Origin of the sequence: Noviherbaspirillum soli (assembly GCF_015352955.1) — a bacterium.
Taxonomy (GTDB): Bacteria; Pseudomonadota; Gammaproteobacteria; order Burkholderiales; family Burkholderiaceae_D; genus Noviherbaspirillum_A; species Noviherbaspirillum_A soli.
This window is the reverse complement of record NZ_JACYOX010000032.1, coordinates 1-56025: the sequence shown is the minus strand read 5'-3', so window position 1 is coordinate 56025 and position 56025 is coordinate 1. Positions and strand designations below refer to the sequence as shown.

The 56025-nt window shown below is 64.0% G+C and carries 53 protein-coding genes (1 of these 53 only partly in view); 35 read left to right on the top strand and 18 right to left on the bottom strand.

The genetic code is table 11. From position 1 onward, the window contains the following. Together IGW04_RS19515 and IGW04_RS19510 are read right to left on the bottom strand one after the other, a co-directional pair. Nucleotides 1–260: the start of a substrate-binding domain-containing protein gene (locus tag IGW04_RS19515; RefSeq protein WP_194714766.1), read on the bottom strand. 547 nt of this gene lie to the left of the window's left edge; the window shows 260 of its 807 coding nt (coding positions 1–260); it begins with the start codon at nucleotides 258–260; the stop codon falls past the left edge of the window. A 45-nt stretch (nucleotides 261–305) separates the two neighbouring features. Then, complete coding sequence (locus tag IGW04_RS19510) at nucleotides 306–1229, bottom strand: Bug family tripartite tricarboxylate transporter substrate binding protein (RefSeq protein WP_407672150.1); 924 nt, start codon at nucleotides 1227–1229, stop codon at nucleotides 306–308. A gap of 247 nt (nucleotides 1230–1476) precedes the next feature. Between IGW04_RS19510 and IGW04_RS19505 the strand changes: the two genes are divergently transcribed. Then, nucleotides 1477–2385, top strand: a complete 909-nt coding sequence (locus IGW04_RS19505; protein ID WP_194714764.1) for a LysR family transcriptional regulator — start codon at nucleotides 1477–1479, stop codon at nucleotides 2383–2385. A gap of 326 nt (nucleotides 2386–2711) precedes the next feature. Then, nucleotides 2712–2921 carry a hypothetical protein gene (locus IGW04_RS19500; RefSeq protein WP_194714763.1) on the top strand — a complete coding sequence of 70 codons (210 nt, stop codon included), beginning with the start codon at nucleotides 2712–2714 and terminating at the stop codon, nucleotides 2919–2921. 140 nt (nucleotides 2922–3061) lie between these two features. Here IGW04_RS19500 and IGW04_RS25875 read toward each other — a convergent pair whose 3' ends face one another. Together IGW04_RS25875 and IGW04_RS25870 are read right to left on the bottom strand one after the other, a co-directional pair. Further along, complete coding sequence (locus tag IGW04_RS25875) at nucleotides 3062–3223, bottom strand: Lrp/AsnC ligand binding domain-containing protein (RefSeq protein WP_267253706.1); 162 nt, start codon at nucleotides 3221–3223, stop codon at nucleotides 3062–3064. Between the two features lie 2 nt (nucleotides 3224–3225). After that, nucleotides 3226–3399: a hypothetical protein gene (locus IGW04_RS25870; RefSeq protein WP_228527227.1), complete on the bottom strand. Its 174-nt coding sequence runs from the start codon at nucleotides 3397–3399 to the stop codon at nucleotides 3226–3228. A gap of 338 nt (nucleotides 3400–3737) precedes the next feature. Here IGW04_RS25870 and IGW04_RS19490 point away from each other — a divergent pair, with 338 nt between their 5' ends. Together IGW04_RS19490 and IGW04_RS19485 are read left to right on the top strand one after the other, a co-directional pair. Continuing rightward, nucleotides 3738–4715, top strand: coding sequence for a tripartite tricarboxylate transporter substrate binding protein (locus tag IGW04_RS19490; protein WP_228527225.1), 978 nt, complete (start codon nucleotides 3738–3740; stop codon nucleotides 4713–4715). Between the two features lie 107 nt (nucleotides 4716–4822). After that, on the top strand, nucleotides 4823–6409 hold the full coding sequence (locus IGW04_RS19485) for a methyl-accepting chemotaxis protein (protein ID WP_194714762.1): 1587 nt from the start codon (nucleotides 4823–4825) through the stop codon (nucleotides 6407–6409). Between the two features lie 389 nt (nucleotides 6410–6798). On the opposite strand, the gene IGW04_RS19480 is transcribed toward IGW04_RS19485, so the two are convergent. Together IGW04_RS19480 and IGW04_RS19475 are read right to left on the bottom strand one after the other, a co-directional pair. After that, nucleotides 6799–7971 (bottom strand): CaiB/BaiF CoA transferase family protein, encoded by a 1173-nt coding sequence (locus tag IGW04_RS19480; RefSeq protein ID WP_194714761.1) that lies wholly within the window; start codon nucleotides 7969–7971, stop codon nucleotides 6799–6801. Further along, complete coding sequence (locus IGW04_RS19475; protein WP_194714760.1) at nucleotides 7968–8933, bottom strand: hydroxymethylglutaryl-CoA lyase; 966 nt, start codon at nucleotides 8931–8933, stop codon at nucleotides 7968–7970. The genes IGW04_RS19480 and IGW04_RS19475 overlap by 4 nt, the downstream gene beginning before the upstream one ends. A 139-nt stretch (nucleotides 8934–9072) precedes the next feature. On the opposite strand from IGW04_RS19475, the gene IGW04_RS19470 reads away from it, so the two are divergent. The 11 genes from IGW04_RS19470 (at nucleotide 9073) to IGW04_RS19420 (ending at nucleotide 20466) form a co-directional block, all read left to right on the top strand. Then, nucleotides 9073–9975, top strand: coding sequence for a LysR family transcriptional regulator (locus IGW04_RS19470; protein ID WP_194714759.1), 903 nt, complete (start codon nucleotides 9073–9075; stop codon nucleotides 9973–9975). A 138-nt stretch (nucleotides 9976–10113) separates the two neighbouring features. Next, entirely contained in the window at nucleotides 10114–10566 is a 453-nt protein-coding gene (locus IGW04_RS19465; RefSeq protein ID WP_323744885.1) for a type IV pilin protein, read from the top strand. 8 nt (nucleotides 10567–10574) lie between these two features. Next, a complete protein-coding gene (locus IGW04_RS19460) occupies nucleotides 10575–11069 on the top strand; it encodes a GspH/FimT family pseudopilin (RefSeq protein WP_194714758.1) in 495 nt (164 codons plus the stop codon). Next, on the top strand, nucleotides 11066–11659 hold the full coding sequence (pilV, locus tag IGW04_RS19455; RefSeq protein WP_194714757.1) for a type IV pilus modification protein PilV: 594 nt from the start codon (nucleotides 11066–11068) through the stop codon (nucleotides 11657–11659). Before IGW04_RS19460 ends, pilV begins: the two co-directional genes overlap by 4 nt. A 12-nt stretch (nucleotides 11660–11671) precedes the next feature. Continuing rightward, nucleotides 11672–12742 (top strand): PilW family protein, encoded by a 1071-nt coding sequence (locus IGW04_RS19450; RefSeq protein WP_194714756.1) that lies wholly within the window; start codon nucleotides 11672–11674, stop codon nucleotides 12740–12742. After that, complete coding sequence (locus tag IGW04_RS19445; protein WP_228527223.1) at nucleotides 12739–13218, top strand: PilX N-terminal domain-containing pilus assembly protein; 480 nt, start codon at nucleotides 12739–12741, stop codon at nucleotides 13216–13218. Before IGW04_RS19450 ends, IGW04_RS19445 begins: the two co-directional genes overlap by 4 nt. Before the next feature lie 78 nt (nucleotides 13219–13296). Continuing rightward, entirely contained in the window at nucleotides 13297–16413 is a 3117-nt protein-coding gene (locus IGW04_RS19440; protein ID WP_194714755.1) for a pilus assembly protein, read from the top strand. A 94-nt stretch (nucleotides 16414–16507) separates the two neighbouring features. Further along, nucleotides 16508–17674, top strand: coding sequence for an HPP family protein (locus IGW04_RS19435; RefSeq protein WP_194714754.1), 1167 nt, complete (start codon nucleotides 16508–16510; stop codon nucleotides 17672–17674). A gap of 266 nt (nucleotides 17675–17940) precedes the next feature. Beyond that, nucleotides 17941–18966 carry a hypothetical protein gene (locus IGW04_RS19430; RefSeq protein ID WP_194714753.1) on the top strand — a complete coding sequence of 342 codons (1026 nt, stop codon included), beginning with the start codon at nucleotides 17941–17943 and terminating at the stop codon, nucleotides 18964–18966. 62 nt (nucleotides 18967–19028) lie between these two features. Then, entirely contained in the window at nucleotides 19029–19814 is a 786-nt protein-coding gene (locus IGW04_RS19425; RefSeq protein ID WP_194714752.1) for an outer membrane beta-barrel protein, read from the top strand. Nucleotides 19815–20073: 259 nt separating this feature from the next. Next, nucleotides 20074–20466: a VOC family protein gene (locus IGW04_RS19420; protein ID WP_194714751.1), complete on the top strand. Its 393-nt coding sequence runs from the start codon at nucleotides 20074–20076 to the stop codon at nucleotides 20464–20466. Between the two features lie 128 nt (nucleotides 20467–20594). On the opposite strand, the gene IGW04_RS19415 is transcribed toward IGW04_RS19420, so the two are convergent. Continuing rightward, on the bottom strand, nucleotides 20595–21725 hold the full coding sequence (locus IGW04_RS19415) for a calcium:proton antiporter (RefSeq protein WP_194714750.1): 1131 nt from the start codon (nucleotides 21723–21725) through the stop codon (nucleotides 20595–20597). A gap of 531 nt (nucleotides 21726–22256) precedes the next feature. Here IGW04_RS19415 and IGW04_RS19410 point away from each other — a divergent pair. Continuing rightward, the gene (locus tag IGW04_RS19410; protein WP_194714749.1) at nucleotides 22257–22667 is read left to right on the top strand and encodes a secondary thiamine-phosphate synthase enzyme YjbQ; all 411 of its coding nucleotides are present in this window, start codon (nucleotides 22257–22259) and stop codon (nucleotides 22665–22667) included. A gap of 44 nt (nucleotides 22668–22711) precedes the next feature. On the opposite strand, the gene IGW04_RS19405 is transcribed toward IGW04_RS19410, so the two are convergent. Further along, a complete protein-coding gene (locus IGW04_RS19405; RefSeq protein WP_194714748.1) occupies nucleotides 22712–23083 on the bottom strand; it encodes a hypothetical protein in 372 nt (123 codons plus the stop codon). Nucleotides 23084–23348: 265 nt separating this feature from the next. Here IGW04_RS19405 and IGW04_RS19400 point away from each other — a divergent pair, with 265 nt between their 5' ends. Continuing rightward, a complete protein-coding gene (locus tag IGW04_RS19400; protein WP_194714747.1) occupies nucleotides 23349–24602 on the top strand; it encodes a PQQ-dependent sugar dehydrogenase in 1254 nt (417 codons plus the stop codon). Then, nucleotides 24589–24921: a c-type cytochrome gene (locus IGW04_RS19395; protein ID WP_194714746.1), complete on the top strand. Its 333-nt coding sequence runs from the start codon at nucleotides 24589–24591 to the stop codon at nucleotides 24919–24921. The genes IGW04_RS19400 and IGW04_RS19395 overlap by 14 nt, the downstream gene beginning before the upstream one ends. Nucleotides 24922–25045: 124 nt before the next feature. Here IGW04_RS19395 and IGW04_RS19390 read toward each other — a convergent pair whose 3' ends face one another. After that, on the bottom strand, nucleotides 25046–26485 hold the full coding sequence (locus tag IGW04_RS19390; protein WP_194714745.1) for a dihydrolipoyl dehydrogenase: 1440 nt from the start codon (nucleotides 26483–26485) through the stop codon (nucleotides 25046–25048). 272 nt (nucleotides 26486–26757) lie between these two features. Here IGW04_RS19390 and IGW04_RS19385 point away from each other — a divergent pair, with 272 nt between their 5' ends. The 6 genes from IGW04_RS19385 to arsH all read left to right on the top strand — a co-directional run bounded on the left by IGW04_RS19385 (nucleotide 26758) and on the right by arsH (nucleotide 32395). After that, complete coding sequence (locus tag IGW04_RS19385; RefSeq protein WP_194714744.1) at nucleotides 26758–28233, top strand: ATPase domain-containing protein; 1476 nt, start codon at nucleotides 26758–26760, stop codon at nucleotides 28231–28233. 2 nt (nucleotides 28234–28235) lie between these two features. Continuing rightward, nucleotides 28236–29939, top strand: a complete 1704-nt coding sequence (locus tag IGW04_RS19380; protein ID WP_194714743.1) for a response regulator — start codon at nucleotides 28236–28238, stop codon at nucleotides 29937–29939. A 130-nt stretch (nucleotides 29940–30069) separates the two neighbouring features. Further along, nucleotides 30070–30411 carry an ArsR/SmtB family transcription factor gene (locus tag IGW04_RS19375; RefSeq protein WP_194714742.1) on the top strand — a complete coding sequence of 114 codons (342 nt, stop codon included), beginning with the start codon at nucleotides 30070–30072 and terminating at the stop codon, nucleotides 30409–30411. Nucleotides 30412–30445: 34 nt separating this feature from the next. After that, nucleotides 30446–30946, top strand: a complete 501-nt coding sequence (locus IGW04_RS19370; RefSeq protein WP_194714741.1) for an arsenate reductase ArsC — start codon at nucleotides 30446–30448, stop codon at nucleotides 30944–30946. After that, on the top strand, nucleotides 30943–31632 hold the full coding sequence (locus tag IGW04_RS19365; RefSeq protein ID WP_194714740.1) for an aquaporin: 690 nt from the start codon (nucleotides 30943–30945) through the stop codon (nucleotides 31630–31632). The genes IGW04_RS19370 and IGW04_RS19365 overlap by 4 nt, the downstream gene beginning before the upstream one ends. Continuing rightward, nucleotides 31625–32395, top strand: coding sequence for an arsenical resistance protein ArsH (gene arsH, locus IGW04_RS19360; protein ID WP_194714739.1), 771 nt, complete (start codon nucleotides 31625–31627; stop codon nucleotides 32393–32395). The genes IGW04_RS19365 and arsH overlap by 8 nt, the downstream gene beginning before the upstream one ends. Nucleotides 32396–33059: 664 nt before the next feature. Here arsH and IGW04_RS19355 read toward each other — a convergent pair. Then, nucleotides 33060–34607, bottom strand: coding sequence for a UxaA family hydrolase (locus IGW04_RS19355; RefSeq protein WP_194714783.1), 1548 nt, complete (start codon nucleotides 34605–34607; stop codon nucleotides 33060–33062). A gap of 143 nt (nucleotides 34608–34750) precedes the next feature. On the opposite strand from IGW04_RS19355, the gene IGW04_RS19350 reads away from it, so the two are divergent. After that, nucleotides 34751–35623, top strand: a complete 873-nt coding sequence (locus tag IGW04_RS19350; RefSeq protein ID WP_194714738.1) for a LysR family transcriptional regulator — start codon at nucleotides 34751–34753, stop codon at nucleotides 35621–35623. Between the two features lie 31 nt (nucleotides 35624–35654). Here the strand turns inward: IGW04_RS19350 and IGW04_RS19345 are convergent, their stop codons facing one another. Then, complete coding sequence (locus IGW04_RS19345; protein ID WP_194714737.1) at nucleotides 35655–35882, bottom strand: hypothetical protein; 228 nt, start codon at nucleotides 35880–35882, stop codon at nucleotides 35655–35657. A 224-nt stretch (nucleotides 35883–36106) separates the two neighbouring features. Here IGW04_RS19345 and IGW04_RS19340 point away from each other — a divergent pair, with 224 nt between their 5' ends. The 3 genes from IGW04_RS19340 (at nucleotide 36107) to IGW04_RS19330 (ending at nucleotide 37188) form a co-directional block, all read left to right on the top strand. Next, nucleotides 36107–36385, top strand: a complete 279-nt coding sequence (locus IGW04_RS19340) for an SWIB/MDM2 domain-containing protein (protein WP_194714736.1) — start codon at nucleotides 36107–36109, stop codon at nucleotides 36383–36385. 62 nt (nucleotides 36386–36447) lie between these two features. After that, nucleotides 36448–36771: a hypothetical protein gene (locus tag IGW04_RS19335; protein WP_194714735.1), complete on the top strand. Its 324-nt coding sequence runs from the start codon at nucleotides 36448–36450 to the stop codon at nucleotides 36769–36771. A gap of 15 nt (nucleotides 36772–36786) precedes the next feature. Next, entirely contained in the window at nucleotides 36787–37188 is a 402-nt protein-coding gene (locus tag IGW04_RS19330; protein WP_194714734.1) for a DUF2784 domain-containing protein, read from the top strand. Nucleotides 37189–37233: 45 nt separating this feature from the next. Here the strand turns inward: IGW04_RS19330 and IGW04_RS19325 are convergent, their stop codons facing one another. The 5 genes from IGW04_RS19325 to IGW04_RS19305 all read right to left on the bottom strand — a co-directional run bounded on the left by IGW04_RS19325 (nucleotide 37234) and on the right by IGW04_RS19305 (nucleotide 43881). Beyond that, nucleotides 37234–37608: a response regulator transcription factor gene (locus IGW04_RS19325; protein ID WP_194714733.1), complete on the bottom strand. Its 375-nt coding sequence runs from the start codon at nucleotides 37606–37608 to the stop codon at nucleotides 37234–37236. Nucleotides 37609–37621: 13 nt separating this feature from the next. After that, nucleotides 37622–40069 (bottom strand): ATP-binding response regulator, encoded by a 2448-nt coding sequence (locus tag IGW04_RS19320; protein WP_194714732.1) that lies wholly within the window; start codon nucleotides 40067–40069, stop codon nucleotides 37622–37624. 266 nt (nucleotides 40070–40335) lie between these two features. Continuing rightward, on the bottom strand, nucleotides 40336–42561 hold the full coding sequence (locus tag IGW04_RS19315; RefSeq protein WP_194714731.1) for a malate synthase G: 2226 nt from the start codon (nucleotides 42559–42561) through the stop codon (nucleotides 40336–40338). A 44-nt stretch (nucleotides 42562–42605) separates the two neighbouring features. Continuing rightward, nucleotides 42606–43301, bottom strand: coding sequence for a haloacid dehalogenase type II (locus IGW04_RS19310; protein WP_194714730.1), 696 nt, complete (start codon nucleotides 43299–43301; stop codon nucleotides 42606–42608). A gap of 157 nt (nucleotides 43302–43458) precedes the next feature. Beyond that, nucleotides 43459–43881, bottom strand: coding sequence for a hypothetical protein (locus IGW04_RS19305; protein ID WP_194714729.1), 423 nt, complete (start codon nucleotides 43879–43881; stop codon nucleotides 43459–43461). Nucleotides 43882–44350: 469 nt separating this feature from the next. On the opposite strand from IGW04_RS19305, the gene IGW04_RS19300 reads away from it, so the two are divergent. Together IGW04_RS19300 and IGW04_RS19295 are read left to right on the top strand one after the other, a co-directional pair. After that, nucleotides 44351–45049, top strand: coding sequence for a class I SAM-dependent methyltransferase (locus IGW04_RS19300; protein ID WP_194714728.1), 699 nt, complete (start codon nucleotides 44351–44353; stop codon nucleotides 45047–45049). Beyond that, nucleotides 45046–45429 carry a GtrA family protein gene (locus IGW04_RS19295; RefSeq protein WP_194714727.1) on the top strand — a complete coding sequence of 128 codons (384 nt, stop codon included), beginning with the start codon at nucleotides 45046–45048 and terminating at the stop codon, nucleotides 45427–45429. The genes IGW04_RS19300 and IGW04_RS19295 overlap by 4 nt, the downstream gene beginning before the upstream one ends. Nucleotide 45430: 1 nt before the next feature. On the opposite strand, the gene putA is transcribed toward IGW04_RS19295, so the two are convergent. Next, nucleotides 45431–49132, bottom strand: a complete 3702-nt coding sequence (gene putA / locus IGW04_RS19290) for a bifunctional proline dehydrogenase/L-glutamate gamma-semialdehyde dehydrogenase PutA (RefSeq protein ID WP_194714726.1) — start codon at nucleotides 49130–49132, stop codon at nucleotides 45431–45433. A 158-nt stretch (nucleotides 49133–49290) separates the two neighbouring features. Between putA and IGW04_RS19285 the strand changes: the two genes are divergently transcribed. The 5 genes from IGW04_RS19285 (at nucleotide 49291) to IGW04_RS19265 (ending at nucleotide 53371) form a co-directional block, all read left to right on the top strand. Then, nucleotides 49291–49749: an Lrp/AsnC ligand binding domain-containing protein gene (locus IGW04_RS19285; RefSeq protein WP_194714725.1), complete on the top strand. Its 459-nt coding sequence runs from the start codon at nucleotides 49291–49293 to the stop codon at nucleotides 49747–49749. A gap of 229 nt (nucleotides 49750–49978) precedes the next feature. Then, nucleotides 49979–50458 carry a hypothetical protein gene (locus tag IGW04_RS19280; RefSeq protein WP_228527221.1) on the top strand — a complete coding sequence of 160 codons (480 nt, stop codon included), beginning with the start codon at nucleotides 49979–49981 and terminating at the stop codon, nucleotides 50456–50458. Between the two features lie 342 nt (nucleotides 50459–50800). Further along, on the top strand, nucleotides 50801–51100 hold the full coding sequence (locus IGW04_RS19275; RefSeq protein ID WP_228527219.1) for a hypothetical protein: 300 nt from the start codon (nucleotides 50801–50803) through the stop codon (nucleotides 51098–51100). A gap of 519 nt (nucleotides 51101–51619) precedes the next feature. After that, nucleotides 51620–52309: a hypothetical protein gene (locus tag IGW04_RS19270; protein ID WP_194714722.1), complete on the top strand. Its 690-nt coding sequence runs from the start codon at nucleotides 51620–51622 to the stop codon at nucleotides 52307–52309. Between the two features lie 555 nt (nucleotides 52310–52864). After that, entirely contained in the window at nucleotides 52865–53371 is a 507-nt protein-coding gene (locus tag IGW04_RS19265; protein ID WP_194714721.1) for a hypothetical protein, read from the top strand. Nucleotides 53372–53772: 401 nt separating this feature from the next. On the opposite strand, the gene IGW04_RS19260 is transcribed toward IGW04_RS19265, so the two are convergent. Continuing rightward, nucleotides 53773–54636, bottom strand: a complete 864-nt coding sequence (locus IGW04_RS19260) for a DMT family transporter (RefSeq protein WP_194714720.1) — start codon at nucleotides 54634–54636, stop codon at nucleotides 53773–53775. Nucleotides 54637–56025: the final 1389 nt, after the last annotated feature.

Genomic DNA, 56025 nt, shown 5'->3' with positions numbered 1-56025 from the left:
GCCGCTTCGCCGCGCGCCAGGCGGTTGGGAATGGCCTGCGGCGTGGCGCCCATCGACGGCCCGTGCACGGTGACGACCTTGTAGCCGTGGCCGGCTTCGAACTGCGGCACCAGCGCGTCATAGGCGGCGCTGAAGCCGCCCGAAATCATCACCTTCACTTCCTGCGCCGCCTGGGCATGGGCCGGCGCCGCGGCCAGCGTCGAGGCCAGCAGGGAAAACGCCACTGCCTGGCGCAGGCCCTTCACCATGGTACGGATCATTTGTCTGTCTCCCGTTATCGTTCGTATCGAGCAGGGTGCCCGGATTTATTGCGGTTCGATCTTGGCGGCCTTGATCACATTGGCCCAGGTCACGGTTTCCTGCTGGATCAGCTTGGCGAAGTCTTCCGGGCTGCCGCCGCCCACTTCGGCGCCGGTGTCCTCGATGCTTTTCTTCACGTCAGGCGCAGCCAGGATGGCATTGACCTCCTTGTTGAGCCGGCTGACGATGGCGGCCGGCGTGCCTGCGGGCACGACCAGGCCCTGCCAGTTATAGGAGACGAAGTTCTTGACGCCGGCTTCCTGCATGGTCATCACGTCCGGCGCCACCGCCAGGCGCTTGTTGCTGCTCACAGCCAGCGCCTTCAGTTTGCCCGAGCGCAGGTTGGGCAGCGCCGAATAACCCATTTCGAACATCAGCGGCACATGGCCAGCCAGCAGGTCTGTGGTGGCTGGCGCGCCGCCCTTGTAGGGAACATGGGTGAGCTGGATGCCGGCCAGCATGTTGAACATCTCGCCCGACAGGTGGTGCGCGCCGCCGACGCCGGACGAGGCGAAGGTCAGCTTGCCGGGAGTGGCGCGGGCCTTGGCGATCACGTCGGCCACGCTGGAAAAGCCCGAATCGGGCTGGGTCGTCAGGAACAGCGGCGCCTTCTCGATCAGCACCACCGGCTGCAGGCTCTTCGCCACGTTGTAGGGCACCGTCTTCATCAGCGTCGGATTGACTGCCAGCGGCGCCAGATTGCCCATGCCTATCGTATTGCCGTCCGGCGCCGCCTTGGCCACGAAGTCGGTGCCGATCACGCCGCCGGCGCCCGGCTTGTTGTCGACGATCACATTCGCGCCGAGCGCGTGTCCGAGCCTGATCGCTATCTGGCGCGCGCGCAGGTCGGCGAAGCCGCCCGCCGCATAGGGCACCACCAGCCTGATCGGCTGCTTGCCCGGCCATTGGTCGGCGTGCGCGGACGGCATGGCGCCAATGGCTGCAACGACGGCAAGGAGGCCGGCGCAAAGAGTGAGTCGCTTGCTTGGATTCATGATGAGCCTGGAAAATTTGACGTGGGCGGTTTTGCCTGCCTGCCGTAGCCGCATTGCACATGCCGATGGCCATATCCGTGCCCGGCATGAGGGCATATGCGTTGTACAGGCGGAACGAGGGCGCATCATGCACAATGTGCATTAATAAGTAAATTGATTAATTCTCATAAATTCATGCACGATGCGCATCGCTCTCCAGATTGATGAAATCATTGCCTTTCTCCGCATTGCCGAGAAGTCCAGCTTCAAGGCGGCAGCCGAGGAACTGTTCGTTTCGCAGCCGGCGTTGAGCCGCCGCATCGAACGGCTGGAAACCGCCATTGGCACCCAGCTTCTGGAACGCACCACGCGGCGCGTCTCGCTGACCAGGGCAGGGGAACAGTTTCTGCCGCATGCGCAGGCGGCGCTGGAAGCGCTGGAACTGGCCATGCGCAGCGTGTCGGAAACCACGGTCCAGCGCGGCGCGCTGGTGACGGTGGCCTGCGTGCCCACCGTGGCGTCACACCTGCTGCCTTCGGTGCTGAAATCCTTCTCGTCGGTCTATCCCAATGCCAGGGTGAAAATGATCGACGAGGGCGCCGCGCAGGTGCTCGACAGCGTGGTGTCGGGCATTGCAGATTTCGGCGTCAGCTTCACGGGCGCACAGGAAGCCGATATCGAGTTCGAAGGCATACGCAGCGAGCATTTCCTGCTGGCGATGCCGCGCGGCCACCGCCTGGCGACCCGGTCCGCCGTCAGTTGGGATGACCTGGCGACGGAGAGCTTCATCGCCGTCGCCGGCACCAGCGGCAACCGGGCCCTGATCGACAATGCGCTGGCAAAGGCCTCCAAGCGACCGGCGATTTTCTATGAGGCCAGCCACATCGCCGGCGCGATGGCCATGGTCAGGGCCGGCCTGGGCGTGGCCGCGGTGCCCGGCCTGGCCTTCGCCGGGGACACCCATCCCGACCTGGTGGGAGTCGCGCTGCATGGTCCGCGCATCAGCCGGACAATGGGGCTGATCAGGCGCAAGGGCAGCCAGTTGCACCCGGTTGCGCTCGCATTGATGGACATGCTGCGCTCGGCCCTGGCACGAGCCGATGCAGGATGACGCATCCGGGCTCGCGCAGCCCTCCGCCCGGCCTTGACTCTTTTGAAAGCAGCAAGCAGAGCAGCGGCTTGTGGCAGATCATTTATCGTTAGGTTTCTTACAACGGCTGCTCCCTCCAGGCGCGATCTCTTTGATCCGGATCAAGCCTGCTGCGTACTGCCGAGCAGTCGTTTGCAACTGATGATTCCGTACGGGTCAAACCAGTCACCTTTGCCGTGGCGTGGCGGTCTGCGCCGTTTTTCCATCGAAGAATCAGCGGGTGTCCGCAAGGGTGCGCCCGTTGCTCTGCATGCCTACACCTTTGCATAACCATCAAGGAGAAAGACATGACCCATAGTGCTGGACACCGAGGCTACAAAGTGGCGGCTGCGGCTGCAAGCAAGGATGATGAGCTGTATGGCAGCAGCTACCGCGCTGAAATGGAAGATGAGTCGATGCCCAACGGCATGACCACCAGAAGCCTCAATAAACAGCAGAGTTCCGAGAACCGTTCGGCCACGCCGGACCGCGGAGCCAGGGGCCGTCAGAACCGATAGGAAGAAGCAGTAAAAACGCGGCGCGCTGCCCTGGCATGGCAGCGCGCCGCTGAAGCCCGTCATGGACCTGAAGGCAGTCCTGATCCATGACGGGTCCGGGTGCGGAAGTATCGAAACGGCAGCGCCGTATCGCTCTTGACCTAACGCAGCGCCACCCCGGTGCTGGCCTGCGCCGCGCCATCGAGCCGGGACAGCAGGTTGTGCAGGACGTCGTGATGCGCATCCATGTCGGCCACAACGATCCTGACCAGGCAATCCGACGTGCCGGTCGTCCCGTAGCAGTCCACGACCTCGGACCGCATCTTCATCGTCGCCTCGAAGCTGGCGGCCACGCCTTCCGCATGCCGCGCCAGCGAGATGCCGGCATGGCGGCAGACATCCAGTCCCCCTTGCGCCGGTCGACGATGGCCGCATGCCGCTTGATATAGCCCTGTTCCTCCAGCGCCTTCCGGCGCCGCCAGCATGGCGTGGTGGGCATGCCGAGCTTGCCGGCCCGTTCCGCCAGCGGATCCGGCAGTTGTCCTGCAGCGCACGCAGGACCTTCCCTGCGCTTGCATCGAGCGAGAAGTTTCTCACGGGGAGCAATGTCGATGTCATGTCCATGGACGATGGCCCGGACGCCAACAGCGTTCCGGCCAGCCTGTCCACGGATCAGGAGTTCCGGGCAGGAACCGAAAGGCTGCCGAGATATCACTTGCCTGCGTTTGGGGAATGTTGAAAAATCGCCTCCATCGATAAAAACGACCCGGCGCAGGATGCCGTGCGCAGCGCTGCACCAGGCGCACAGGCAGGGTCCATCCCTCACGGAGACACGACATGAGCACTTGCAATCGGAAGCGGCGGGCCACGGCGGCCGCGCTGGTCCTTTCCCTAATTGTTCCGGCCCTGCCGGCCATGGCCGATGGCAAGCCGGTCAGGATGATCGTGCCCAATGCGCCCGGCTCCAGCGTGGACGCGCTGGCGCGTACCATAGGCAATCCGCTGTCCAGGCTGCTGGGCCAGCCGGTGGTCATCGAGAACCTGCCAGGCGCGGGCGGCGTGACCGGCACCAGCCAGATCGTGCGCGGCGCCAGGGACGGCAGCGTGATCGGCATGGTGTCGAACAACCATGCCGTCAATCCCAGCATCTACAAGTCCATGCCGTTCGATACGCTCAAGGACATCAAGCCGGTCTCGGTGATCGGCGGCTCGCCGTTCGTGCTGGTGGCGCATCCCTCGGTGGCGGCGAAGGACATGAAGGAACTGATCGCGCTGGCCAGGAAGAAACCCGGCGAACTCAATTACGGCTCGTCGGGCAATGGCACCATCCTGCACCTGGCGGCGGAAGCCTTCAAGAGCGAAGCCGGCGGCCTGGATATCAGGCATGTGCCCTACAAGGGCACCGGCCAGCTGACCACCGACCTGCTCGGCGGCCAGGTGCAGCTGGCGGTGCTGGGCGTGACCGGCGTGGCGCAGCACATCAAGGCCGGCAAGCTGCGCGCCATCGGCGTAACGACCAAAACCCGCTCGTCCATCCTGCCCGACGTGCCGACGCTGGCCGAGCAGGGCTTGCCCGGCTACGACATGGAAGGCTGGATCGCGCTGATCGCGCCCGCCGGCGTGCCGCAGCAGGTGGTCGACAAGCTGTATGCCGACGTCCGCAGCGCGCTGCAGAACAGGGAAGTGCAGGAAGCAATGGCGCAGCAGGGCATCACGCCGCGCGGCACAACGCCCGAGGCCACCGCGCAGTTCTTCCAGCAGGAGGTGGCGCGCTACGCGAAGATCGTCAAGGAATCGGGCGCCACGATGGAGTGAGGCGGCACAGACCGCATCCCGTGATTCCGCGAAAACATTTCCGGTAGGTAATGCTGCCGTCACATTCCCTTATTACCATCGCGCCAACAAAATAAAAAGTTGGTGCGATGTTCCGTATATCCCTCAAGACCATAGGCGCGCGCCTGCTCGCCTGTTTCGCCTTCCTGCTGCTGCTGATGGCCTGCATGACCGTGATCGCGTTGGCCCAGTTGCGCGCCACCCACGAGACCGCGCGGCTTCTGGTGGACGACAGGCTGGCGCGGCAGCAGCTGGCATCGGACTGGCTCAACGCGGTCGATCTCAATGGCGCCTACGCGGTGTCCATTGCAAGGAGCGACAGCATGGAGCTGGCGCAGTATTTCGAGGCGCTGCTGTCGCATGGCGATGCCATGGCCGAAACCCTGGACGGGCGCATGCGCGCCCAAGCGCTGGATGCGCGCGAAAGTGCACTGGCGGCGGACGTTGCCAGGCGCCGCAGCGGCTATCTGCAAAGCCGGACCGAGGTGTTCCGGTTCAAGGAAGGCGGCCGCATCCCGGAAGCGGAGCGGCTTTTCGCGGAAAAGATGACGCCCCTGTTCCAGCAATACCGGCAGGGCATTGCCGCGCTGCTGGCCTACCAGACCGAGGCGGCCGGTGCGATGTCGCGATCGGCCGCCCGTGCCTACCGCGCCAGCATCGTGATGCTGGGCGGACTTGGCGCACTGTCGCTGGCGCTGGGCATGGCGCTTGCCTGGCGCCTGTCGCGCAGCCTGGTGCCGCCGCTGCGGCAGGCGCGCGATATCGCTCTCAGGGTGTCGCAGGGAGACCTGCGTGCGTTCGACATCACGGCGGCCGGTGCCGACGAGGTCGGCCAGCTGCTGGGCGCGCAACAGGCGATGCATGCCAGCCTGGCGCAGATCGTTCACCAGGTGCGGGGAGGCGCCGAGGCGATCGCGGCGGCGTCGCGCCGGATTGCCGAAGGCAACGCCGCGCTGGCCGGACATACCGAGTCGCAGGCGGCATCGCTGCAGGAAACCGCGGCATCGATGGCGCAGCTGGCGCAGACGGTACAGCAGAATGCCGACGGCGCGGCCGAAGCCGGCGCGCTTGCCACCGGCGCGGCGCTGTCGGCCAGCCGCGGCGCCGGCCTGATGGCGCAGGCGGTCGAGAGCATGGCGCGGGTTGGCCAGTCGTCGCGCGACGTCGCGGAAATCGTCAACCTGATCGACGCGATTGCCTTTCAGACCAACATCCTGGCGCTGAACGCGGCGGTGGAAGCAGCCCGGGCGGGCGAACAGGGACGCGGCTTCGCGGTGGTGGCCACCGAGGTGCGCGGCCTGGCGGGCCGTTCGGCGGCGGCGGCGCGCGAGATCAAGGGACTCATCGGCGCATCGGCGCAGCAGGTGGAAGAGGGTGGTGCGCTGGTGCGCCAGGCAGGCGCCGGCATCCGGGAGATCGCGCAGGACGTGGAACAGCTGAGCTGCATCATGGCCCGCATCAGCGCGGCCAGCCGCGAGCAGAGCGCCGGGGTCGGCCAGGCCAATGCCGCAATCAGCCAGATCGACCAGGCGACCCAGCGCAATGCGGCCCGGGTGGAACAGGCGGCGGCCGCGGCCAGCGACCTGCGCGCGCAGGCGGTGGTGCTGGCGGGAACGGTCGCCACCTTCACGCTCGACGAGGCGAACGACCGGGACGGCCCGCACCACGCGGGATAGGCGCTCGGCCTTGCGGCCAGCTGTGGCGCGTGACCGACGCGCGCAGCGCAATCGTTAGCGCATTCCCAGCCTGACTGGCATCAACCGGCCAAGCAAGGTTGCCTTTGGAAGAGTCGCACAGGGATGTAGGGTGCAATACCCGAAGGGCATTGCACCGCGGTCGCATACCGCAAAGATCATGTCAACGACCTTCGCTGGTCCACGCATGGTGGAATGCCCCTTTGGGGTATTCCACCATGCGGCATCAGGGGCATGCCAGAAGCGCAGGATGCAAGATGCGCCGTACTTGAGTTCGCGGCATGAGGCTGGTCTGGCCAAATTCACTATAGCGTGTCCGGGATGCAGTCCCGCCTGCGGCGTACTCGACTATGCCGCTTGCCGCCATGCGATCATTTCCGTTCGCCCCGGTTGCCACGGCCGATGGTGGCCAGCACTTCCCCGGTGTGTTCGCCGATCTTGGGCAAGGCATGGCGCACGCCGGGACGGCGGCCGCCCATCAGGAGCGGCAGCAGCACGACATCGGTGCTGCCGCCCTCGTCGGTCTGCATCGGCGCCAGGCCGCCGCTGGCCTTCAGGTGCGGGTCCTGCAGCAGCTGGTCCGGACGCACGATGGGCGCGTAGGGCAGGCCGGCCGCCTCCAGCCTGGCCGACAGTTCGTCGATGCGATGGCTGGCGACGATCCCACTGAGCTGCGCCAGCAGTTCCGGCCGCACCGCCACCCGCTGCGCATTGGTCGCATATTCCGGCACATCCAGCAGGTCGGTTCGCTCCAGCAGCTGGCACAGGGTACGGAACTGCTTGTCGCTGACGGCGCCGATGAACAGCTGGTCGCCGCCGGCCAGCGTGAACACGTCGTAGACGCTCCAGGCCGATATGCGCGAAGGCATCGGCGGCGGCGCTTCGCCCGTCATCGAGTACTGCTGCATGTGCTGGGACGCCAGGAACACGCAGTTCTCGAACAGCGCGCTCTGGATTTCCTGGCCGCGGCCAGTGCGGTCGCGCTCGCGCAGCGCCGCCAGCACGCCGATGGCGCCGAACATGCCGCCCATGATGTCGTTGACCGAGGTGCCGGCGCGCAGCGGACGGCCTTCCGGCCCGGTCATGTAGGACAGGCCGCCCATCATCTGCACCACTTCATCCAGCGCCAGCCGCTTTTCATACGGGCCGGGCAGGAAGCCCTTGTGCGAAACGTAGATCAGGTGCGGATACTTCGCCGACAGCGTGGCATAGTCCAGGCCCAGGGAAGCCATCATGCCGGGCCGGAAGTTCTCCAGCATCACGTCGCAGCCGCCGATCAGCTCGACCGCGGCGGCCAGGCCATCGGGCTGGCTGATGTCCAGCACCACGCTCTTCTTGTTGCGGTTGAAGCTGCGGAAGAAGCCGATGCCCAGGCCCGGCAGCTTGCGGGTCTTGTCGCCTTCCGGCGGCTCGATCTTGATGACTTCGGCGCCCAGGTCGGCCAGGATCATGCCGCAGGTGGGGCCCATCACCATGTGGGTGAATTCGATCACGCGCAGCCCGGCCAGGGGCAGGGTGGCGCCGGCGGTATCGGGTTCGTTCATTGCTGGCTTCCTTGTCCTTGTGCGGCGCGTGCAGCCTGATGGTTGGTGAATGTCTGCGGCAGGCCGGCGCGCCACAAGGTGCCGTGCAGCGACTGGCCTTCCAGCCAGCCGGCCACGTCGGCGCGCAGCGCCAGCAGCGCGGGCAGGTCGATGCCGGTGTCCAGCCCCATGCTGGCCAGCATGTAGGCCAGGTCTTCGGTGGCGGCGTTGCCGGACGCGCCCGGCGCATGCGGGCAGCCGCCGATGCCGGCCAGCGAGGCATCGAAGCGGTTCACGCCGGCTTCCAGCGCGGCATACACATTGGCCAGCGCCATGCCGCGGGTATCGTGGAAATGGCCGCACCAGAGGCGCTCGCCGGCGATCGCCACTGCCCGGCTGAACAGATCGCGCACCATGCGCGGGTCGGCCTGGCCGACGGTGTCGGCCAGGCTGACGCGGTCGGCGCCGGCGTCGAGCAGGGCCTGCATCAGGCGCAGCACTTCCTCGACCCTGACCTCGCCCTGCAGGGTGCAGCCAAACGCCGTGCCGACGCCGCCCTCGATGAGGGTCTTTGCGCCGGCGGCGTCGCGCGCGGCGCGGATCTTCGCCACTTCGGCCACCACCTCGTCCGGCGTCCTGCGCAGGTTGGCCAGGCTGTGCGCATGGCTGGCCGACAGCGGCACGATCATCAGGTCGGCGCAGCCTTCGATGGCGCGCTCGGCGCCCTTGAAGTTGGGCACCAGCACCGAGGCCGACAGGCCGGGCAGGGTGCGGGCATAGGCCAGAAGGTCGGCGGTGTCGGCCAGCTGCGGCAACAGCCGCGCCGGCACGAAGGAGCCGACCTCGATCTCACGCACGCCTGCTTCGTATTCGCGGCGTATCCATTCGATCTTGCGTTCGGTGGGCAGGACGACGGGAATGCTCTGCAGGCCGTCGCGCAGGCCGACTTCGCGCACGGCGACGCGCTGGGGTAACTGGCTCATGGGTTTTCCTTGGCTGAGGGGCTGCATGGCGCGGCCTCCGGATGACTGGATTCTAGAGATTCGCATTGGGATCACAAGTGGTATATTGCCAGCCTTCAGATTCCATTTCGGAATCTCATCCGGGGTACTGGAGATCGCCATGCGCGATATCGACATCAAGACGCTGCGCCTGCTGGTGGCGGTATGCGACCTGCAGAACATCAAGCGCGCCGCCGTCCAGGAGCATATCGAGCCCTCGGCCATCAGCAAGCGCATCGCCCAGCTCGAGGCCGCGCTCGGCACGCCGCTCCTGGTGCGGAGCCGCCGCGGCGTGCAGCCCACGCCGGCCGGCGTGGCGCTGCTGGAACATGCGCGCACGGTGCTCTTCACGATGGAGCGCATGGAGAGCGACATTGCCGCCTTCAGCGGCGGCGTGCGCGGCCACGTGCGGCTGGTGGCCAGCGCCTCGGCGATCGCCGAAGCGCTGCTGGACGACGTCGCCGCCTTCATGCGCGAGGAGTCCAACCGCAACGTCAAGGTGGACATCGAGGAGGCGCTGTCGCGCGATATCGTGCTGGCGGTGCGCGACGGCCGGGCCGCGCTCGGCGTGCTGTGGGATACCGCCGACTTCGACGGCCTGCAGCGGCGTCCCTACCGCCGCGACCAGCTGGCCCTGGCGGTACAGGCCGGCCACCCGCTGGCTGGCCGAAACAGCATCGCCCTGCGCGAGACCCTGGACCTGGAGCATGTGGGCCTGCAGGCCAATTCCGCGGTGCACCGGATGCTGCAGCGCGCCGCGGCCCAGGCCGGCGGCAACCTCGATTACCGGGTGATCGTGTCCAATTTCGACGCCGCCTTCCGCGCCGTGGCGGCCGGGCTGGGCGTGAGCGTGATCCCGATGCAGGTCGGCTCGGTCTATGCGGCCTTCGCCAACGTGAAGCTGGTGCCGCTGACGGACGACTGGGCCAGCCGGCGCTTCGCGGTCTGCTTTCGCGACCAGGCATTGCTGCAGCCGGCAGCGCTGCGCATGCTCGACTACCTTGCGGCCAGGGTGGAAGGCTGACCGCCGGCAGGCCGACTTTCACCGCTTTCCGACACTTTTCCCGACATTTCACGTTGAAGAGTTCGCAACTATTGCGCGCTTTGCCTTTAACTGGTGTATATTTCCGCAAATAAACAATGACGTAGAGAAACATTCATCATGGCCCAGCTCCCTTGCCGCCGACCAGCCCTCCGCGCCCGCATGCCGCAGGCGGGCTTCACGCTGATCGAGCTGCTGATTGCCATGGTGATCGCCGGCATCCTCGCCGCCGTCGCCTACCCGTCCTACATCCAGTACACGGTCAAGGCCCGGCGCGCCGCCGTCGAGAGCTTCATGCTGGAGCTGGCAAGCCGGCAGGAGCAGTACCTGCTCGATGCCCGGCGCTATGCCGACAGCAATACCGCGCTCGGCGTGAGCACGCCAACCGAGGTCGCTTCCTATTACACCGTGGCCGTGACCGCCGACAATGCGCAGACCCCGCCGACCCATGTCGTCACCGCCACCCCCATCGGCAGCCAGCTGAGCCAGGACGGCAAATGCGGCACGCTGACCTACACCCAGGCCGGCGTCAAGGGCAAGAGCGGCACCGGTTCGGTGGCGAGCTGCTGGTAGGCGCAACCATGACGGCTGCCATCCCCCCCGGCCAGAGCAAGCCCGTGCCGCGCCATGCGGACGGCGGCTTCACGCTGATCGAACTGATGATCACTATCGTGATCGCCGGCATCCTGGCGGCGGTGGCCCTGCCTTCCTATCGCAGTTTCGTCTCCGCCCAGCGCATCAAGACCGCGGCCTTCGACCTCACCGCCGTGCTGTACCACGCGCGCAGCGAGGCTTTGAAGCGCAATGCCGACGTCACCGTCAGCGCCGCCACCGGCGGCTGGCAGAACGGCTGGACCATGACCGTCGGCGCCACGGTGGTCAGCAGCCACGAGGCATTTCCCGGCCTCGCCGTCACCGCGGCGGCCGACAGCCTGGTCTATCGCGGCAACGGCCGCCCGGGCACCAGCGCGGTGTCATTTTCCCTGAGCGCCAGCGGCGCTGCCGCCGCGGCCAGCCGCTGCATCACGGTCAGCCTCGGCGGCCTGCCGGCCAGTCGCAGCGGAGCCTGTTCATGAGCGCGCCGCGCAGGCTGCCGCGCCTTCCACGCCGGATACGCGGCTTTGGCATGATCGAAGTGCTGGTCACGATGTTCATCCTGCTGACCGGCCTGCTCGGCCTGGTCAAGCTGATGGCCCACAGCCAGCGCGGCGAGATGGAGTCCTACCAGCGCGGCCAGGCGCTGGTGCTGCTGCAGGACATGGTGGGCCGCATCAATGCCAACCGCACCGCCGCCGGCTGCTATGCCATCACCGACGCCGCCGCCGGTACGCCCTATATCGGCACCGGCTCGTCGGCGCTGCCGGCCTGTTCTCTCAGCACGGTGCAGGCCTACACCACCGCCAACAGCGACCTAGCCGCCTGGGACAGCCTGCTCAAGGGCGCGGCCGAAACCAGCAGCGGCAACCTGGTCGGCGCCATGATCGGCGCCCGCGGCTGCGTCACCTATACCGCCGCCACCGGCGTCTACCTGGTCAGCGTGGCCTGGCAGGGCCTGGTCGACAGCGCGGCGCCGGCGGCCAGCCTCAAGTGCGGCGCCGGCCTGTATGGCAGCGAAGCCAAGCGGCGCGTGGTCAGCGCGTCGCTGAAGATCGCCAACCTCAATTAAGCGCACGCCGCCATGACCGCCATCCTCACCGAGACCCGACTTACCCTGGCCCGCCGCCAGCACGGCCTGTCGCTGGTGGAGCTGATGATCTCCATCGTGATCGGCCTCCTGCTGCTGGCCGGCATCAGCTCGCTGATCGCGGCGCAGAGCGGCGCCCGCGGCGAACTCGAGAAGTCGGCCCGGCAGATCGAGAACGGGCGCTATGCACTGACCCTGCTGCAGGACGAGATCCAGCACGCCGGTTACTTCGGCCAGTTCTCCGGCGCGATGACGGCGCTGTCGGCGTTGCCCGCGCTGCCCTGCAACAGCGCCGCCAATGCCGCCACCCTGGCGTTGCTGGAATCGTCGCTGGCCATGCCGCTGCAGGGCTATAACGCGCCGGCCACGGTGCCGACCGAGCTCGCCAACTGCCTGCCGGCCGCCAATTTCGTGGCCGGCACCGACATCCTGGTGGTGCGCCGCGCCGAAGCGACCAACGTGCCGGCCACGGTGCTCAACGCGCAGGCGGGGCAACTCTATCTGCAGACCACGCCTGATGCCTTGAAGAGCGGCGTCGGCCCCGACCCCACGCCGGCCACGCCCACGGTCTACACCCTGGTCCAGAAGAACAACACCACGCCGGCCGAGCTGCGCCGCTACGTCGCCCGCATCTTCTACATCAGCCCGTGCAATGTCTATGCTGCCGGCGCCACTGCCTGCACCGCGGGCGCCGACAATGGCCGTCCGGTGCCCACCCTGAAGCGCATGGACCTTGGCGTATCGGGCGGCGTGGTGGCCGCCACCGAGACGCCGCTGGTCGACGGCATCCAGAACATGCAGCTGGACTATGGCGTGGCCAGCGCCACCAGCGCGGTGCCGGGCGACACCTATGTGACCGCGCCGGCGGTGGCCGACTGGCCCAATGTGATGGCGGTGCAGATCAACCTGCTGGCCCGTTCCAGCGAACCCAGCGCCGGCAAGGTCGACGCCAAGACCTATGGCATGGGCGCGGCCGGCTCGGTCGGCCCGTTTTCCGATGCCTACAAGCGCCATGTCTACACCGCGATGGCGCGCGTGGTGAACCCGAGCAGCCGGAGGGAATGATGGCGCCGTCAATCCGACCCGACACCGCGCGCCGGCAGCAGGGCGCCACCCTGCTGGTGGGCCTGATCATGCTGGTGGTGCTCACGCTGCTGGTGGTGTCGGGCATACGCACCAGCAACGCCAACCTGAAGATCGTCGGCAATGTCCAGGCCCGGGACGAGGCGGCTGCCCAGGCCCAGCAGGCGCTCGAAGACGTGCTCAGCGACGTCAACAATTTCTATACGCCGGTGCAAAGAAGCCTGTCCGTCGATGCCGACGGCGACGGCAGCGCCGAGTACACCGTGGTGGTGTCGGCGCCGGTATGCCTGAAGCTGGTGACGGTGGACGGCTACAGCGTCGACTTCGCCGATTCCGCGCCCAAGGATTCCTACTGGGATATCGCGGTGCAGGTCACCGACACCCGGACCGGCGCCACCGCCACCGCGCACCAGGGCGCCAAGGTGCGGCTCGATTCCACCGCCAATTGTCCGGGGTGACGGCATGATCCTGGCGGCCGCCGGGCGCCGCCGCCATGGCATTCAAGTCAAGTCTGCGTAGTGCATTTCGGAGTCACGATGAAACTGAACCAACTGTTCCACCTGCTGGCCTTCGCCGTTCTGGCCACGCTCTCGCTGACCAGCGCGGCGGACGATACCGATATCTTCGGCGCGGCCGGCGCCACCTCGGGCCAGGCGCCCAACATCATCTTCATCCTGGACAACACCTCCAACTGGTCCAAGGCGTCGCAGCAGTGGTCGGGCTCGCCCACGCAGGGCGAGGCCGAGCTGAAGTCGATCAAGAAATTCGTGGCCAACCTGACCAAGCCGACCAACGTCGCGCTGATGATGTTCGACACCAGCACCAAGGATGGCGGTTATGTGCGCTATGGCATGCGCGATGTCAGCATTGCAGAGAACAATACCGCGCTGCAGTCCATCCTTGGCGGCATCGACGTCAATGCATCCAGCGAAAAGATCGAGCAGTCCGCGGGCAACTATGCCAACACCCTTTATGAAGCCTGGCTCTACATAACCGGCGCGCAGAGCTGGGCCGGCATGGCGGGCAATGCCGACTATGCCGGCAACCCGCGCGTGCTGACGACGGCAAGATATCTCAGCAGCGGCTATGCCTACCAGGGCTCGGCCAACCGGTCGCGCTACAACCCGCCCAACATCTCCGGCGGCTGCGGCAAGACCTACATCATCTTCATCGGCAACAACCGCCAGGGCCAACTGCCGCCGGTGCCGCTGCCGACCGATCCGGCCGCGACCACGCTGCAGACCTACAACTACAAGTCGGTGCCGGACGTGCAGTCGGCCTGGGCCCGCTTTCTGGCCAACCGGCCGGACCTGGGCCCGGGCAGCGCCGCCGCGATCAACGGCACCGTCACCACCTTCGCCATCGATGCCTACAACGCCCAGCAGAACCGCGACTTCTCGACCATGATGATGAACATGGCGGCGCAGGGCAACGGCAAGTACTACCAGGCCGGCAGCGACGTGGCGCTGGACGATGCGCTGAACGACATCCTGAAGCGGGTGGAGGCGGTCAACTCGGTGTTCGCCTCGGCCTCGCTGCCGGTATCGGTCAGCGTGCGCGGCACCTATCTGAACCAGGTCTACCTCGGCCTGTTCCGCCCGCATTCGGAAGGCAAGCCGAACTGGGCCGGCAACATGAAGCAGTACAAGCTGGGCGTTAACACTTCCACCACGCCGGCCAGCCTGTTCCTGGCCGATGCCCTCGGCAATGCGGCGGAAAACCCCGACAACGGCTTCGTGCTGCCCACCGCCGTCAGCTTCTGGACCGCCGCCTCGTCATTCTGGGACTCGGTCTACTATCCGGGCTCGCAGGCGGCGGGCGGCACCTCCGATTCGCCGGACGGGCAGCTGGTGGAAAAGGGCGGCGCCGCCCAGTACTTGCGCACCGCCTTCCCGACCAGCCAGTCCACCCGCAACGTCTATACCTGCACCGGCACCTGCGCCAGCAGCAGCGGCAGCACGCTGTCCACGACACCGTTCAGCACCGCCAACACCGCCATTACCACCGCGCTGCTGGGCGCTGCAGACAGCACCGAGCGCGACAACATCATCAACTGGGTCCGTGGCGGCAATACCAAGTCGGATGACAGCCCGGTGACGCCGATCAGCACCACCGCCATCCGCGGCTTCGCCCATGGCGACGTGCTGCATTCACGGCCGGCCGTGGTGAACTATGGCAGGACCGACAACGACATCGTGGTGTTCTATGGCGCCAACGACGGCATGCTGCATGCGGTCAAGGGAGGCCAGGACACCGCCACCGGCTCCGGGAGTGAATTGTGGAGCTTCATCGCGCCCGAGCATTTCGACCGCTTCAAGCGCATGCGCGACCACACGCCCATCATTTCCACCACCAGTCCCAAGCCGTATTTCGTCGACGGATCGACCACGGTCTACACCCAGTCCACCGCCGGCGACGGCATCATCGACTACACCCGCGGCGACAAGGCCTATCTGTTCGTCACCATGCGCCGCGGCGGCCGCCTGATCTATGCGCTCGACGTCAGCAACCCGGCCGCGCCGCGCTTTCTGTGGAAGCGCACGTCGGCCAGCAGCGGCTACCAGGAAATGGGCGACAGCTGGTCCGATCTCAAGATCGCCAAGCTGCGCTATCAGGCCAACCCGGTGCTGGTATTCGGCCTGGGCTACGATGCCGCCGCCAACGACCCGACGCTGCAGGCCACGGCCACCATGGGCCGTGGCGTGATGGTGGCCGACGCGCTGACCGGCAATCCGATCTGGCAGGCCGGCCCGGCGCCCGCGGGCGCGCTGTACAACAACACGGTTTCCGGCATGAGCTATGCCATCCCGGCCAATGTCTCGCTGTACGACTCCAACGGCGACGGCAAGACAGACCGCATCTACGCCGCCGACACCGGCGCCAATGTCTGGCGCATCAATGTCGACGACCCGACGCCATCGAACTGGACCGTCACCAAGGTGGCCGCGCTCGGCGGCACCGGCGTCAATGCCCGCAAGTTCCTGTATGCGCCGGACATCATCCCGGCCTCCAGCAGCAATGCGTTCGACACCCTGCTGCTTGGTTCCGGCGACCGCGAGCATCCGTTCGAGACCACGGTCCAGAACCGCTATTACATGATCAAGGACGACCATGCGCTTAACGCGGTGCGCGCCACGCCGATCGTGGAAGGCACCGCCGGCGCCACCACCGGCGAGACCGGCAAGCTCTATGACGCCAGCGCCGACCTGGTGCAGGTCGGCACCGCCGCCCAGGCCAGCGCCGCCAAGGCCGCGCTGCAGGTGGCAAGCGGCTGGTACATCAAGCTGGCAAGCGGGGAGAAGGTCGTCAGCGGCTCTACCACGCTGTCCGGCTCGGTGATTTTCGGCACCAACACGCCGGCTTCGGCCAACAACAACAGCTGCACTTCCAGCCTCGGCGAAGCCCGGCTCTACATGCTGAGCTACCTCGACGGCTCCGCCACCTTCGACGTCAACCAGAGCGGCACCATGACCCTGGTGGACCGTTACCAGGTGCGCGCCGGCGGCGGCTATCCGCCGACGCCGATCCCGATCTCGGTCAGGATAGGCGGCAAGAGCTACCAGGCGGCCATCAGCGGCACCAAGGTGATCACGCCGCCTTCGCCCGGCCTGAACCGCCGCTACCGCACCTACTGGCACCGCGCGATCGACTGAGCCGGATGGCCCCGGCGCCCGGCCAGCTAACTGAAAGTCAACGCCGGGCATGATCTAATGGCGCGCCCAGTCACGGGCCTCACCGTCAATATCTATGATCAGCCGCCTGCTTTCCTATCTGGCCCACTTCCTGCCCGCGCCCAATGCCGGCAACCGTTTCGAGCAGATGCGCGCCGCGCTCGGCGCATTGTTCGGCCTGGTGCTGACAGCCATCGTCAGCTACGGTTTGCTGGGCAAGAGCGGCGCGGCCTTCATGATCGCGCCCATGGGCGCTTCGGCCGTGCTGCTGTTCTGCGTGCCGGCCAGCCCGCTGGCCCAGCCCTGGTCCGTCATCGGCGGCAACCTGATCTCGGCCCTGATCGGCATCACCTGCGTCAAGCTGGTGGATGACATCGCGCTGGCCGCCGCCATTGCCGGCTGTCTGGCGATCTCGGCCATGTTCATCCTGCGCTGCCTGCATCCGCCGGCCGGCGCGGTGGCGCTGACCGCCGTGCTCGGCGGCCCGGCCGTCCATGCGATGGGTTACCAGTTCGCGCTGACGCCGGTGGCGCTGAACTCTGCGCTGATGCTGGTCACCGCGCTGTTCTACAACAATGCCACCGGCAGGCGCTATCCGCATCGCCAGACCGCCGCGCCGGCGCATCCGCACAAGACCGCCGACATCGCGCCGACCCAGCGCCTAGGCTTCACCGCCGAAGACCTCGACACCGTGCTGCGCAACTACAACCAGGTGCTGGACGTCAGCCGCGACGACCTCGAAGCGCTGTTCGTGCAGACCGAGATGCAGGCCTACAGCCGGCGCTTCGGCATCATCCGCTGCGCCGACATCATGTCGCGCGACGGCATCACGGTGGAGTTCGGCACGCCGCTGGCCGAGGCCTGGCACCTGATGCAGGCGCACCGGGTGCATGCGCTGCCGGTGCTGGACCGGGCGCGCCGGGTGATCGGCATCGTCACCCATTCCGATTTCCTGCGCCACAGCGACCCGGCCGACTTCCACCGCCTGCGCGACAGCCTGCGCAGCCTGCTGCGTCCGGTGCCGATGCTGCATTCGGAAAAGCCGGAAGTGGCAGGGCAGATCATGGCGCGGCCAGTGAAGACCGCGCCGGCCGACCTGCCCATCGTCGACCTGGTGCCGCTGATGGCAGACCTCGGCCTGCATCACATGCCGGTGGTGGACGAGGACGGCCGCTTCGCCGGCATCGTCACCCAGTCGGACCTGGTGGCTGCGCTGTATGAGAGCCGGCTGGCCGGGCGTTAGGCGGGAAAGGGACGGCATCGCGGGTTTGGCTGCCGGTTGAGCGCACAGGCGGTGGCGCGTTGGCTGTAGAGGCAATCAGGTTTGCTTTTGGAAATATTGTTCTAGTGAAATTTGCATCATACAATTATAATTTCTATAGCGAAAAAATCGCTAAGGGAGCCGGCGCTGGGGACGGAGGTCACCTGCCCGGAAAAAAATAATGCATGTTCATCTGACCATATTCCATGAGACCTAAACACTGGGCCGCTGCCACCCCGGCTGCACTGATGCTTTCCCTGATCCTTTCCGCCTGCGGCGGCGGAGGCGGCGGCGGCAATGACGCCGGCAATGCCGGTACAAGCAATGCCGGCACAAGCGATGCCGGCGCGGCCACAAGCACGACAACAACCGCTGCCACCATCACGAAGGCCAACTATTCGGAAGTTGCATCGGCGGCGGTCAGCCCGGTCGGCCAAGTGCTGAACCTGGATCAATTAGCTGGCTCGCTGACGAGCGGTGTCGAAGTCAACGGCACATCGCTCAGCCTTGGCGACGCCACGCTTGATATCTACAAGCGCTTCCGCGCCAGGAACGCGGCATTGGTCACCGGCGCTGTCTATACCGAGAGTTGCAGCGGCGGCGGGTCCATTACGGTCAACGAATCCATCGCAAGCGACCAGAGCGTGACTGTCGGCGACAGCGCCTCGATAACCGCGGCAAACTGCAAGGAATCGGGCTTGCCCGCATTTAACGGCAAGTTGAGCCTGAAGGTCACCGCCGTGTCGGGCGATCCGGTCAACTCCACCCGCTACAGCATGACGTTGGCGGGCGCCTACGATAACTTCACTTTCATCAATGGCACGGAAAGCGTCGCCATCAATGGAGATATCGCAATCTCGGCAAGCCAGAACGGTTCGAGCACGGTCAACGTGGGTATTTCCGGCAGCGCGCTTGGATTTTCGGTTGTCCAAAGCGGCGCAACCACCGGCAGCTACCAGCTGAAAGGCTACAGCTTCATCGGCACCGACACGAACGGCACTATCTCGCTGTCCGTCAAGTACAGCTTGACCGGCACCTCGCCCAAGCTCGGCGGTCCCTACGCCTTCTCGGTGGATACGCTGCAGCCGATCGTCGTGAACAGCTCCAGCGACCATCCGTCTTCCGGTGCGCTGATTGTCCGGGGTGCGCCGGCGACAGTGACTGTCACTGCCCTCAACAGCAGTTCCGTCCGCCTCGATTACAGCGAGAACGGCGATGGCACGGTAAGCACGACCCGTACCCTGGCGTGGACCGAGTTCGATACGCTGAAATAATCCTGCATCAATCCATTCACGCACCGCGTGGCAGGCGTCACCGCCAGGTGGCGCCTTTCCTTATGCATACATTCATTTCAGCTGCGGCGGCCATGCTTGCCGCCATGCTGCCGCTGACCGCGGCGGCGCAGTGGCAGACGGCGCTTGACCTCGGCATGCGGCATGCGAGCGTTGCCGAGTACAACCAGCGCGGCCGGCGCGTCGTTGCCGAACATGGCTGGCTCCCCGGCCTGGGCGCGGCCCTGGACTATCGCGGCGAGGACGTTGACCTGTTTACCGCAGCCAGCGTCTTCGATGCCGATCTGGACTATGACGGTCAACTGCAGAATGGTCGATCCTACCGGAGCCAGACGCGCACTACACTGGCCCAGGCACGCCTGGGCGCACGCTACCGGCTGCATGGGTCGACACGCCTCGTGGGCTATGCCGAGATTGATCACTGGCGGCGCGATATCGAGGGCGGCGGCAATGCCGTGGGCCTGCGCGAAAGGAACTGGTCGCCGCGGCTGGCGCTGGGGCTGGAGCAGCGCTGGCAGACGGGCAGCGGCGGTCGCGTCGAAGCGAGCCTTGCGATCGTGCGCGCCGGGCCGGAACGCCTGAAGGTGGGCTTTTCCGGACTGCTCGACGACGCATCGCTGCGCACCCATGGCGCAACCGGCCTTGCCGCGGACCTGCTCTACCAACCGTGGACGGCAATCCCGCTTTCGGTGGGCATGCGCCTGGAATCGATCAAGGTGCCGCGCAGCGAGGAAGTGACGGCCTACCGTCATGGAGAGCCGCGCGGCACGCTGGCCCAGCCAGAGCATGCACGCCATGCCGCCACCCTGTTCGTGCGCTATCTGTTCTAGAAATCCCCAGGCATGCCCGTACGGTCCGCGCCGGCACGCCTGGCCAGAGGCCGCTGCGCGGCTTTGCCGGACAGTCCGGGTAGCGATTCCAACATTGCAAGCTGGCACGTTGTTCCTTACACTGGGCCGCTTGCCGCGGACAGCGCCTGTCGCGCAGTCTGGCGAGGAGAAGTGTTTACGTCCTGCCAGTCCCGGCAAGTTGCGATGAATGTTCATAAACCAGCCCGGCTGCCTGCCGGTGCGTCAGAGGAGACAAGCAATGCTCAATCACATCATGATTGGATCGAACGATATTGAACGCTCAAAGCGTTTCTACGACGCGGTGCTCGGCGTGCTGGGAGCCGGCGAACCGATGCGACACAAGGCCGACTCCGGCCATACCCGCCTGTTTTACCGGCATGACGGCAGCACCTTTTCCATCAGCGAGCCCATCAACGGCGAGGAGGCCACGCCCGCCAACGGCGGCACCATCGGCTTCAAGTGCAGCTCGCCGGAGCAGGTCAAGACATTCCACGACGTTGCCGTTGCCCACGGCGGCAAGTCGATCGAGGACCCGCCGGGCCTGCGCGATGGCAGCATGGGGCCGCTGCACCTGGCCTATGTGCGTGACCCGGACGGCCACAAGCTCTGCGCCATCTATCGCGGCAAATAGTCCACGCCGGGCGGCCGGCCGCGGTCGCGAAGCTTCATGCGCCTGGCCGCCCGGCCTTCCGGTTGTACCCGGAGCGCCTGCCGCAGCCGTACTTCCAGGACGTTGTGGCCAGGGTTGCGCCTTCCGGCTCACGGCACGATGGTGGTAAACAAATAGACCGCGAAAATCACCAGATGCACCGTGCCCTGCATTACCGTCGTGCGGCCGGTGCCCAGCGACAGCGTGGCCACGACGATGGACAGCACCAGCAGCACGGTGGACTTGATGTCGATCCCGAGCGACAGCGTCCAGCCTGTCACGAGCGACACGATGGCAACGGCGGGTATGGTCAGCCCGATGCTGGCCAGCGCCGAGCCGAGGGCCAGATTGAGGCTGGTCTGCAGCCGGTTGGCGCGTGCGGCCTGATAGGCGGCAATGCTTTCCGGCAGCAGCACCACGGCGGCGATGATGATCCCTACCAGCGCCTTGGGCGCGCCCGCGGCCGCCACCGCCGCCTCCACGGCCGGCGACAGGGACTTCGCCAGCAGCACCACGCTCACCAGGCAGGCAAACAGCAGTGCCGCACTGGTGGCCGCCATCTTTCCCGTCGGCGGCGCGGCGTGGATTCCCTCGTCGGCCGCTGCTTCCGGGAGGAAGTAGTCGCGGTGGCGCACGGTCTGCACCAGCACGAATGTGCCGTACAGCACCAGCGACACGATGGCGATGAAGGCAAGCTGGCTGTTGCTGTAGACCGGCCCCGCCGTCGTGGTCGTATAGTTAGGCAGCACCATGGTCAGCACCGAGATCGCGGTAAGGGTGGCCAGCGCGGCGGAGACGCCATACAGGCCGAAGGTCTGCTCGCCATGCTTGCGCCCGCCTGCAAGCAGGCACAGGCCGACCATGCCGTTAAGGATGATCATCACCGCGGCGAACACCGTGTCGCGCGCCAGGCCCGTCGTTTCCGGGCCGCCGGCAATCATCAATGAGACGATCAGCGCGACTTCGATTGCCGTGACGGCGATGGCCAGCACCAGCGTGCCATACGGCTCGCCGACCCGGTGCGCCACCACCTCGGCATGGAACACCGCGGCAAGCACGCCGGCAAAGAGGCCAAGCACCAGCAGGAGCGTGAAGAAAACGCCGAGTCGTTGACCCAGCCCGAAATAGGATGCGGCAAGGAGGACCCAGGCAAGCGCCGGCGCGGCGATGGACCATGCAGGCAGGGTGGCGCTCAGTTTCAATGGCGGCTTTCGAAAAAGGTTGAAGAGAGTGGAAAACATTGGCAGCCGGTTCCGGCCAGGCCAGGGATGTGCAGGGCAGGCAGCGCGATCGGGGTTTGGCTGCACCCTGTCCGCATCATGTCCGGCCCGACGCGGCGCGCGCCCGGGCCGTCCTTGCTTTTCAATGGACCGCATGGCCCTGGCATGCGGGGCGAAGAGGCCTGGCATCGATTCCGGATTGTAGCGGTTCAACTTATACCAAACCCAATCCATAACGTCCCATGAAACCGCGTCTTTTTCCGCCTGGCTGCGTTGGGATCGTCGTCGATAGCTGGGCTATTGGGTCCTCGCCCGTCCTGCCAGACGAAGAAACCATCGGTTTCATCCGGGACGTTATGGATAGGGTTAGGTATCAAGCGACAGTGTGCGGGAATCCGCGCCTTTTCGATGCGAGCCGTTTCAGCGCGTCAACGCGCAGCCTTCATGCCAGGTGCGTTCGGGGCATGCCATGGAAGGCAGCAGCCCTCGCCATCCCGCCAGTATTCGGGTATGAAGCAGGCTGGCGGAATACATCGACAGGAGCATCCTTCCATGGCACATCAGTCCATCCTTACGTTTTCCACTTCCGGGCGTGGCCTGCGGGACATTACCGACGCGGTGGCGGGTGTCGTCGCGGATTCCCGCGTGCAGTCGGGGCTGGCACATGTCTTTGTCCAGCATACGAGCTGTTCCCTGACCATTACCGAGAATGCCGATCCCGACGTGCTGCGCGATCTGGACACGGTGATGGCGCGGCTGGCGCCCGACGGCGATCCCGCCTACCGGCATGATGCCGAAGGGCCCGACGACATGGCCGCGCATGCCCGAAGCGTACTGACCGACGCGGGCCTGATGGTGCCAGTCGGCGCCGGGCGCCTGCTGCTGGGAACGTGGCAGGGCATTTATCTCTGGGAGCACCGCAGCGGAGCGCAGCGAAGGCGCGTGGTCGTGACCGTGCTCTAGGAGCCTGCGCGGCAGCGGCGCATCCGCGGCGCGCTTTGCATGGGCTATTTCCGCTGCGTGCCCATGCCTTCCTGCTGCTGCATGCCGCCCGCGCCGCTGCCGGCTGGCGCGGCGGCGCTGCCGCTCGTGGCCGGCCCCTGCGGCGTGCCCCGGTCCGTCGTCGTGCCTTCAGCGCCGCCCGTCAGCGTACTGCCGCCAGCGCTGGAACCCGACGTTTGCTGTGGCATGCTCCTTCCGGCGGCGGCGTCGGGGCTGCCTGGTGTTGCCTTGTCGGTCGGGGCCGCTTCGGCGCCGCCGGTCAGGGTGTTTGGGGTCTGCCCGGTGGTCGACGGCGATTGCTGCGCCGCTGCGGTGCCGGCAAGCGATCCCAGCAGCAGCAAGGCTGCCACCGCGGTGAGAGGATGTGAAGCATTCATGCGAGCCTCCTGGAAAGAAGAGTGATTGTCTGCCGGGCTGCCGCTATCCATATGGGCATTTTGGAGCGGCACAGCGAAACGACATACCGCGGCTCTTGTAAGACGTTCAACTACCAGGGAAGTTTTGTGGCTGAACTGCGCTATCTGCAAGAACAAGCGGGAGTAGTTGATTTTCTTCAAACCTTGAACACAAGACACAGATTAGGCTGACTTGCGGTCAACCATGACATCTGCACAAACACTCAAATACTTAGACGGAGACAAGATGGACATCAAGGCTCATGTAGTCGCATCGGTCGTTGCTTTTTCCATACCGCTGGCTGCCATGTCGCAGGACAACATGAAAAAGCTGGAGAACTTCCAGTCCACCGGCGCCAACCTGAACATGGAGACCATTCCCCAGACGGGCGCCAAGGCCGAGGCAATCCGGAACAACCTGAAGAACGTCAAGCTGCCGCCCGGCTTCAAGATCGACCTGTATGCCATCGTGCCCGATGCGCGCCACATGGCGGTCGGACCGTCGACCGGCATCCTTTTCGTCGGCACCCGCAAGACCCAGGTCTGGGCAGTCACCGATCGGGCCAAGACCCGCGTGGCGGACGAGGTCAAGCCGTTCTCGCCTTCCATCAGCATGAAGGTGCCGAACGGCGTGTGCTTCTCGCCGGACGGCATCCTGTACGTGGTCGAGCATAACCGGGTGCTGGCTTTCCCGGCTGCCGAATTCTTTTATGAAGGACCGGATGTCGCCGCGGCCACCGTGGTGCCGCAGGGGCAGCTGATCCCGGTGGAGGAGGAGAGCTTCAACCACGGCGCGCGCGCCTGCCGCATCGGCCCGGATAACAAGCTCTACATCACCATGGGCAATCCGTTCAATGTGCCGGCCAAGGAAAAGCTGCCGATCTATGCGAAGACGGGCATGATGGGCATCCTGCGCATGGACCGGGATGCCAAGAACCGCGAGGTATTTGCCCAGGGCGTGCGCAATTCCGTCGGCCTCGATTTCAATCCCAAGGACAAGACCCTCTGGTTCACTGACAACCAGGTCGACGGCATGGGCGACGACACGCCGCCGGGAGAGATCAATCGCGCCACCAAGGCCGGGCAGCATTTCGGTTTCCCCTGGTATGGCGGCGGCAAGGTCCGAACCGTGGAATACAAGGATGACAACCCGCCGGCCAACGTCGTCTTCCCGCAGGTCGAAACGGCCGCGCATGCAGCCGACCTTGGCATGACGTTCTACCGCGGCTCCATGTTCCCGGCCAAGTACCAGGGCGGCATCTTCAGCGCGCAGCATGGCTCATGGAACCGCACTACGCCGGTCGGCGCCAGGGTGCTGTACACCTCGCTGAAGGCCGACGGCACCGCCGACAAGACCGAAGTGTTTGCCGAAGGCTGGCTGACGCCAAACAAGGAATACCTCGGACGCCCGGTGGATGTGGCAATGCTGCCGGACGGTTCGCTCCTGGTGTCGGATGACTATGCCGGCGCGATCTACCGGGTGTCCTATGCCGGGCAATAAGCGGGCCGCCGCGCTGCTGCTCGCGGCGCTGGCCGCTGCCGTCAGCGGCCAGTCGATGGCGGCGGACATGGCGGCCGCCAAGGCAAAGGCTGGCCAGTGCTTCGTCTGCCATGGCGCCGACGGCCTGGCCAAGGTGCCGGATGCGCCCAATCTTGCAGGGCAGAATGAAGGCTATCTGGTCAAGGCGCTGAAGGATTACAAGTCGGGCAAGCGCGAGAATGAAATGATGAACACGATGGCCAAGAACCTGTCCGACCAGGACATCGCGCTGGTGGCGGCCTACTTCAGCGGCATCGCCGTCACGGTCAAGGCGCCCTGAGGGCGGGTCGGCGCTGCAGGCATGCACGCCATGCTGGCCGTGCATGGCGCATGCGCCTGCCCCATATCGACGGACATCATCGGCCTGTCGGCCCATGATGTCCGGCCGGGCCTGCCAGGCAGGCTCATGTGCCCGGCGTGCAGTCGCGGCATTTTTCCAGATCCAGCGCCACCGGCTTGAGCTTGCGCGCCAGCTGGCGCAGCGCGCTGCGCAGGCCTTCCTCCACGGTGGGATGGTAGAACGGGCTGTCCACCATCTGCTGCACGGTCTGCTGCTGCTGCAGCGCCCACGCCAGCAGGTGGCCGATGTGCTCGGCAGCCGGGCCCACCATTTCCGCGCCCAGGAAGCGGCCGCTGCCGGGCTCGCCGTAGACCCGTACCAGGCCGCGGTTTTCCGCCATCACCCGGCTGCGTCCCTGGTCTTCGAAGCTGGCCTCGCCGGTCTCGAAGCGGGTCCCGCGCTTGGTCAGCGCCGCATGGCCGCCGCCGACGATGGCCATCTGCGGATCGGTGAAGACAATGCCCAGCGGCGCGCGGCGCAGGCGGCTCTGCACATGCGGATAGCGGCCGGCGTTGGCGCCGGCAATCACGCCCTCGTCGGTGGCTTCATGCAGCAGCGGCATGTTCGCGCTGGCGTCGCCGGCCATGAAGACGTGGCTGCCATCGATCTGGCCGGTGTTGGGATCGGACTTCGGCACGCCGAATTCCTCCAGCCCGAGGCCCGCGTGCTGCAGGTCCAGATCGTGCAGATTGGCGCGGCGGCCCACCGCCACCAGCAGGCGTTCGAACGATTCCTCCCTGAGAACGCCCTGTTCCGAAAACGCCATCTTCACCTGGCCATCCTGCAATGTCGGCTGCAGGTGCTCGGCATACGCAGAAAAGGGCATGTCGCTGGTGAAGATGCTGCGTGCCACAGCCACCACCGCCGGATCGGAGAGGGGGCCGACGCTGCCATTGCGCCCGAAGAGGCGCACCCGCACGCCCAGCCTCGACAGCGCCTGCGCCAGTTCCAGGCCGATCACGCCGGCGCCGGCCACGGCCACCGAGCGCGGCAGGTCGTCCCAGTAGAACACGTCGTCGCTGACGACCAGCCTGTCGCCCAGCGTCTCGCGCCAGCCGGGCGGCACGACCGGGCTGGAGCCGGTGGCAATCACGATGCGGCCGGCCTCCACTTCGATCTCCTCGCCCACCCGCAGCAGGTGGGGCGCAACGAAGCGCGCCGGACCGCGCAGCCTGTGCTCTTGCGGCCAGGTTTCGACCGAATCGACCACGAAACCGGCGAAGCGGTCGCGTTCCTCGCGCACCCGCCGCATCACGGCGCGGCCGTCGACATGGCAGCCGCTGGCGGCCACGCCGAAAAGCGGTGCGCGCGCCACCGCATGTGCCGCTTCGGCGGCGGCAATGAGCAGCTTGCTGGGCATGCAGCCGACCCGGGCGCAGGTCGTGCCATACGGGCCGGACTCGATCACGACCACCTTCTGGGTATAAGCCAGCGCGGCACGGTAAGCCGTCATGCCGGCGCTGCCGGCGCCGATGACGGCAACATCGACTTCAACTCTTTTCATGGGTTCTCCTGTTCTCCGCGGCCGGATGGGCGTGTCGGTTCGGGGCATCATAGTCCGGATGCGGCATGGCTGCCTTCGGCTTGCGCAGCATCCATGCAGGTGAGCGTTGCGGCAACGGCGAGCCGAGACAGCCGGCTGAATCGGCGTCTCCCTTGCGCGTATATAACGAGTCGCCATCCCGATTGCCCTACATTGGCAGCACTTTAACTCGACTGTTATGGCCGTTGCCTCTGGCTTTGCCTGTGGGACAGAGCACCGCGCCGGGAATTGCAATGGACCAAAAAAGAATACTCACCGGCATTCCCGAATTCGACGTGGTGCTGCGCGGCGGCCTGCTGGCGGACCGGATTCACCTGATCGAGGGCCTGCCGGGCACCGGCAAGACCACCTTCGGCCTGCGCTTTCTGCTCAGCGGCGTGCAGAGCGGCGAGGCCTGCCTCTACATCACGCTGTCCGAAACCAGAAAGGAATTGCTGGCCTGCGCCGATAGCCATGGCTGGTCGACCGACGGCATCGAGATCTGCGAGCTGATTCCCGCCGAAGCCAGGCTGGGGCAGGAACAGAGCGTGCTGTTTCCCAGCGAAGTGGAACTCAATGCCACCATTGAATCGATCTCGAAAAAAATCCTGGAGCACAGGCCGCACCGGGTCGTGATCGATTCGATGACCGAATTGCGGCTGCTTGCGACCGAGGCGGCGGGCTACCGGCGCCAGATCATCGCCTTGCGCCAGTTCCTGCTGCAGCAGCACTGCACCGCGCTCCTGCTCGACGACCTTACCTCGGAGCACAGGGAGCATGACCTGCAGGGCTCGGTGCATGGCGTGATCTCGCTGGAGCAGCGCGAGCGCGCCTTTGGCTCGGCGCGGCGCCGGCTGCGGGTGGTCAAGATGCGCGGCGGCGATTTCCAGAGCGGCTGGCATGACTTCGCCATCGTGCGCAGCGAGGTGCTGGTGTTTCCCAGCCTGATCGCCGACGAGCACCATCGCGACTACGAACGCGGCAGCGTGTCGTCCGGCATCGGCGAGCTCGACGTGCTGCTCGGCGGCGGCCTGATGCGCGGCACCACCACGGTCCTGCAGGGTCCGACTGGCGTCGGCAAGTCCTCGCTGGCGCTGCAGTATGCCATCGCCGGCGCCGGGCGCGGCGAGCATGTCGCCTACTTCTCGTTCGACGAAACACTGGAGACCCTGTACGACCGCGCCCGCGGGCTCAACCTCGATGTGCATGCGCCGATCGAGAGCCGGGTGATCCAGTGGGAACGCATCAACCCGTCGCGCATTTCTCCCGGCGAATTCATCTGGAAGGTGCGGCAGGAAGTGGAGCACCGGCATGCCAGGATCGTGGTGATCGACAGCCTGAACTCCTATCTGGAAACCATCGAGGAACAGGACGCGCTGCTGCCGCAGCTGCATGAGCTGTTCACCTATCTCAATCACCAGGGCGTGCTGTGCATCCTGGTGCTGGGCCATGCGTCCGGAGCGGACAAGGGCACCGACCCGCTGGGCGTGACGCTGATCAGCGATGCGGTGATCCTGCTGCATTTCTTCGTGCGCGACGGCGTCGTGAGGAAAGGCATCACCGTGGTCAAGAAGCGCCCCGGCCAGCATGAATGCGCGATCCGGGAATATCTGCTCTCTGCCACCGGCATCGGGCTGGGCGAGCGGGTGCAGCAGCAGACGCCCTTTGTCGATGCCCATGCCGGCGCTGCGCATCGTGCCCGTGCAGCGACCGCTGCACGGACGCCCTGACAATGAGCTCGCCGCCGTTGCCGCCGGATGCGCCGCAAGCCGTGCCGCTGGTGCAGGTGCTGGCGCCGTTTGGCCAGGATGCGCAGGTGATCACCGGCGTCATCGAAGGCGCCGGCGCGCAGGCGCTGGTCTGCGACAGCGTGGCGACGCTGTGTGCGCACTTTGGCGACGACATCTGCGCCATGGTGCTGGTCGAGGAGGCGCTGGAAGCGGATCTGCCGGCGCTGATGGCCTGCCTGCGCAGCCAGCCGCCGTGGTCGGACATACCGATCGTGCTGCTCAGCGGCAGCCGCGGCAGGGCGGGCAGCAGCGCCCGCTGGTCGCTGTTCAATGAGCTTGGCAATGCCACCGTGCTGGAGCGTCCGCTGCACCAGCAAAGCCTTCTGATCGCCATCCGCGCCGCGCTGCGCGGCCGTGCATGGCAGCGGGTCGTGCGCGGCCAGATGGCGGAACTGCGGGCGGCTGCCGAGGAGCTGGAACAGCGCGTAAGGGAACGCACCGACGCCCTGTATGCGGCCATCGAGGAAAGGGAGCACCTGGAACAGGCCCTGGCCGAAGCCAGGCGGCTGGAAGCGATCGGCCGGCTGACCGGCGGCGTGGCGCATGACTTCAACAACATCCTGCAGGTGATCTCCCTGTCGTCCACCCTGCTGGGCCAGACGCCGGCGCTGGATGCGGCGCGGCGCGAACGCGCGGTGCAGGCCATCCAGAGGGCAGCCCGGCGCGGCGCCAAGCTGACCCACCAGCTGCTTGCCTTCGCGCGCCGCCAGCCGCTGCAGCCGCAGGACATCAGCGTGCGGCGCAAGCTGCTTGGCATGCGCGACGATCTTCAGCAGGCGCTGGAGGAGCGGATCAGGCTGTCGCTCGACCTGCCCGGCGAGCTATGGAACGTGCGCGCCGATCCGACCCAGCTGGAAGCGGCCATCCTGAACCTGGCCATCAACGCCAGGGAGGCGATGCAGGAAGGCGGCGCGCTGGACATCCGCGCGCAGAATGCACACCTGCCGTCGCCGGCATTTCCCAAAGCGTCCTCCCTGGAGGGCGAATTCGTCATCATCTCGGTCAGCGACACGGGACCCGGCATGCCCCCCGAGATCGCCAGCCAGGCGTTCGAGCCTTTCTTCACCACCAGGAAGGACAGCGGCCAGGCCGGGCTGGGCCTGAGCCAGGTCTATGGCTTCGCCACGCAGTCAGGAGGCGCCGTGTGGATCGGGGCGACCACGGCCGGCGCCGCAATATCGCTGGCGCTGCCACGCAGCCTGTCGGCCACCTCGACCACGGATACCGATGCGGCATCGCCGCCGCCATCGCCGGCCTGGTCCGGACTGCGCGTGCTGTGCGTGGAAGACAACGATGCCCTGGCCGAAGCAACCACCACCGTGCTGCAGCAGCTTGGCTGCCAGGTGGAGCGGGCGGCCTGCGCCGAAGAGGCGCTGGTACAGGACCTTGCGCGGTTCGACCTGGTGTTTTCCGATGTGTCGATGCCGGGCCGCATCGACGGCATCGACCTGGCGACCTTGCTGGCAAGGCGACATCCCGGCCTGCCGGTGCTGCTCTGCAGCGGCTACATGATTGCGCCCGAGCGGCTGGAGCATGCAGGCGCGGTGTTTCTGGCCAAGCCCTACACCATGGGGGAGCTGCAGGCAGCGATTGCGCATTCGATCACGCGGCGGGGCGGTACCGCGTCGAGCGGGAGCCGCAGCTGACTGGCCTTGGCTGGCTGCCTTACGAGAAATGCAAGGACAGCGGTGTGGCTGAGTCTCGCAACACGAAGGAGATCCGTCAAAAATTTAAATACCTCTTTAATATTTCAATAAAACTTATATAATCGCGGCCATGAATTCCACCGCCATCATTGCCGCGCTGAACGCGCTGGCGCATGAGCATCGTCTCGCGGCATTCCGCCTGCTGGTGCAGGCCGGACCCGAAGGGCTCAATGCCGGCACCATCGCTGCCGGGTTGGGCATGTCGCCCGCCGCCACATCCTTCCACCTGAAGGACCTGGTCCGTGCCGGGCTGATACAGCCGCGCCATGAAGGCCGGCAGATCTTCTATTCGGCCCGCTTCGAAACCATGAACGGCCTGGTGCAATACCTGACGGAGAACTGCTGCGGCGGCGATCCGTGCCTGCCGGACTGCGCGCCTGCCTGTGCGGCCGATGCCGGCACCGCATCCTGAACCACACTCGATCCCTTCATCCACTGGCGCCATCATGTCTGAAAAAATCCATAACGTCCTTTTCCTGTGCACCGGCAATTCAGCCCGCAGCATCATGGCCGAAGCGCTGGTCACGACCCTGGGCCGGGGCCGCTTCCAGGGCTATAGCGCCGGCAGCCGGCCCGGCGGCAAGGTCAATCCGCATGCGATGGAACTGGTGGAGAAAGCCGGTTATCCAGTCGACAGGCTACGCAGCAAGAGCTGGGACGAGTTTGCCGGGCCGGATGCGCCGCACATGGACTTCATCATCACGGTATGCGACAACGCCGCCGGCGAGGCCTGTCCGTACTGGCCGGGCCATCCGGCGACCGCGCACTGGGGCTTCGAAGACCCGGCGGCGGTGGAAGGCAGCGATGCGGAGAAGCGTGCTGCCTTCGCCAAGGTATATGGGCAGATCCGGCAGAGGATGGAGGCATTCCTCTCCCTGCCACCAGATCTGCTGGACACGCCGGCCATCAGGCAGAAACTCGCCAGGATAGGCGCGAGCCCGGTATGACGTTGTCGCGCAGGCTGGTTGGCGAATTCCTCGGCACGGCGTTTCTGCTGGCGGTCGTCATCGGCTCGGGCATCATGGGCGAGCGCCTTGCAGGCGGCAATGTCGCCGTGGCGTTGATGGGCAATACGCTGGCAACGGGTGCCGGACTGATTGCGCTGATCCTGACCTTCGGCCCTGTTTCAGGCGCCCATTTCAACCCCGCCGTGACCCTGGGCGATGTGTACTTCGGCCATATCCACTGGCCGCATGCGCTGCTGTATGTCGCCGCGCAGATTGGCGGCGCCTTTGCCGGCGTGGCGGCCGCCCACGGCATGTTCGGGGAGGCCCTGTTCTTCGCTTCACAGCATGCCCGCACCGGGCCGGCGCAGTGGTGGAGCGAATTCATCGCCACCTTCGGGCTGCTTGCCGTGATCATCAGCTGCTCGCGCACCAGGCCGGCGGTCACGCCGTTCGCCGTGGCTGCGTATATCACGGCGGCCTACTGGTTCACTGCCTCGACTTCCTTCGCCAATCCCGCCGTCACCCTGGCGCGCGCCGCCTCGGATACCTTTGCCGGCATCCGTGCGCAGGACACGCCGGGTTTCATCGCGGCGCAATTGCTGGGCGCCGCCGCGGCGGTCATCACCTTCAAATGGCTGTTTTCCGCGCAGGGGCAGCCAGTCACCCCCGGACATCAACATGAATAGCGACCTGTCGAACCTGCCCAACATCAGTGGCCCGCATCTGGATCTGCCCACCCTGGACAAGCTAGCGCCGGCGCCGGCGCCAGCCTTCAGCCACCCGCCGCGCATCCTGCTGCTGTACGGCTCGCTCAGGCCGCAGTCCTACAGCCGCCTGCTGACCCTGGAAGCAGAACGGCTGCTGCGGCATTTCGGCGCCGAGACCAGGGTATTCGATCCGCACGGCCTGCCCATGGTGGACAGCGTCACGCCCGACCATCCGAAAGTGCAGGAGCTGCGCACGCTGTCGGCGTGGTCCGAAGGCCAGGTCTGGTGCAGCCCGGAGCGCCATGGAGCGATGACCGGGATCTTCAAGTCGCAGATCGACTGGCTGCCGCTGGAGATCGGCAGCATCCGGCCGACCCAGGGCCGCGCGCTTGCGCTGATGCAGGTATGCGGCGGTTCCCAATCGTTCAATGCGGTGAACCAATTGCGGGTGCTCGGCCGCTGGATGCGGATGGTCACGATCCCGAATCAGTCCTCGGTGGCCAAGGCCTATCAGGAATTCGATGACAGCGGCCGGATGAAGCCTTCGGCCTACTATGACCGGCTGGTGGACGTGATGGAAGAGCTGTACAAATTTACGTTGCTGGTACGCGACCGTTCGGATTACCTGACCAGCAGATACAGCGAACGCAAGGAAGCCATGCCGGTGACGGCGCATGCGCTGGCTGCAGCGGCGATGCGGCATGAGACAGTGGCGGACGAGACCAGGGATGACCTGGAATAGTATGGGGGTTTTGGCCTTGCCGGCGGGCTGGTGCGTGGTTGGCGCAGGGGCTTGGGGAAGTTGAACGGGCAGGAGCAGGAGCAGGAGCGGGAGCAGTTGCAGTTGCTTTTGAAGTTGCCGTTGCTGTTAAGTCCCGTTGATCGCGCCATGACGGCGATGCCTGAAGCGGATAAGGTGCGGCGTCTGTCAGAGCGCCGCGCAGCGTAGCAAGTTTAGCCGCACCCCGCTTCAGGCATCGACGGCACTGTCGATGCGCGTACGTCAACCGCAACCGCAATGGCTCCAGCCGTTATCCATTAGAGCGAATTTGGCCAGACTAGCCTCATGCCGCAGGTTTAGGCGCGGCGCACCCTGCATCCTGCACATACCCCTGATGCTGTAGGGTGGAATACCCCGAAGGGGCATTCCACCATACGTGGACCAGCGAAGGTCCTTGAGATGGTCTTTGCGGTATGCGGCCGCGTGCAATGCCCTTCGGGTATTGCACCCTACTAAGCCTCGGGCGACTCTTCCAAAGGCAATCCTGCTTGGCCGGTGGATGCCAGTCAGGCTGGAAATGCGCTAGCCCGCCGCGCGTAATCCAGGCTTCCCCGTTCAACAAGGTTGTGACCAGCAATGCCCGCAGCCAAGGCCCCGGCGTGCGCTACGCCCTGGCCTCCACCCCCTAACTCATGATCCCGATCTGCCAGGGCACGAACTCGTTGTCCCCCAGGCCCAGCAATTCACTCTTGCTGGCCTCGCCGGACGCCGTGCGCAGCATCAGTTCAAAGATCCTTTCCCCCATCGCCTCGATCGACATCGAACCGTCCAGGATCTCGCCGCAGTTGATGTCCATGTCTTCCTCCAGCCGCTGATACATCGGCGTGTTCGTCGCCAGCTTGATCGAAGGCACCGGCTTGGCGCCAAACATCGAGCCGCGGCCGGTGGTGAAGGCGATCAGGTTGGCGCCGCCGGCGATCTGGCCCGTGGCCGATACCGGGTCATAACCCGGCGTGTCCATGAATACCAGGCCCTTGGCCGTTACCGGCTCGGCATAACGATAGACCGCCATCAGCGGGCCGGTGCCGCCCTTCATCGATGAGCCCAGCGACTTTTCGAAGATGTTCGCCAGCCCGCCGGCCTGGTTGCCGGGGCTGACCTGGCCGTTGATCTGCACGTCGCGCCCGACCGAATAGACATCCTTCCACCAGCGGATGCGCTCAAGCAGCTGTTCGCCAACCTCGCGGTTGGCCGAACGCCGGGTCAGGGTGTGTTCCACGCCATAGATCTCGGGCGTTTCGGACAGGATGGCGGTGCCGCCATGGCGCGCCAGAAGATCCACCGCCGAACCCAGCGCCGGATTCGCCGTGATCGAGGAAAAGCCGTCCGAGCCGCCGCACTGCAGGCCCACGCACAGGTGGCTGGCCGAGACGGTCTGGCGCTGTACCCGGTTGGCTGCCGGCAGCAGTTCCCGGACCGCCGCCACGCCGGCTTCGATGGTCTTCCTGGTGCCGCCGGTGTCCTGCATGACGAAGGTGCGCAGCAGCGGGCCGGCTTCCAGCCGCTCGTCCGCCAGCAGGCCGTTCAACTGGTTGCGCTCGCAGCCCAGGCCCACCACCAGCACTGCCGCCAGGTTGGCGTGGCGCGCATAGCCGGCCATGGTCCGCCGCAGCAGCGCCATCGGCTCGCCCGTCATTTCCATGCCGCAACCCAGTGAGTGGCTGAAGGCCACCACGCCATCGACATTCGAATAGTCGGCCAGCCGCTCCGGCGTGAACCAGTCGGCAATGCGGCGCACCGCGGTGGCCGAGCAATTGACGGTGGACAGGATGCCGATGTAGTTGCGCGTGGCGACGCGGCCATCGGCGCGCACGATGCCCTGGAAAGTCGCGCGCTGGCCTTCGGGAAGGTAGTCGACGGGCGCGAACTCGGATGCATGCGCATAATCGCGCTGGAATTCGCGGAACTCGGTGTTGTGGCCATGGACCAGCGTGCCGGCCGGGATGTCGATGGCCGCAAAGCCCACCACCACGTTGTACTTGCGTATCGGCTCATCCTTGCGGATCGGGCGCGAGGCGATCTTGTAGCCGGCCGGCACCTGGCTGCGGCTGACGAAACGCTCCGCCGGCACTTCCATGCCTATGCCGATGTCGGTACGCGCGACCACGACGTTGTCGCCCGGATGCAGGCGGATCACGGGGCCGAGGAATTGCTTTTGCGAGGTTTCTATCATCTTTCTCTCCGGGTCAGGCATGGCCATGCGGATATCCGCTGGCCGCGATGCCGATTATTTGCCAGCACGATCCGAAATAAAAATTGATAATTCTGATGAACCTATTCGAATGCCAAATCAATCAGTCGCCGACCTGACAAGCCATGGACATTTCAACCCGCCACCTCAAGGCGTTTCTGGCGCTTGCCGAAAAGAAGAATTTCACACGCGCCGCGGAAGCTGCCCATCTGTCGCAGCCCGCGTTCAGCATGCTGATCCGCAGCCTCGAACAAAACCTGGGCGTGCGGCTGTTCGACCGCGGTACCCGGCGCGTCGAACTGACGGTGGAAGGCGGCGCCTTCGCCAGGTCCGCCACGCGGCTGCTGGCAGAGTTCGATAGCGCGCTGGCCGAGATGCGCGACTACACCGCATTGCGCACCGGCCGGGTCGCGGTTGCAGCGCTGCCTTCGATCGCAGCCTGGCGGCTGCCGCCGGTGATTGCCCGGTTCAGAGCGCGCCATCCACAGCTGGAACTGGCGCTGCGGGACGTGACTGCCGATGACTGCCTGGACCTGCTGCGGCGCGGCCAGGTCGACTTCGCGCTGACGGCCGCGTTGCCGTCGACCGAGTTCGAGGCCGAGCCGGCATGGCCGGATTGCTTTTTCGTGGTGTGCCCGCCGGGCCATCCGCTGGCGGGCAGGCCGGCGGTCCATGGCACCGATCTGCTGGATTACCCGCTGGTGCAGCAGGACCGGTACAGCAGCATCCGGCAGCAGATCGACGCGGTGATGTTCCCGCAGCGGCTGAAAACGGCGATGGAAGTATCGACCATGGCAACCGCTGCCGGGCTGGTTGCCAGCGGCGTCGGCATTGCGATTGTGCCGGCGGTGGCGATGTTTCATTTCCAGAACGCGGACGTGGTGAAGATCCCGCTGTCCGACCCGGCGTTCCGGCGTCACATCTGCATCGTGCGCCAGCGCGGCCGGCAGGATTCGATCGCCGCCGCGGCCTTCCTGGCGATGCTGAAGGCCGACTGAACGAGAGCAAGCAAGTCGCTGTGGAATGCGTTCAGACTACGGCGCTGGTACGGATCACGGTGACGCGGCTGATCAGGAATTGCCCGTCCACCACGACGCGGTGCGGCACGCCGGTGACATTGAAGCCCGGCCCTCCATCATCCAGCCATTGTTGTGCCAGCGTGTCGAATTCCTGCGGTTTCATGCGCAGCATCTGCGCGCTGACAACGAACTGCGCGCCCGGTTTCTGCTTTCTGACAAATGCATCGATGGATGTCATCGCTTTTCCCTCATTCGTGAACTTGGACGCCAGTGTAGCGGCCATGCCGCAGCGGTGTTGATATCCTTCAAAGGTGGGCCACTCCCTGGCGGTTATGCAGCCCGGAGGAAGTAGGATAGAATTCGCGACGTTCCGGCTTTTCCGGCGCTTGAAGCGCAAAACCCCGCCTGATCCATTGCATGCGGGGTTTTGCGCTTTTATATGACTGAACTTTGGAGTAATTCATGGCAACAGCAGCAAAAAAAGAGAGCAAGCCAAACGCGGCGTTCATGAAGCCCGTGACGCCTTCGAAGGTGTTGGCTGAAGTGGTCGGCGCCGAGCCGATGCCGCGCACCGAAGTCACCAAGAAAGTGTGGGACTACATCAAGAAGCATGATCTGCAGGATGCGGCCAACCGTCGCATGATCAATGCCGACGCCAAGCTGGAAGCTGTCTTCGAAGGCAAGAAGCAGGTCTCCATGTTTGAAATGACCAAGCTGATCTCGGCACATCTGAAGGCCTGAGGCACTGCCGCCGCTGTGCCGCGCTCCGCGCGGCAGGCGGCCCGGCCTTCACAAGAGGCTGCATGAAATATCCCGTCACGCCCGATGGGCGTTACTTCGTGGTGCGCGGCAGGCTCTGGCGTACCAGCAATCCGGCATTGCCGCCAGAGCGCCGCAGCGCTCTCACCCGTGAGCTCATGCGCGCGCGCCGGGCCGTGGGTGTGGCGCTGCGTGCCGACGACGCGGACGCGTTACATGCTGCGAGAGCGCAGGTCGATGCGGCCAAAATAGCGCTGGGCGAGCGCGGCCCCGTCTGGTGGACCGATGACGCGCCCGATTACAACCGGCACCTGGTCAAAAATTCTCCTTACCGCGACTGGTACGACAGTCTCGCCGCGCCGGCCTGATGGTGCTTGGCGTCCATGTCTCATTCCCTTCTTGCCGACATCGTGCTGACCCTGCATGCCGCGGTGGTACTGTTCATCGTCGGCGGGCTGGTGCTGATTTTCGCCGGCAACCAGGCGGGCTGGCGCTGGGTCAATGGCTGGTGGTTCCGGCTGGCGCATCTTGCGGGGATCGGCATCGTGGTCGGGCAAGCCTGGCTGGGCCTGGACTGTCCATTGACCACGCTGGAAGTCTGGCTGCGCGGCCCGGGTGAAACGGGCAGCCATGCAGACGGCTTCATCGCCTACTGGCTCGGCAGGCTCCTTTACTATCGGCTGCCTGCCTGGATTTTCGTGCTGGCCTACAGCGTCTTCGGCGCGCTGGTCACGCTGGCATGGTGGCGTTATCCGCCGGTGCGGCGGGATGCTGGCGGCGGCTAGCAGGCTGTTGAAGAGCGAATTCCCGGTCGCTTATCCGAAGGTGATCTAGCACAGATCGCAATGCGCATGCGCAAGGGCGAACAGGCTTTCCAGGCTGACCGGCTTCTTCAACACGCTGCAGCCGTAATCGCGCTCGACATCGGCGATATCGGCCGCGGCCGACACCACCGCCACCGGCGTTTGCGCCAGCGGCGCTGTGTGCTTTCGGCGCAAGGTTTCCAGGAACTCCCAGCCGTTCATCACCGGCATCATCAGATCCAGCAGAATGAGGCAGGGCTGGCCATTCTGCTCGATCTGGCGCAAGCCTTCCCTGCCATTGCTGGCGGTAAAGACGCGGAAACCCTCCATCTCGAGAAGATCCTTCATCGTCTCGCGCAAGTCGGTGTCATCTTCAATCACAACGATGTGCTTGCATGGCATCCGTCTCTCCGTTTCATGTCGGTTGCGTTAATGTTTCACGGACGCCGTGGCTGGGCAGGCGCACGCGGAAGCGGCTGCCCAGTCCCAGGCGGGAACTCACCGTGATGCTGCCTCCCAGAGCCCGCACGATCTGGTCCACCAGGGCCAGGCCCAGGCCAACGCCGGGCAGACTCTTGTGCTGCACCGGCTCGAGCCGTTCGAACGGCTGGAAGATCCGCGCTGTATCAGCTTCGTCAATGCCCTGCCCGGTATCAGTCACTTCAAACACGTGTGCGTCACGTTCCATCATCAATCGGACCGTTACAGCACCTTGGCTGGTGAATTTCAGGGCATTGGATATCAGGTTGGCCAGGACGATGCGCAGCAGTCGGGCATCGCTGACAAGGGGCGGCAGGTCTGTCTGCTGCGGCTCAAGCGACAGCGTCACTGCGCCGGAAACCTGGTCGGCATGCGCGGCCAGCACTTCATGCACGATCGCCGCGACATCGAGCGACTCCGGACGCGCCTCGATTTTCCCGCTTTCCAGGCGGGTGTGTTCAAGCAGGCTTTCCACCAGCCCGGCCAGTTGGCGCGTCGCGCGCGCCATGCGTTGCAGGCGGGTGGCGGCAGGGTCGGGCAGGCCGCCGCTGCGTTCCAGCAACTGCACATTCATGTCGATGGTGGCGATCGGCGTACGCAATTCGTGCGAGACCATGCCGAGAAACAGTCCCTTGACCCGGTTTGCGCGTTCAGCCTGTTCACGCGCCACCTCGGCCGCATCGCGCGTGGCTTCGAGTTGCCTGTGCCGCGTCACCAGCTCCGATGCCAGCGCCTCGATGTCCAGCGAGGCGCTGGCCAGCGCGCCGCGCAGCTGGTCGCCTGCACGCTTGGTTGCTACCAGGTTTGCTGCGCGCGCCAGCAGTTCCTGCGGCAGGAAGGGCTTGGTCAGGTAGTCCTGCGCGCCACCGCGCAGCAGCCTTACCCGCAGGTCATCACCGGCCTTGGCGCTGAGCAGCAGGATGGGCGTGGCGGCGGGCGTGTCGCCGCTGCCGCGTATGGCCTTCACCAGCTGCTCGCCGCTCATCAGGGGCATCATGATGTCGCTGACGACCAGATCGGGCTGCAGCTTCCGGAAGCGCTCATAGCCTTCCTGGCCGTCCGCGGCGGTGACCACGTTGTAGTGCTGCGCCAGCGTGTCGGCCAGGAAGCGGCGCATGTCCTGGTTGTCTTCCACCACCAGCACCGATGGCCGCTGCGGACGCGGCGCGTCGGGCTGCTCGACCGCTGCGGCCGGGCCCAGCTCCTCCAGCTCCTCCAGCATGGCCGACAGCGCCAGCCGGGTGGCGGGGCTGGCTGCGGGTGGGGCATTCCGCACGGCGGCATTGGCATTGGCGCTCAGCGGCAGTTGCACCGTAAGGCGGGCGCCGCCGGCAGGACTGGCATCAACCTTCACCGAGCCGCCATGCAGCCCGACCAGGTCTTTCACGATGGCCAGGCCGAGCCCGGTGCCGCCGTATTGCCGGGTGATGCTGCCATCGGCCTGGCGGAAGCGTTCAAAGACCAGTTCGCGCGCTTCTTCGGCGATGCCGGGGCCGCTGTCGTCCACGGTGAGCAGCAGATGGCCGGCGTCGCGCGCGAGCCGCAGGATCACTTCGCCGCCTATTGGCGTGAACTTGAATGCATTCGACAACAGGTTGATGACGACGCGCTCGATCATGTCGGCATCGGCTTCGATCAGCATGGCTTCATCGGCCACCACATCGAAGCGCAATTGCCGCTGCCTGGCAATCGGCTCGAACTGCGCCGCGAGTTGTTCGATCCATGGCTGCAGTTCTACCCTTGTCCGATGCGGTTGCATTTCACGCGATTCCAGCTTGGTGATGTCCAGCAGGTCGTTGACATGGCGCAGCAGGCTGCGGCCATTGCGGGTGATCAGGTCAAGTTCATGGCGCTGCTGCTGGTTCAGGCCGGCATCTTCGCGCATGCGCTCGGCCGGACCCAGCATCAGGGTCAGGGGCGTGCGCAGTTCATGCGAGACATTGGCAAAGAACTGGGTCTTGAGTTCATCGAGCTCCTTCACCTTGCGGTACAGGGCTTCCAGTTCGGTGTGGGCACGTTCCAGCTCCACGCGGCGCTCTTCGGAGAGACGGGCCGCCGCCACGGTTTGCTCGATTTGCGGCCGGATATACAGCAGGCCGATGGCGGTGGCAACCGATGCGGCCGCGGTGGCAAGCTTTACCAGGCCGTCCAGCAGGTAGTCCGGATGCCATACCGTCCATATCTTCATGAAGTGGGTGATGCCGCACAGGCCGATGAACAGGCCGAAGGCTATGAACACCGGGCTGAAGGGCAGCCTGATTTTCCGCACCAGCAGGTAGAGGACAAAGGAGATGCCGAGATAGGCAATGCCGATCAGCGCATCCGACACCACATGCATCCACAGCAGGCTGGGTATCCAGAGATAACAATGCCCGTGGGGCATGAATGCGCTGCTTTTTTCGGAAATTTCGCTAAGCCAGTTTGCCATGCATTCTCCGCGGGATTCGTGGGGGGCGTACAAGCTTTGGGTGGGTGGAACGGCGCCGGGAATTGATTATACGGCTTGATGCGATCTGGCAAGGGAACGCAATGGGGATGACGCTGCGCGCCATCCTCGACAAAAAACCCGCTTGCAGGCGGGTAGCCTGGCAAGCGGGTCAGGTCTGCAGCGTGCCGCAGCACGCTGCATGAGGCCTGGTCGGCAGCGCCTTAGCGACGCGCCGCCTTGACCTTCAGGCGCCATGCATGCAGCAGCGGCTCGGTGTAGCCGCTCGGCTGCGTCAGGCCCTGGAACACCAGGTCGCGCGCGGCGCGGTAGGCATAGGAAGCCTCGAAGTCCGGCGCCATCGGCGTGTAGAACGGGTCGTTCTCGTTCTGTGCGTCCACCACGCGCGCCATGCGCTGCAGGGTTTCCGTGACCTGCGCCTCGTTGACCACGCCGTGCAGCAGCCAGTTCGCAATGTGCTGGCTGGAGATGCGCAGCGTGGCGCGGTCTTCCATCAGGCCGACGTTGTGGATGTCGGGCACCTTGGAGCAGCCCACGCCCTGGTCGATCCAGCGCACCACATAGCCGAGGATGCCCTGTGCATTGTTGTCCAGCTCCTGCTGGATTTCCTCGGCCGACCATTTCGCTTCCGCCACCACCGGGATCTGCAGCAGCGCATTGCGCAGACTGTCGATCTCGCCGGCATTGGCGGTCTTTTCCAGCTGCTGCTGGATCTCGGCCACGTTCACCTGGTGGTAATGCAGCGCATGCAGCGTGGCGCCGGTTGGGGAAGGCACCCAGGCGGTGTTGGCGCCGGCCTTGGGATGATTGATCTTCTGCTCCAGCATCGCTGCCATCATGTCCGGCATGGCCCACATGCCCTTGCCGATCTGGGCACGGCCGCGCAGGCCGCAGGACAGGCCGATCAGCACGTTGCTCTTCTCGTAGGCGGTGAGCCAGGTGCTGGTCTTCATGTCGCCCTTGCGCATCATCGGGCCGGCCTGCATGGCGGTGTGCATCTCGTCGCCGGTGCGGTCCAGGAAGCCGGTGTTGATGAAGGCCACGCGGCCGGTGGCCTCGCGGATGCAGGCCTTGAGGTTGACGCTGGTGCGGCGTTCCTCGTCCATGATGCCCAGCTTGACCGTCTCGGCCGGCAGGCCCAGCAGCGCCTCGACGCGGCCGAACAGTTCGCTGGCAAAGGCCACTTCGGCCGGGCCATGCATCTTGGGCTTGACGATGTAGACCGAGCCGGTGCGCGAGTTGCCGATCTTCTGGTCGGGCTTGCGCTTCAGGTCATGCAGCGCGATCGCCACGGTGACCACCGCATCCATGATGCCTTCCGGGATTTCCTTGTCGCCGTCATACAGGATGGCCGGGTTGGTCATCAGGTGGCCGACATTGCGCAGGAACAGCAGCGAGCGGCCATGCAGCGTGACCACGCCGTCCTTCGCATCGGTGGCGCCGGCGCCGGCGGTGTATTCGCGGTCCGGGTTCAGGCTGCGGGTGAAGGCATTGCCGCCCTTGGTGATGGTTTCCGACAGGCTGGCCTGCAGGATGCCCAGCCAGTTGGAATAGGCCAGCACCTTGTCCTCGGCATCGACCGCGGCGACCGAGTCTTCCAGGTCGAGGATGGTCGACAGCGCCGCCTCGATCACGAGGTCGGCCACGCCGGCGGCGTCATTGCTGCCGATCGGGGTGCTGCGGTCGATGATGATGTCGACATGCAGGCCATTGTTCTTCAGCAGCACCGAGGTCGGCGCGCCGGCGTCGCCGCGATAGCCGACGAATTTCGATGCGTCGGCCAGGCCGGTGGCAGCGCCGTTTTTCAGCGCCACGACCAGCTTGCCGCCATCGACGGTGTAGCCGGCGGCGTCGTGATGGCTGCCCTGGGCCAGCGGCGCGATGCGGTCGAGGAAGTCGCGCGCAAAGCCGATCACCTTGGCGCCGCGCACCGGGTTGTAGCCTTCGCCGTTGGGGCCGCTGCGGGTGGCGCCGCCGGTCTCGGCGATGGCATCGGTGCCATACAGAGCGTCGTACAGCGAGCCCCAGCGCGCATTGGCGGCGTTAAGCGCATAGCGTGCGTTGAGGATGGGCACCACCAGTTGCGGGCCGGCCTGCACTGCCAGTTCGGCGTCGACGTTCGAGGTGGTGATCGTGAAGTCGTCCGGCTGCGGATTCATGTAGCCGATCTTTTCCAGGAAGGCGCGGTAGGCAGCGGTATCCTTCAGCGGGCCGGGATTGGCGCGGTGCCAGTTGTCCAGCTCGGTCTGCAGGCGGTCGCGTTCGGCCAGCAGCGCGATGTTCTTGGGCGCCAGGTCGCGCACGATGGCGTCGAAGCCTTGCCAGAAGGCGGCGCTGTCGACGCCGGTGCCGGGCAGCACGCGGTCTTCGATGAAGCGGTAGAGCGGGGTGGCGATCTGCAGTCCGTGGCAGGTAGTGCGGTCAGTCATGGTTAAGCCTCGTGTTGTCGTTATTTAAAATCGGGAAAGAAAAATCATCGGCTGGCGCCGCGGCGCGCCTCGGCGTCGATAAAGGCCGGCAGGTCCGACAGCAGCCGCGCCTGGCCGCTGGGCGTGACGCCCAGCTCTTCCATCGGCGCACCGGCGCGGTTGACCCAGAATGTCTTGTAGCCAAACCAGCTCGCGCCGCAGATGTCCCAGCCATTGCTGGAGACAAACAGGATGTCGCGCGCTGCCATGCCCAGCATGTCGGTGCCGAGCTGGTAGGCTTCCGGCGCAGTCTTGAACTTGCGCACCGCGTCGGCGGAAAGCACATGGCTGAACAGGCCGTCCATGCCGGCATTCTGCACGGCGGCTGCCAGCATTTCGGGATTGCCGTTGGAAAGGATGGCCATCTTCATGCCGCCTTCCTTCAACTGCCGCAGCGAGGCCAGGTTTTCAGGGAAGGCCTGCAGCTTTGCGTACTGGCCCATCATGGTGTTCTGCGCTTCCAGGTCCAGTTCAAGGCCCAGCTTGCGGCAGGCAAAGACCAGCGCATCCTGCGTGATTTCCCAGAAGGGCTTGTAGGTGCTGCACAGGGTGCGCAGCTGGCTGTACTGGATCTGCTTGTCGCGCCACAGCTCAGCGAGCAGCGCGCCCTTGCCGGGATAGAAGCGCTCAGCCAGCGCGCCGATGGAATAGACGTCGAACAGGGTTCCGTATGCGTCGAAAAGAATGGCCCGCACTGTCATGGCTGATGGACTTGGTTGGCTGAAGTCCGGGGAGTATAGCCAATCTAAAAGTCAATAGCGCTAATGTTTTGTCGATTCACTTGTGCGTTCCAGTTAAAGATAGAGGATCGTTGGGGACGGTGGTTCCTGCGGGAAGCACCGTCTATCAGGAACGCGCTCAGGTGGCGGGCTGGTCCTTGATCGAGGCCAGCAGCGCATATTTCTCACGGTCTATCTCGCCGCGGGTGCGCACGCCGAGGTGGCGCAGCACCGGCAGCGGCGGACACCAGCCGCGCAGGCCATGCTGCAGCAGGAAGGGCAGCACGATGCCGGGCAGGATCAGCCACTTCTTGTTCACGGTGGCGCCCAGCACCAGGCCGGTCAGCGCGAGGGTGGATGCGTTGACCTCCAGCATGCGCTCGATGTCCCATTCATGGTCCAACTCCTCGACGCGCTCGCGGATCACCTCCGGCGTGGCGTTGAGGTAATGCATGATGTTGGCTTCGGTCTGGCGGTCGATCTGGCGGTTCACATCGAGCGCGGTGGAGCGGCGCACACGGTCAGCTTCATCATTCTGGACAGTGGTCAGGGCATGGCTCATCGGTTTCCTCCTCTGGGTTGATTAATTGGCAAGCTTCGTTTGACGTTGCCTGCTGCAAAAAGTGCCCGATGCGGTCCTGTTTCTCCGGACGTGGAATAACTTGCTCACCAGCGTGACGCGTTATGCCCCCTAAGTTGATATCGACCAAAAATGCCTTGTTCGCGTGACTGTACAAAAGGAAGGTGTTTTGTCATGGAGTCAACAAGACTCGCCATGGGGCTCTGGCTGTAGAGGCGGAGTGTTATCCGCCATGGTTGGCAAGCCGGTTCTAAAGTCCCGAAAATTCAATCCCGGAACGGCCCTGGCTGATATAGATCAGCATTGGACCTGCGGGAAGGGGAAACATGGATGTTTTTACCAACTGCGAATCGTTAACAAGCGCAGATCCTTCCATCTTAATTGCCTCATTTTATTGACGAGTTGAATTATTAAGCATCGACCAACTAGCAATGAAATAACGGATCAATCCATGGATAAAGCCGAATTTGACCAAATCGCGGATGAGTACCTAGCCCTGCACAGCAAGAATATAAAAGCTTCTGGAGAATCCCCCGAGTTTTTTGCACGCTACAAAATAGAGGACGTAAGACACGAGACAGCCAAAGCAGGAATCAAAGCAGAAGCCATCCTCGACTTCGGTTCTGGAATCGGAAACTCACTGCCTCATTTCAACGATTTCTTTCCTTCAGCCAGAATTACATGTGCCGACGTATCCCGCCGTAGCCTGGATATCAGCCGCTCGCGCTATAGGAATATTCCTGCCTGCTATGCCGAGATTGACGAATTCAAACTGCCGTTCGAAGCCGGAAGCTTCGACCTCTGCTTTTCCGCATGCGTGTTCCATCATATCTCTCATGCCGAGCATGAGCACTGGCTTGCTGAGCTCAGGCGCGTTACCAGGAGGAATGGCATGCTGGTAATCTTTGAACATAATCCGGTTAATCCGCTTACCGTGTCGGCGGTTCGCAACTGCCCTTTCGATGAACATGCAGTGCTAATGCATGCAAGCGCGCTTGAACAACGGATAGCCAAGGCCGGCTGGAAAAATGCCGAAGCTGTATACCGAATGTTCTTTCCCAGTTTCTTGTCATTTGCCCGCCCACTGGAAAAGTTCATGCGCAAATTACCTCTTGGCGCGCAATACTTTATCGTGGCGCGAAATATATGAATTTGTTATCAATATCTCTGATCAAGTTCGCATTGGTTGGCGCCAGCAATACGTTGCTCGGGATTAGTATCATTTATTTCTGCTGGTCTGTTTTAGGACTCAATGATCTCGCTTCGAATCTCACCGGTTACCTTGTTGGTTTCATGTGGAGTTTTTTCGCGAACAGAAGGTGGACTTTCCTTTCTGAAGCCAAGGTATCGAGGAGCATGTGGCGATATGCCCAGGTATGCGGGGCGGCCTACCTGGCAAACCTTGCTGCTCTTTTCATGACACGCGATTTGGTCAGCCATGATGGTTTTCTGCCGCATATATTGGGAGCAGTCGTATATACGGGCGTTGCCTACATCGGGAGCCGTTACTTCGCCTTCACGGACGGGTAATTCAGGCGCCCTCCAGCGTCATCAGGCCGGTATTGCCGCCGGCCGCGGTGGTGTTGACGGACACGGTGCGCTCGGCCACCAGCCGCCACAGGGCAATCGGTTCGCTGCCATGGGTTTGCGCCACCGGCGTCAGCGCGCCTTCGCGGGCCGCCAGCACCGGCAAGAGAGCCGCGCAGCAAGCCTGGTCGCACAGGGCCAGCGATATCGCGGGATGGCTGGCGACATTGGCCACGATAATGATTCTTGCGCTGACCGCCTGCGGCAACCCGGCTGGCAGCAAGGCGCAGGCCGCAGCGCTCATCAAGGCGTGATTGCCGGTCGCCAGCACAGCCGCCAATTGGTTGAACAGCGCCGCACGATCGGGCGCCGCGCACAGCACTGATCCGCGGGCGGCGAAGCGCAGGATATTGCTTTCGCCGGTCGGGCCCGGCAGGTGCAGCGCGCGGCCGAGCAGGCTGTCCCGCGCATAGCGCTGGGTCAGGGCGATCAGCATCGTGTCGCCATTGGCTCGCGCCCAATCCTGCAAGGCTTGCAGTCCGGCATCTTGCGCGGGCGGCTGCGCGGCCAGGTCGGAAGCCGCGATGCCGCTGTCGGCCGCGTGCTGCAGACGGCGCAGATACAGCGGGCCGCCCGCCTTCGGGCCAGTGCCGGACTTGCCTTCGCCACCGAAGGGCTGCACGCCGACCACCGCGCCAACCATGTTGCGGTTCACATAGATGTTGCCCACATGCGCCCGCCCCGCGATGCCTTCCACCGTTTCATCGATGCGCGAGTGGATGCCCAGCGTCAGGCCATAGCCGCTGGCATTGATCTGCGCCAGCAACTGCGGCAGGTGGTCGCGGCGGTAGCGCAGCACATGCAGCACCGGCCCGAAGACCTCATGCTGCAGGCGGGAGAAATCGTCGATCACGATGACCGTGGGCGCAACGAAGCTGCCGCGCCGGCAGGCGTCGGGCAGCGGCAGCTGGAACATCTCCAGCGCATGGCTGGCGGCGCGGTCGATGTAGTCTGTAAGCGCGCGGCGCGCATCCTCATCGATGACCGGGCCGATGTCGGTGGCGAGCCGGTCCGGCACGCCGATGCGCAGCTCGCGCAGCGCGCCCCTGAGCATGCCCAGCACATGGTCGGCGACATCGTCCTGCAGGCATAGCACCCGCAGCGCCGAGCAGCGCTGGCCGGCGCTGTCGAAAGCCGATGCCAGCACGTCCTGCACCACCTGTTCCGGCAGCGCGGACGAGTCGACGATCATCGCGTTCTGGCCGCCGGTTTCGGCGACTAGCGCCGGCGCACAGCCTTGCGCCGCGCCGCGCCCGGCAAGCTGGCGGTTGATCAGCGCAGCCACCTCGGTGGAGCCGGTAAAGAGCACGCCGCGGATGCGCGCATCGGCCACCAGGGCCGCGCCCACGGTGTCGCCGGGGCCGGGTAGCAGTTGCAGCGCGGCGCGCGGTATGCCTGCCTGATGCAGCAGCGTGGTGGCCAGATGCGCCATCAGCGGCGTCTGTTCCGCCGGCTTGGCCAGCACCACGTTGCCTGCGGCCAGCGCGGCGCTGACCTGGCCGATGAAGATCGCCAGCGGGAAATTCCACGGGCTGATGCACAGCACCGGCCCGAGCGCGGGCGCGGCCGGCGCCTGGCTGGCCTGGACAGCGTAATAACGCAGGAAATCGACCGCCTCGCGCATTTCGGCCAGCGCATTCGGCAGCGACTTGCCGGCTTCGCGCACCGCCAGCGACATCAGGGGCAGCCGTTCCCCTTCCAGCAAGTCGGCCGCGCGCAGCAGCAGCGCAGCGCGGGATGCCGGCGTCATTGCCTGCCAGCGTGGCGCTTCTTCCGCCGCCGCTGCCAGCGCGGCTTGCCTCTGCGCCTCGGACGTTTCGTGCACCAGGCCAACCTGGTCCGAGCGGTCAGCCGGGTTGGTGACGGGCAGGCCGGCATCCCCCGCGGCCAGGTCCTCCTGCGCCAGCAGCGGCGCGGCGTGCCAGAAGCGCTGGCCCAGTGCCTGCAGCGCCGGCGCGATCTCGCGCAGCGCGTTGCGGTCATTGAAGTCCATGCCGGTGGAATTGCGCCGGCGGGGGCCATACAGCGCCGCCGGCAGCGAAATCGCCGGATGGGGCGTACCGCCGGACTGCGCCGCGGCCTGCACCGGATCGGCCAGCAGCCGCTCGAGCGGCACCTGTTCGTCCACGATCTGGTTGACGAAGGAGGTGTTCGCGCCGTTTTCCAGCAGCCGCCGCACAAGGTAGGCCAGCAGCGTCTGGTGCGAGCCGACCGGCGCGTAGATGCGGCAGGCGCGGCCCAGGCCGTCCATGCCCACCACCTGGTCATACAGGGTTTCGCCCATGCCGTGCAGGCACTGGAATTCATAGTCCGTTACGCCCAGCCGCTGCGCATGCGCATGGACCGTGGCCAGCGTCAGCGCATTGTGGGTTGCGAACTGCGGATAGATCACGTCGCTTGCCGCCAGCAGCCGTTGCGCGCAGACCAGGTAGCACAGGTCGGTATGCGCCTTGCGGGTATAGACCGGATAGTCGGGCATGCCATCGACCTGGGCGCGCTTGATTTCCGCGTCCCAGTAGGCGCCCTTGACCAGCCGCACCATCAGCCGGCGGCCGGCGCGCCGGGCCAGGTCGACGATGCAGGCAATCAGCGCGGGGGAACGCTTCTGGTAGGCCTGGACCACGAAGCCGATGCCGTCGAAGCCGGCGGTATCGGGATCGAGGGCCAGTGCTTCCAGCAGGTCCAGCGACAGCTCCAGCCGGTCGGCTTCCTCGGCATCGATATTGATGCCGATGTCATGGTGCCTGGCCAGCATCGCCAGCTTCTTCAGGCGCGGCAGCAGCTCGGCCATCACCCGGTCACGCTGCGCCACGCTGTAGCGCGGATGGAGCGCCGACAGCTTGACCGAGATGCCCGGACCCTGCCGGATGCCCCGTCCGGCGCCGGCGCGGCCGATTGCATCGATCGCCTGTTCATACAGGCGGTAATAGGTGTCGGCATCCTCCATCGTCAGGGCCGCCTCGCCCAGCATGTCAAAGGAATAGCGGTAGCCGCGTTCCTCGTTGGCGCGGCCATGCGCCAGGGCTTCGTCTATGGTCTGGCCGGTGACGAACTGGCGTCCCAGCATGCGGATCGCAAGGTCCACGCCGCGCCGGATCAGCGGCTCGCCGCCGCGCGCAATCAGCCTGCCCAGCGCCGTGCCAAGCCCACGATGGCTGGCGTCCTGCGGCGCCACCAGCCTGCCGGTCACCACCAGCGCCCAGGTGGCGGCATTGACGAACAGGGAGGGCGAGCCGCCCAGGTGGCGCTGCCAGTCGCCGCGGCTGATCTTCTCGGCAATGAGGCGGTCCGCGGTTTCCCGGTCGGGAATGCGCAGCAGGGCCTCGGCCAGGCACATCAGCGCGATGCCTTCCTGCGACGACAGGGAAAACTCATGCATCAGCGCATCCACGCCGGAGGCGCGGGCACGGCGGCTGCGCACGTTCCGCACCAGTGTTGCGGCCAGCGCCTGCGCCTGGCTTGCGACGTCCGCGTCCCGCGCCGCTTCGGCCAGCAGGGCCTGCACCGCATGCCTTTCGTCGCGACGGCAGGCTGCGCGCAGCGCCTGGCGCAGCGCGTCCGGCTCGGGCCCCGCCTCCGCTGCCAGCGCGGCAAATGGCGGCAGGGCGTCAGCGGGGGTGAATGCAACGGCATCGGGCTTGTTCATTGGGATCGTCCTGGTGTCAGGGTGCGGGCCGGGTCGCCTGCATGTCCTGTCATTCTAGGAGAAAGAAACCAATATTAATTCCGGCATTTGGCTAGATATTATTAAGAAAATTTGCCTTAAAATTGTAAAGCCAAATTAAATTTACCCAAGATAATGCCATGCTCGACAAGACCAACAAGAAAATCCTGGCCGAACTACAGCAGGACGGCCGCATCTCCAACCTCGAACTGGCATCGCGGGTGAACCTGTCCGCCGCGGCCTGCCTGGAGCGGGTGCGCAAGCTGCAGGAAGCCGGTTATATCCTGGGCTACACGGCCAGGCTGAACCCGGAACTGCTGGATGTGGCGCTGCTGGTCTTCATCGAGGTGGTGCTGGACCGCACCACGCCGGATGTGTTCGACGAGTTCAAGCGCGCGGTCCACAAGGTACCCGAGGTGCTGGAGTGCCACATGGTGGCAGGCGGCTTCGATTACCTGATCAAGGTAAGGGTGAAGGACATGGCGGCTTACCGGACCTTTCTCGGCAAATCGCTGTTGCAGCTCAAGGGCGTCCGGGAAACCCATACCTATGCCGTGATCGAGGAAGTGAAGAACTCGAGCATCTTCCCGGTCCGCTGATGTCGCCGGACCATGCAATTCGTGCATTTACGCGGCAAGGCGGGTGCGCGCTGGATGGTAGTCATGAAAAAACGGACATTATCAGCACCGGCCTGAAAGCTAAAAGCTAAAAGCAACTGCGCAATAAGGTCAGGGTAATGCTTTCGTAAATCGCCTTGCCGAATAAGCAGCGACGATTTTCATTCCCGATTGCCATTTGCGCCATTCGTGCATTGCCCGGTTATCGGGATTGGCAATCTGGCGCCCGAAAAAAATGCCAGCGATTGGCTGGCATTATTATCTCGGTTATCAAATCCGCCGCAGCGGATTGATTGGCATTCAATCAGACGGATGCAGCGACTTTGCGGAGCTGGTCAACCTGCTTGCTGCTGATGCGGCCGGTGGACGGCACGGAGGAAGCCATCGCCAGTGCGCCTGCTGCAATGCTCAGCCATCCACGCAGCGACAGGCCGGGGCGGGAAGCGCCTTGTTTCGCGAAAAAGGAAGGAATGGCGGCGCCGGAATAGGTCATCATGGAACTGGTCATTTTCTGCCTCGACTTTGTGATTTGTTTCGATGGTTCCAATATAAGTGTTCATGCCGCGGCTTTCCAATTCCGGATTGTGTTACCCATTATCATCAGAATGAATATGATGCGATGGTGGCCCATGCCATTCCTGAAATGACGAAATGGAAAGCGCAATCAAGGCCGCAATTGCGCTATCGATAAAACAGCTATTTCTTTTCCTGCCGGCCGGTAGTACGGTCCGTGCGAACAGCCGTCAACGATTTGTATGGCCGAGGCAGACAGCCGAGCTGCCAAAGATTTGACAACCATGCAAGACAGCGCCGGCGCCGATTGTAAAACTGTCGGATTTCAGGGTTTTCTGCTGTGTTTTGCCAGTCAGGCGGCGCTGGCACGCGGTATGCAATGACTGTCGTGAGCCCGGCTGGGACAGCGTGGCTCGGATTCCCGGCATCCGTGTCTGTGCAGGCCTCGAGCGCCGCAGCCGTTGTCAACACGGGCATTACGCCGGTCAACAAGCCTTGTTCCTTACCTTAGGAGACGATGATGACTGTCAAACACATGATCGCTGCTGCCGCCCTCCTGGCCGCAGCTGCTTCCTCTTATGCAGACCAGACCGAGTTTGTCGCACCCGACGCCGGCTTCAGGCCGTCGATGACCCGTGCCGAGGTGCGTCAGCAGATGGCGCAGGCCTATGCCAAGCACCAGATGGTGATGCAGCAGCACACCGGCCAGGACCCGGTCTATGCAAAAGGAGAGCGCACCCGGCAGGAGGTTCGCATGGAAGCGAGGGAAGCGGCGCGGCAACGCCATCCCGGCGACGTGAAGGATATCTACTTCGGCTGACTGCGTCGGCTGAAGCGGCACACGGCCCGACGGTGTCGGGCCGTTTTCTTAGGATCGGAAGCAGGCTGTGCGACTGTGATCTGGCCCGCCTGTGTTTGGCAGATGTCGCATCAGGAAGGCACGTCGGTCTGGAGCGATCATCATCCAGCACAGATGCATCGGTTCTTCATCTTCATTTTAAAGTCGCCGAATGAACTTGAACCGCCCTCGTCCACGTTGACCTCAGACCAGGCCTAGCCGACGCTGTTCGCCTTGAACAGGGCGCTTGATCGCCTTGGTGTCCCCAACCTCCACGGAATATGCGAGGCGCGATCGCCACGCATATCAATGCATATGGCTGGCGGATTGATGTACCTCACTCACCCAATAAGGCGGCGTACTATCGTCACCCTCAGTTGGTCAAATAACAAACAGCATATCGGCACCGTCGGTGCGCCTCAATGTAACCGCTGAGGGAATCCTTTATACCCGCAAGCAATGAATGCACTCATCTGGTTGTGTTTTTAAAGGAGCATCATCATGCGCAAGTTCAAGACTTTGGCAATTCTCGGACTGGCTGTCATCCCTTTCTCGCTGTTGCCTTTAACTGCATCGGCTTCTCCAGATTCCCTGCCTTCGCCATCAGAATCCAATCGTCCATTTTTTTCTGTACGAGCCGATCAGTTTTTCAACGCCACGGGAATACTCGCTGCTCCAGGCGAATCATTCCTGATTCGAGCCAAGCCTCATGACGTGGTCGACCTTTCTACACTTAACGGAGGCTATAAAACATTCGCTGACGGAACAATAGTTGTCACGCCGCCACCTGATTCCGGCGCATTCCAATATTTTCGCGATCGAGCTGGCCCAATATATAGCGATCCGGTTGCCGGTTCACGCAAATCGCTGCTTCCCCTCGGCGAACAACTGCGTGGGCATTTGCCCGGTGCTCCTAATGGCGCACTTGTAGCAGGCTTTTCGGCCTCAGCTTACCCTACATCATTCAGTGATTTCCCCTACGGCTTTGTCTTAATCAACGACAAGGGCATTGCGAGAGCGCCTTCTACAGGAGAATACCGTTACCTATTTCTTGCCGTGAACGATATCAACAACCCGTTGGGGGATAACGCAGGGGAATTCAGGGTACGCATTTACAGACTCGGCGAAGGGATGGGCGATGCCGTGATGAAAGAGGGAAATACCTCTCGAGCGGATAATCTTCATCAATAAGCCGTTAAAAATGCTTCTGATGGCACGTCGCCAGCGGCCTGCCATTGTCCTGCTGCTTCCCTGCGGAGTATTCGGCCAGTCGATATGAGGCGGCTGACCGAAACTCAAACATCAATGGCACAAAACGCCGCATATCAAATTGCTGGGAACATTGCGGCCTGCCTATGCCAGGCAATCTGTCTCTCGTCTCAAAGAGAACGCTCGCGATGCGGAATTGACCGCCGGCCGTAGAATCGTTTCTCCCTTTTCGGTTGCAGCAACCGCGATAGTCGGCCATAAGCAGCCGGGCCGTCGAGCTAGGCATATGCCGGGATCGTCGAAAATGACTTTCTGAAGTATTGGCAGCTGCGCGCAAGCGGCGGGTTCTCTGTCGGCCTTCTTTATTTTTCTGCGGCTTGCATTTCCTGCTGGCGTTGCCCAGAGGAAGCTGCAATAATAAAAATGTTTCTTTTAAGAATTATCGAGTTGGATTGATCCGCTCAGAAAAAGCTGCTGCACTTACCGCCGGCGTGATTTTTTGCCTGGCACCCTTCGTTAATTCAATGAAGTCAAACTATGAAAGCCCGGTTACTTAAATTCGTTCTCGCCACAGCCACCGTTTCAGTGTTAGCGGGCTGCGCTGCCCCCATTCCGATCAAGACCTATGAGGGACAACAACTTCCCGTCGAGGACGTCTCCGTCCTGATGGTGGACAGACAGACTACTATTTATAGCATCGCCGGCTATAAACCAGACATCAAGCTCACAGGCAATGACATCTCGATGAAGGGAACAGAGTTTGAAGTACAGCCGGGTCCGCAACAAGTCGTTTTCTCATTGAGTTCGACCACTTCGTCATCTGACAATGTAGGGGTGCCTCCTAAAGGAACCATTGTCACAACGACTTACAGATCTGTGTTCACCTTGAAGCCGATCAAAATTTTTCATGATTTCAAAAAAGGGCACAAATATGAATTGCACTACCGGCACGATGAAAAAAAATACCACGCTCTAATCGTCGACGTGACCGACGGCGGAGCGAAACGCGACTACGGGGTTGCATGGGGAAATATTAGGCCCTAGCTTAAAGAATGCAAACGAAAGCAGCTGCCCGGAGACTATCGCGGTCATGCTGAATTGAATGGCGTGGCTGATCACATTTCACTCGGCGCTCATGTCAAACGTCAAGTCCCATGGGCAGATCACCATGATTCACCGCTTAGCCATTTCACTTCTCCTCGCTTCCGTTCTCATAGCATGCAGCAGTCCTTCACAGAGCTATCGCATCGGCTCAACCTCTATCGATCCGAAATAGCGGCTGAGGCCGCACTGACGAGAGCCAATTCGAAGCAGGCGTCAGCACTGCCTGCAGAAAAGCAAATAAGTCTGCTGCGCGCCCCGATGCCGGTTTGTCGATGCCGCTAGAAAAGAAGGGGCGTTTTTCGCTACCCTGCCCGAGAGTGAACTGGTTCTCCCTGGTACAGCTAGCGAGAGAATTTCCTCGCCCCGGCGACACACAGAACAATCCCCGCTGTGACCGCAATCATGAGGCCTGATATCTGTTCATGAAGGAACGTACCCGCCAGCACGAGGCCAAAAAACGGCTGAAGCAACTGAAGTTGTCCCACTGCAGCCGTCCCGCCTAGTGCCAGCCCGCGGTACCAGAACACAAAACCGATCAACATGCTGAACAGCGAAACATAAGCGAGCCCTATCCAACCGTACGGGCTTACCTCTGCCATTGAAACCGGCATCTCGATCAGCGTCAGTGGGAACATGACGGGTAGCGAAATGACCAAAGCCCAGGAAATGACTTGCCATCCACCAAGCGCGCGGGATAACGCTGCGCCTTCGGCGTAGCCCAGTCCGCAGATAATAATTGCGGCCAACATAAGGGTATCGCCGACTGCAGAAGCAGACACGCCGTGGGCCAGCGCAAATCCCACCACCAAAGAACTGCCCAGAAAAGAAAATAGCCAAAAGCCAAGGGACGGGCGCTCACCTCCACGAAGTACCGCGAAGATCGCGGTGGCTAACGGGAGCAATCCAATAAAAACGATGGAATGCGCAGCGGTTATATGTCTTAGTGCGAGCGCGGTAAAGAGTGGGAATCCAACGACGACGCCGCCCGCGACGATTGCCAAAGAAAACAACTGCTTGCGACTGGGGCGCTTTTCGTTTCTGAAAAATAGCAGGCATGCTGCAAGCAGGCCGGCGATGGTAGCGCGTGCGACAGTGAGAAAAATCGGATCAAAGTCCGCTACCGCAGCACGCGTCGCGGGGAGTGAACCACTAAAAATGATCACTCCCAACATGCCGTCCCACCACCCGCTTCGCACCCGGTTCATTTCCTCTCCTATTAGCGCTTAATGTGCTGTCCTCCTTGAGGGACAAGCGACGGTAACATGAAGTTATTTCCTTGTTATGCATAATTTGCATCAGCTGTAGCGCCCGGCAATGAAGTAGGTAATGAAGCACGCGACACATTTCTGACCTTGCGGCGGCAAGCGGGTGATAAGTCATATCAGCCCCCGATCTCAATCCATCATGTCCAGGTCGAAACCAATGGATTTCTTTGTCTGGCAAGAGCCCAGCGGGAATTCGAGCGGCATTGCCGCGATGATGGCGTGCTTGTGGCCTCGGCGAATGTGCAAGGACTCGGGACTTGCCTTTGAGCACGCAGCCTTGCGCAAACATGCGCAAAAGGCCCGTGGCGATCTCACCGTGTCGACAAGGCAGTGTCGACAGCGTGCAGCCTGCGCATCTATCCACCTGGTCAGCCATGAACCAGGCGGCTCCTGACCAGACGTCAGGGCGCGCCGATCACCCCATGTGCCGTGAAGCCGCTTGTAGCGAGCGCTGCAGGCGCAACCCGCAGCCGCGACCCATCAGCAATGATCAGCAATGTCTACCTTCTGCTGTGCTTGCCATTCTCTTCATCCCGACTGGCCTGGCGCCAGCCGAGCTGCCTGCGGATTTCACGCGGATCCGGCGGCGGCCTGTGCAATGCGATTTCATGCCTGAGCCACTGGCGGACCTGTTCCCTGTCTGGCTTGCCTGACTGGTACATGGCGAACTCCTTGCCGATGCTGGACCTGCGTTCCAGTGCGTTCAATATCGGCCTGGCAAATGCGGAACCGTTTGCGCAAGATCAGTCTCGCGGAAGGCCGGCACCGCCTTGTCTGGCAAACGCAACGGTCTTGCAAGCTGCTTTGGTCATGCCTGTTGAACTGGCGAGTCAACCTCCACGGCATGGCCTCGTTCGGGACTCCGCATGCACTGTATGCAGAAAACCGACTGCCGCCAGGCCAGTGCGTTTTCAGGCTTTCAATAAATGCCGAAATAGCGCTGTCAGGCTGGCAAGAAGGAAGGCATTCTGTAAGGCTCTGCACGACAGTGCTCATGAAAGTGTCTGTCCGGACCAGACCAGACAACGACCGGCAGCGGGTCTTCAGCCCGCCTTTACGCCGCTTTTGATGTCAGCCCATCATCGTTTTACCCCGCCAGCAGGGATTTTCCCGCGATTGAGCGACCTGGCACGGGCTATGCAATAGGGATAGCGAGCCCAGACAAAAGCTCACCAACCCAAACCAACCACCTTCAAGGAGTCTCATCATGCTGAACATCAAAGACCTGGCTGTCGCCACTTCCCTCGACGCGCAACAAATGGCTGCCATCAGCGGCGGCTTCAATGCCAACCTGTCCCAGATCGGCGACTTCAACCAGGCCGGCGTCCT

Coding starts and splice junctions, on each gene's coding strand:
- IGW04_RS19510 (WP_407672150.1), bottom strand. CDS start 1,229: ATGCCGTCCGCGCACGCCGACCAATGGCCGGGCAAGCAGCCGATCAGG.
- IGW04_RS19505 (WP_194714764.1), top strand. CDS start 1,477: ATGCGCATCGCTCTCCAGATTGATGAAATCATTGCCTTTCTCCGCATT.
- IGW04_RS19500 (WP_194714763.1), top strand. CDS start 2,712: ATGACCCATAGTGCTGGACACCGAGGCTACAAAGTGGCGGCTGCGGCT.
- IGW04_RS25875 (WP_267253706.1), bottom strand. CDS start 3,223: ATGCGGTCCGAGGTCGTGGACTGCTACGGGACGACCGGCACGTCGGAT.
- IGW04_RS25870 (WP_228527227.1), bottom strand. CDS start 3,399: ATGCCCACCACGCCATGCTGGCGGCGCCGGAAGGCGCTGGAGGAACAG.
- IGW04_RS19490 (WP_228527225.1), top strand. CDS start 3,738: ATGAGCACTTGCAATCGGAAGCGGCGGGCCACGGCGGCCGCGCTGGTC.
- IGW04_RS19485 (WP_194714762.1), top strand. CDS start 4,823: ATGTTCCGTATATCCCTCAAGACCATAGGCGCGCGCCTGCTCGCCTGT.
- IGW04_RS19480 (WP_194714761.1), bottom strand. CDS start 7,971: ATGAACGAACCCGATACCGCCGGCGCCACCCTGCCCCTGGCCGGGCTG.
- IGW04_RS19475 (WP_194714760.1), bottom strand. CDS start 8,933: ATGAGCCAGTTACCCCAGCGCGTCGCCGTGCGCGAAGTCGGCCTGCGC.
- IGW04_RS19470 (WP_194714759.1), top strand. CDS start 9,073: ATGCGCGATATCGACATCAAGACGCTGCGCCTGCTGGTGGCGGTATGC.
- IGW04_RS19465 (WP_323744885.1), top strand. CDS start 10,114: ATGGCCCAGCTCCCTTGCCGCCGACCAGCCCTCCGCGCCCGCATGCCG.
- IGW04_RS19460 (WP_194714758.1), top strand. CDS start 10,575: ATGACGGCTGCCATCCCCCCCGGCCAGAGCAAGCCCGTGCCGCGCCAT.
- pilV (WP_194714757.1), top strand. CDS start 11,066: ATGAGCGCGCCGCGCAGGCTGCCGCGCCTTCCACGCCGGATACGCGGC.
- IGW04_RS19450 (WP_194714756.1), top strand. CDS start 11,672: ATGACCGCCATCCTCACCGAGACCCGACTTACCCTGGCCCGCCGCCAG.
- IGW04_RS19445 (WP_228527223.1), top strand. CDS start 12,739: ATGATGGCGCCGTCAATCCGACCCGACACCGCGCGCCGGCAGCAGGGC.
- IGW04_RS19440 (WP_194714755.1), top strand. CDS start 13,297: ATGAAACTGAACCAACTGTTCCACCTGCTGGCCTTCGCCGTTCTGGCC.
- IGW04_RS19435 (WP_194714754.1), top strand. CDS start 16,508: ATGATCAGCCGCCTGCTTTCCTATCTGGCCCACTTCCTGCCCGCGCCC.
- IGW04_RS19430 (WP_194714753.1), top strand. CDS start 17,941: ATGCTTTCCCTGATCCTTTCCGCCTGCGGCGGCGGAGGCGGCGGCGGC.
- IGW04_RS19425 (WP_194714752.1), top strand. CDS start 19,029: ATGCATACATTCATTTCAGCTGCGGCGGCCATGCTTGCCGCCATGCTG.
- IGW04_RS19420 (WP_194714751.1), top strand. CDS start 20,074: ATGCTCAATCACATCATGATTGGATCGAACGATATTGAACGCTCAAAG.
- IGW04_RS19415 (WP_194714750.1), bottom strand. CDS start 21,725: ATGTTTTCCACTCTCTTCAACCTTTTTCGAAAGCCGCCATTGAAACTG.
- IGW04_RS19410 (WP_194714749.1), top strand. CDS start 22,257: ATGGCACATCAGTCCATCCTTACGTTTTCCACTTCCGGGCGTGGCCTG.
- IGW04_RS19405 (WP_194714748.1), bottom strand. CDS start 23,083: ATGAATGCTTCACATCCTCTCACCGCGGTGGCAGCCTTGCTGCTGCTG.
- IGW04_RS19400 (WP_194714747.1), top strand. CDS start 23,349: ATGGACATCAAGGCTCATGTAGTCGCATCGGTCGTTGCTTTTTCCATA.
- IGW04_RS19395 (WP_194714746.1), top strand. CDS start 24,589: ATGCCGGGCAATAAGCGGGCCGCCGCGCTGCTGCTCGCGGCGCTGGCC.
- IGW04_RS19390 (WP_194714745.1), bottom strand. CDS start 26,485: ATGAAAAGAGTTGAAGTCGATGTTGCCGTCATCGGCGCCGGCAGCGCC.
- IGW04_RS19385 (WP_194714744.1), top strand. CDS start 26,758: ATGGACCAAAAAAGAATACTCACCGGCATTCCCGAATTCGACGTGGTG.
- IGW04_RS19380 (WP_194714743.1), top strand. CDS start 28,236: ATGAGCTCGCCGCCGTTGCCGCCGGATGCGCCGCAAGCCGTGCCGCTG.
- IGW04_RS19375 (WP_194714742.1), top strand. CDS start 30,070: ATGAATTCCACCGCCATCATTGCCGCGCTGAACGCGCTGGCGCATGAG.
- IGW04_RS19370 (WP_194714741.1), top strand. CDS start 30,446: ATGTCTGAAAAAATCCATAACGTCCTTTTCCTGTGCACCGGCAATTCA.
- IGW04_RS19365 (WP_194714740.1), top strand. CDS start 30,943: ATGACGTTGTCGCGCAGGCTGGTTGGCGAATTCCTCGGCACGGCGTTT.
- arsH (WP_194714739.1), top strand. CDS start 31,625: ATGAATAGCGACCTGTCGAACCTGCCCAACATCAGTGGCCCGCATCTG.
- IGW04_RS19355 (WP_194714783.1), bottom strand. CDS start 34,607: ATGATAGAAACCTCGCAAAAGCAATTCCTCGGCCCCGTGATCCGCCTG.
- IGW04_RS19350 (WP_194714738.1), top strand. CDS start 34,751: ATGGACATTTCAACCCGCCACCTCAAGGCGTTTCTGGCGCTTGCCGAA.
- IGW04_RS19345 (WP_194714737.1), bottom strand. CDS start 35,882: ATGACATCCATCGATGCATTTGTCAGAAAGCAGAAACCGGGCGCGCAG.
- IGW04_RS19340 (WP_194714736.1), top strand. CDS start 36,107: ATGGCAACAGCAGCAAAAAAAGAGAGCAAGCCAAACGCGGCGTTCATG.
- IGW04_RS19335 (WP_194714735.1), top strand. CDS start 36,448: ATGAAATATCCCGTCACGCCCGATGGGCGTTACTTCGTGGTGCGCGGC.
- IGW04_RS19330 (WP_194714734.1), top strand. CDS start 36,787: ATGTCTCATTCCCTTCTTGCCGACATCGTGCTGACCCTGCATGCCGCG.
- IGW04_RS19325 (WP_194714733.1), bottom strand. CDS start 37,608: ATGCCATGCAAGCACATCGTTGTGATTGAAGATGACACCGACTTGCGC.
- IGW04_RS19320 (WP_194714732.1), bottom strand. CDS start 40,069: ATGCCCCACGGGCATTGTTATCTCTGGATACCCAGCCTGCTGTGGATG.
- IGW04_RS19315 (WP_194714731.1), bottom strand. CDS start 42,561: ATGACTGACCGCACTACCTGCCACGGACTGCAGATCGCCACCCCGCTC.
- IGW04_RS19310 (WP_194714730.1), bottom strand. CDS start 43,301: ATGACAGTGCGGGCCATTCTTTTCGACGCATACGGAACCCTGTTCGAC.
- IGW04_RS19305 (WP_194714729.1), bottom strand. CDS start 43,881: ATGAGCCATGCCCTGACCACTGTCCAGAATGATGAAGCTGACCGTGTG.
- IGW04_RS19300 (WP_194714728.1), top strand. CDS start 44,351: ATGGATAAAGCCGAATTTGACCAAATCGCGGATGAGTACCTAGCCCTG.
- IGW04_RS19295 (WP_194714727.1), top strand. CDS start 45,046: ATGAATTTGTTATCAATATCTCTGATCAAGTTCGCATTGGTTGGCGCC.
- putA (WP_194714726.1), bottom strand. CDS start 49,132: ATGAACAAGCCCGATGCCGTTGCATTCACCCCCGCTGACGCCCTGCCG.
- IGW04_RS19285 (WP_194714725.1), top strand. CDS start 49,291: ATGCTCGACAAGACCAACAAGAAAATCCTGGCCGAACTACAGCAGGAC.
- IGW04_RS19275 (WP_228527219.1), top strand. CDS start 50,801: ATGACTGTCAAACACATGATCGCTGCTGCCGCCCTCCTGGCCGCAGCT.
- IGW04_RS19270 (WP_194714722.1), top strand. CDS start 51,620: ATGCGCAAGTTCAAGACTTTGGCAATTCTCGGACTGGCTGTCATCCCT.
- IGW04_RS19265 (WP_194714721.1), top strand. CDS start 52,865: ATGAAAGCCCGGTTACTTAAATTCGTTCTCGCCACAGCCACCGTTTCA.
- IGW04_RS19260 (WP_194714720.1), bottom strand. CDS start 54,636: ATGAACCGGGTGCGAAGCGGGTGGTGGGACGGCATGTTGGGAGTGATC.